Source organism: Raoultella sp., from assembly GCF_039594335.1.
Lineage (GTDB): Bacteria > Pseudomonadota > Gammaproteobacteria > Enterobacterales > Enterobacteriaceae > Klebsiella.
The window spans coordinates 1-55,600 of sequence record NZ_JBCNNS010000004.1; the positions used below are offsets into that span (position 1 = coordinate 1).

Genomic DNA, 55,600 nt, shown 5'->3' on the forward strand with positions numbered 1-55,600 from the left:
GCTGATTTACTGGCTGGCCTCTCCACTCAAAAGCAGGGGGAATCATGGCTATCGAAGCTGTTTCCACGACTGTTCCGCTAAAGGCGGGTGAGCGTCTCGCCGGTCTTAATCATGTGGCTGAATTGCGCGCGAGATATTGGGGCGATAGCTGGAAAGAGGTTGAGCGTTTTGTCGATGATATGCGCGATAAACGTGACCCACAATTTGAAGAAAATAATCGGGCGCTGGCCGCTATTTTCTTTCTGGCAAAAATACCGGCGGCTCGTCATGAGCTCGAATTAAGTGAGCTGACTACTGACGAGAAAAAGGCGCTTATTACAGCTATGAACCATTTTCGCGCAGTAGTGAGCTTATTTCCCAAACGGCTAACCATGCCGAATTAATCCAAACAGAAATTTAATGGCGTAAACCCGCCGGGCTTCTTATTGCCCGAAATCAGGAGAGTCAATTATGTGTAATACCGCAACTCGTACCACTAAAACCACAGTAGATAAGTCTGGCCTTAACCAGTTGTTGACGGACGCGAGGATGCAAGAGCGCCGCGCGCGTGCGGAAATTATGGCAAGCCGCATGGTTAACCTCGCTAACCACATTAAAACCAACCAACTCGACATTAACGAGGCACTGGAGCTGTTGTTGCAGGAAAGCGAAATTTACCGCCATCAGGCTATGGAGATCCACTAGTGGCCGACGCAATGGATTTAGCACAACTGCGCGAGCAAGAAGACCGCGAACGCCTCATCAACAACGCGCGCAGCCGTATCGCTGCGCCTTCCCGCTTTCTCTGTGAGGAATGTGACGCACCAATCCCGGAAGCTCGCCGTATTGCGATTCCAGGCGTGGCCTTTTGCGTGACCTGCCAGCAAATCGCCGAGCTTAAATTAAAGCACTATCGGGGGTATGAATTGGCTGTTCAATTCGCTTTTCCGTGGAATGCTCCACGGTCGGCAATAGCCAGCCCATATCTTACCTATGACCAACAGCATCGCCGCGATCGTATGTTCGTGGCTTTGCTGCATGCGAGAAAAGAGCTTTCTCTCCAGCCCGAGTGCGTGCGCTTTGACGTTTATCGCACCGCTACGGTGCTGGAGCAAAATCAGGGCAGTCAACGAGCCAATGCTTTTTTAATCAGTTTCTGCAAAAAGGCATTGCCGCGTCTTGAACTGGTCGCAAAAAAATACGAGAGCGCGGGTATCAACAGCAATGTATCAACCGCCGTTTTCGGTGGTCATTTTGATACCCGACTCATGCAATATCTGGCATCACGTATGGTTAATCTTGTCGCCAGATATAACCGTCTTCCTGATATGTCGCGCGCCGATGTTGACCTGCTGGCCGGTGACATTGCTAACTTTATTCGTTCTGAGCTGGCAAATATTGATGATTCAGGTTTTGGTGAGCTCAAAACGCTTTACACCTGGTACATGCACGCTGGTTTTATTTCTCTGCAATTCAATGTCACGCCTCCCCATTGGGAGCGCGTGGCAAATAAATACTTCAACAAAGATGATATCGCCCCCGCAGTTATCCGTATGTTTACTGAGTCATGGTGGCGTAATCGTCTGCGTCGTGTCGCATCGGCATGGCGCGAACACCTACAAATTGCAGTCGGCAACGTCAGCAAGAAAAAGCACGCCTACGCGAGTAAAAACTGCGTGACAGACTGGCGCGAGCAGAAGCGCCGCACGCGTGAGTTTCTCAAGGGGCTGGATCTCGAAGACGAAGACGGCAACCGCATCAGCCTGATTGAAAAATACGACGGTTCGGTCGCTAACCCTGCGATACGCCGCTGCGAACTGATGACCCGCATCCGTGGGTTTGAAAATATCTGCAATGAGCTCGGTTATGTCGGGGAGTTTTACACCCTGACAGCACCATCTAAATATCACGCCACGACTAAAGCGGGATACCGTAACAGCAAATGGAACGGAGCCAGCCCGTCGGACACGCAGAATTATCTCACCGGACTTTGGGCGCGAATTCGCGCCAAGTTGCATCGGGAAGAAATCCGCATTTTCGGCATACGTGTTGCCGAGCCTCATCACGACGGAACGCCGCACTGGCACATGCTTATGTTCATGTTGCCGGAAGACGTCGAGCGCGTGCGCCTTATCATCCGTGATTATGCGTGGGAGGAAGACCGCCACGAACTGAGAAGCGATAAAGCCAAAAAAGCGCGCTTTCATGCCGAGGCCATTGACCCGGAAAAGGGTAGCGCTACCGGCTATGTTGCTAAATACATTTCGAAAAATATCGATGGCTATGCTCTCGATGGTGAAACCGATGACGAAAGCGGTGAACTGCTGAAAGAGACAGCCCCTGCAGTATCTGCATGGGCGGCTCGCTGGCACATCCGTCAATTTCAGTTTATCGGTGGCGCGCCGGTGACGGTATATCGTGAGTTACGTCGTCTCGCTGATACCGAGACCGCGCACGGTTTAAGCGTTGAGTTTGCCGCCGTTCATGATGCCGCTGACGCCGGTGACTGGGCTGGTTACGTTAATGCGCAGGGAGGCCCGTTTGTCCGTCGCGATGATTTACAGGTGCGCACGCTGTATGAACCGCGGGCCGAGTTTAACCAGTATGGCGAGGAAACTGTCTGCATTCGTGGCGTGTACGATTCCGCCGTCGGCGCTGACACCCCGATTTTAACCCGGCTAACGCAGTGGAAAATTGTGCCGAAGCGTGCCGTTGATTTGGCCGTTGACGTTAAGGGCGCTCCTGCGCCCTCTCGGAGTTCTGTCAATAACTGTACGGGAGGCGAAAGCGATCCGCCGGGGCTGGATTTATCCAAACCGTTGAGCAGAACTGAAAGGAGGATGTTAACGGCCAGACTCAGGGATAAGAAACGAGTCACAAGGCGGGAGTTTGTCCACGGAACGGGTAAACAAAGCGCTGCAATTGACAGAACAATAGACGATATTCTGCTCGCAACCGGCGAAACCATCAGCCGGGGTGAGGCGCTGCACCTGATATCCGGTGGCAAAAGCTGCATAAATGGCAAATGGTTCCGTGGTTCCGCAACCGGAGAAATTTTCCCGGCAGCACCTTCACACCGGGCACAGGCCAGAAAAATCCTAGAACGAGTTGCGGGGTTAGCGTCAATTACTAAGTCGAGACCGTAACTAATCCATATCCATATCATGCACATACGTCATTTTGTAGTGTCACTTTTCTCTTTCATCTTTTTATAGAGACGTGGTACTGTATATTTATACAGTTTCGCGTATTGGAGGTTGTGTGGATAGAGAGTTAAACGAGCAAGTCATGATTGAACGGGTCGAGATGATTGCGCGTCTGACGACAGAGTGTGTTTGTCAGGAAAGAGATCGTGAAATTGCTTTGAATTTAATTGCGGAAATTGCGAGAGGGAACTTGATGAAAAATAACTCTTTTTCAGTAGTTTTCGCTCCCGCTCCTATTGAACAAAGATTAAAAAAAGGGGGCGAAGTGAGGGTTAACATCACGTTGGATAAAGACCAAAAAATTGGGCAGCAAGTTGTCGATGCTTTCCAGTGCGAATTGACTCGACGGGTGCAATCAATTTTCCCATCAACGAGAGTGACGGTAAAAAAAGGGTCTATGACGGGCGTTGAACTGGTGGGGTTTGACCAAGAGTCAGACCGTGAAGCGTTGGACGGTATCCTTCAGGAAGTGTGGGAAGACGAGAGCTGGCGTTAGTTCCTGAAAAATGTGCAAGCCTGGGCCCTGTGTTTTATAGCATGGGGTTGTTTTTTATGGGGATTACAGATATAGGGTAATCATAAGTTGAGCTCGTATTTTGATGCGCCTTCTATCCAGATGAACAAAGCAGAACACTAGCTGCTGCGCTCATTCGTTACAAGCAGCTATACCGGCAGTCCTGGGCACTTCAAAACTTGGTTCGTGGGTGGTACAAAAAACATTTTTTAAGGATAAACAATAAATTATCCAACTTAACTCGGAGTTCTTGGGGGAGGGGGGTAGCGCGAGTTAAAGCGAAAAGACTTTAGTTTCGTACTATCTACAAAATTTGATACAACCAATTGAAAAAGGTGCGAAAACGTTGTTAAATGCGACGATTTCCTGAGGGGGCGAAATGAAAAAAATAACCAAAAGAGAGAGAGATAGAGATATCTTACGTGCTTATTTACATCGCACGGGAAGAGATATTTTGGAGGCTGGTCGCGCCAAAATCACCCCTATTTCAAAAGCATCTAAAATTAATCGTTGGATCACTGCCCAAATTAAAAGTGGATTGGATTGCGAAATCAAGAGAAATAGAGATCTTTTTCTTACATTACCAACAGTAATGAATTTTTCAAACAATTATCATAGAACAATGCAGGCGATACAAACGATAAGACATCTTACAGGGCGTAAGATGTTTAATAATCAATGTTACCGCCTTTGTTTTGTTGATTTTTCAAAGATACGATACATATCTGCTTCTGCTGCTTTGGTGTTAACGGCGGAGTTATCAAAATGGGATGACTCTGTAAGGAAGCGTTTACGACCAAAAGTTAAATCTTGGGATAAAAACATACTTTCTCAATTCGATGAGTTAGGCTTTTTTGATTTATTTAGTAATAAAGATAGTTTCGAGCTTGAAAAAGAAAAAGAACCAAGCAATATTAGTTTTGTAAAATATATGAAAGGTCATTTGCATGATGATGAAAAAACTCAACATCTGAAAAGAGAAATAAAACGTATCGTTGGGGAAGATTTAGGGAAATGGACGTTTTTGTATAGTGGATTATCTGAGGCTATTACAAATGTTGTTCATCATGCATATCCTGACAATAAAGGGTATCATGAAGATGATAAAAAATGGTATTTGACAGCTTCATATGATGGTGAGAATAGAGTTATAAAGGTGGTTTTTTACGATCAGGGGATAACTATTCCTGGTTCACTACCTGAATCTAAAATTCATGAAAAAGTATTGAGTTATCTTTCTAGGTTACCTCTGGCAGAGCGTAAAAGAGATGAGCAATTATTAAAAGCGGCTGTTGAAATTAAACGTTCTAGCACCGGTGAGATAGATAGAGGTAAAGGCCTGCAGGATTTGTTGGAATTCATCAAGCAAAGAGGCGAAGGCTATCTTTCCATTATGAGTGGTAAAGGACTTTACAAATATTCACAGCACAATAACAAAATTGAGGTAAAATCAGTAAGCTTCACTCTACCTGTTTGTGGTACACTGATAGTATGGAGTACAAAGCTATGATTGTTAAATTGGTTGCCAGCCTCATGAAAACATTGAAGATTGGTTCAGAGTTCTCAAAGGTCCCTAGAGGCCGATACCGTAGCGACGGGACGGCAAGTGGCGAACGTTTCAGAGAGGATTTTTTACGGAATCGTCTTAATTCGCTGCACTCCGGGGAAAAACTACAGATAGTCATCGATGATGATGTCGAAGGATATGGTTCGTCTTTTTTAGTGGAAGGCTTTGCGGGCATGGTGAAATATGGGTACATGCAAGCAAATGAGTTACTTGCTAAAATTGAAATTAAATATACTAACCCTGACTTCGAGTTCTATAAAAAGAAAATAGAACAATATATCAAAGAGGCACAGTTTAATTCAAAACAATATGAACCAACTGCCGAATAATACGATATTTGCTTTAGGTGAAAACTCTAGTGATTTTTCACCTAATTTACTGATTGTTAAGACGGATAATTCAGAAGTCTTGAGTTCCAATCATCCGGTGAAAGATATTGGTACCGTAATTGAGGTTGCCAGTTCGAACATTGTTGATGCAATACAAAACCCACCTAAGGCTCCTCTTTTATCATCTTCGCTTATCACTGCCTTGATAAGCACAACGTGCGCTGCTACGGCTGCATTTATTTATAATAAAATACATTGGCGCTCTGTTGTTAAGAGAGAGGCTAAAACTAAACTTCTTGAGAGCATTTCAGATGTAGTTAACGAATTGCGTACAGATGCAATAAGTTATTGGTTGAAAGGTTATTCAAAAAAATCGGCTAAATCTCTTTTAGAAGAGGAAATGAGAATTAAAGCGAGTTTAAATATAATAAATTCGACTATAACCATATATGTTTCACAGGTGTCTAGGCTTAAAAGAAAAGAAATTGAGTCAAAGTTAAGAGGTTTTCATAATGAGCTTTTTGATATCATAACTGGTGATGACTTTGAAACTCAGACTAGAAAACAAGATAAAGGTAAAGTCTCTGCTATTTCAACAAAATGTGTGGCGTTTCGCGTATTGTTGAATACCATTAAATTCTAGGTAGGTCATGCATTTGCTTGATGCATGAATTTGCATTCATTTTTTTAATCAGGATTTGTCACCCGACTATAGTGTTTATACGGTGTGGGTGATGAATGCAACTGCATTAATTCCGACCCACGAAGCGGGCAGGCGAGGCGGGGAAAGCACTGCGCGCCAGGCTACATTTATGCATTTATTTTCAGCGCCTGAGCGCGTCGCAGTGCCGCGCGGGTATCTGTGGGTGGTGCGGGGGTGTCCGACGGTGTGGCGGGCTTCTGAGGCGGTCAGGCGTGGGGGTAAGAAAAAACCGCCCGGAGGCGGCGGAAATCAGTCATTTTCGGTGTCGAGGGTGTAACTTTTGAACCGGATCACCTCCTGACCGGCCCACGCGTTGACCTCACGCATCCGGTCCTGTAACGGGATGAGCTCGTTACGGACAAACACCTTTGCCACCTTTTCTATGTCACCGAGCGAGCCGACGTTTTCGGGTTTACCGCCCATCAGCTGGAACGGGATGCGGTGCGCATCGAGCAGGTCGGCGGCGCTGACTTTCTTGATATTGAAAAAGTCGTCTTTCGTGGCCACCTCGCTGAGCGGCACAATTTTAATGCCGTCCGGTTTTCCGTGCGGTGCGTAGAAAAACAGATTTTTGAAGTTGCCGAGCCCCTTCGAGCTGCGCATCGCATCGCGCAGCGCCTCAACATCGGTACCGCTTTGCGCGGCGTCCGTCACATACATGATGTAACCCGCATGAGCCCCGTTCTGGTAATACTTGCGACGGAACAGCGTCGCCGCTTCATTCAGCCAGGCTGAGTTTAGAGCGCTGAGATATTCCGGCATGCCGTACAGCTCCTGGTTGATGTCAGGCTCCAGCAGGTGGAATACGGATCCCGGCGCGAACGGGTGCGGCTGGTCGAATGACGGCACCCACCAGTAGACATCCTCCTCAATACCACGCCGCGTGTATTTCGCCGGTGACGCTTCCAGCTTCAACGGGCGACCAGTGACACTCTTTCGGAGTTCTAAAAACGCGTTGCCAAACACCAGAAAATCAAGCGCGAAGCGGCTGAAGTCCTGTTGTGACAGGAGCGGGTGCGGAATAAACGTTGAGGCCAGAATATTACGCTTAACGTAAATCGGCGAGCTGTGATGAACGGCGGCGCGCAGGCTTTTTGCCAGCCCGTTAAAGCTGACCGGTGGCTCGAACCAGCGGCCATTATTGACGCATTCCACGTAATCCAGAATATCGCGGCGGTCGAGCACGGCGCTCGGTTCACCAAAGGTAAACGCCTCCATTTTTTGGGGCGCGCTGTCTTTCATGTTGCGCGGGCGCTTTTGTGGCTGTGGCTTGCGGCCTTTGTATTTGCTCATCAGTTGAACTCCAGAATGGATGATGTTGCCTGGCCGCTGCCAGCGGTAAGCGGTTCGTTTAACAGCGCGTGCATGGTCGCCCAGGCGACGTCCGCGTGACTGGCTTCCTCGGTGCGGCTGGCCTCATAGGTGGCGCTGCGCCCGCTGCTGGTCATGGTCTTGCGGATAGCCATAAACGAGGTGGTGATGTCGGTGGCGCTGACGTCGTATTCGAGACAGCCGCGGCGAATAACGTCTTTTGCCTTCAGCACCATCGCGGTTTTCATTTCCGGCGTGTAGCGGATATCGCGGGCGGCGGGATAAAACGAGCGAACCAGCTGGAAAACACCAATACCGAGGCCGGTTGCATCGATACCGATATACTCGACGTTGTATTTTTCGGTGAGCTGGCGAATGGATTCGGCCTGTGTGGCGAAGTCCATGCCTTTCCACTGGTGACGCTCCAGAATGCGGAACTTGCCCCCGGCGACAACCGGCGGCGCGAGCACCACGCACCCGGCGCTGTCGCCACTGTGCGAGGGGTCGTAGCCAATCCATACCGGGCGGGAGCCGAACGGGTTGTCGGCGAACGGCGCAAAGTCTTCCCACTCTTCCAGGCTGTCGACCATGCAGCGCTGCAAATCCTCGAACGGGAACACCGACGCCTTGTCGTCAACGAACTCGCACATAAACAGGTTACGGAAGTCGTCGACGCTGTTTTCCTGCCGGAGCTGCTCAAGGTTAAACAGCGTACAGCCCCCGGCGAGCGCATCCTCAATGGTGACTATCTGCCGCCACTGGCCGTCAGGACATACCACGCCAGCGGCGAGGGCGTCATGACTGATATCGATGTCGACCCGCTCGCTGGCGCGGGCGCGGCCACGGTTAAATAATTCCCCCGACCAGAACGGGTAAGCGCCGTGCGCCAGGGTGGAAGGTGTCGAAAAATAGGTGCTGCGCAGGTGGCTTTGTGAGGCCATGCCCGACGACACTTTTCGCAGTTTCTGGAAGTTAGGGATCCAGAAAATTTCGTCGACATACAGGTCGCCGTTATGACTCTGCGCGGTGTTGGAGTTGGTGCCGAGAAAAATCAGTTTTGCGCCGTTGTTGCCGATAACAATCGGGTCGCCGGTCAGCTCCACATCAACCCGGCGGGCAAACTGGATGATGTACTCACGAAATACATACGCCTGCGTTTTACTCGCCGACAGGAAAATCTGGTTATGGCCGGTTTTCAGCGCATGCAGCAGCGCCTCGCGGGAAAAGTAGAACGTCGCCCCAATCTGGCGCGATTTCAGAATGTCGCGAATGCGGTGCTCAAGCCCGGCGCGGTGCCAGCGGAGCTGATACTCGAAAGACTCCGCGAAAAAAATCTCTTCCAGTTTTTCGATAGCCTCGTCGCTGAAAAAGTTCTTTGTCGGCTTTTTGCGGTCGCCTTTGTTGCGGTTGGCCACGTTGGGATTAAGGTCAGCCTCGTTTCCGGTCTGGCCATAGCGGTTAATGCGCGCAAAGCGCTCCATCTGTCGGGCCAGAAAATCCGCCACCTTGAAATCGTGGGGTGTCAGGTTGGGCTTTGCATAAAGCTGAATCAGCCGGGCCTCTAAGGTGCTTTCGACCCGGTTCAGCGGTGCGGTTTCCTCCCACTGGTCGCGCTGTTTCCAGCTCTGCACCGTCGGGCGTTTGGTCTGCAACATGTCGGCAATCTGCGGCACGGAAAACCCCTGCCAGTACAGTAAAGCCGCCTGGCGTCGAGGGTCGTTTAATAAAGTGGTGTCGGTGGTGATGGTCATGGATGCCTCGCCGTGATTGATACAGGGTAAGGCTAAAGAAACGGGTGATGCGAATCGCTAAGGTGCTGTTGTGTGAGGGATAAGCCATCCGGGACAGATGGCGGGTGGGCGGCGACGTCGGGAAACTAACCCCGACCCGTTAACCCGATATCAGGACTCCTGACAATGGCAAAAAAAGTTTCAAAATGGTTTCGCATCGGCGTCGAAGGCGATACCTGTGACGGCCGCGTTATCAGCGCGACGGATATTCAGGAAATGGCCGGGACCTTTGACCCCCGCGTCTACGGTTGCCGCATTAACCTCGAACACCTGAAAGGCATCCTGCCGGATGGCCCGTTCAGCCGTTACGGCGATGTGGTTGAGCTGAAGTCTGAAAAGATTGACGACGATTCGGTACTGAAAGGCAAGCTGGCGCTGTTCGCCAGAATCACCCCGACCGATGACCTGATCGCAATGAATAAAAAATTGCAGAAGGTTTACACCTCAATGGAAATTCAGCCGAATTTCGCCAATAGCGGTAAATGCTACCTGGTCGGCCTGGCGGTGACCGATGACCCGGCCAGCCTCGGCACCGAATACCTCGAATTTTGCCGGGGGGCCAAATTTAACCCCCTTAACCGCTTCAAAGCTGCACCGGGCAACCTGATTTCTGTTGCCACCCTCGCCGAGCTGGAGTTTGAAGACCAGGCGGAAAATGTCTTTACCGCCCTGAGCGACAAAGTGAAGACGATTTTCAGCCGCAAACAGGCCAGTGATGACGCCCGTTTTCAGGATGTGCATGAAGCCGTGACGACCGTCACTGAACATGTGCAGGACAACCTCACCGCCACGGAGCAGCGTCTTGCCGCGCTGGAAAATGCCTTTGCGACGCTGAAACAGGACGTCACCAGTAAAGCCGACCAGACCCGCCAGGCATTCAGCCAGTTAAAAACCACGCTGGATAACACCGAAAGCACCACGCAGCCCCGCCGCAAGCTCTCCACCGGTGGCGGAGGTGATGAGCTGCTGACTGACTGCTAAACGGTCGTGAATTTATCGCCGGGCAACAGCTTTGCCCGGTCAGACAACCCGATTTAACCCAACAGGAAAGACTATGCGTCAGGAAACCCGTTTTAAATTCAATGGCTATCTGTCCCGCGTTGCCGAGCTGAACGGCATCGACCCGGACGATGTGAGTAAAAAATTCTCTGTCGAGCCGTCCGTCACGCAAACCATGATGAACACCGTGCAGATGTCCTCGGCCTTTTTGCAGAAAATTAACATCGTGCCGGTGGATGAGCTGAAGGGTGAAAAAATTGGCGTTGGCGTCAATGGCACCATCGCCAGCACCACGGACACCAACAGCGGCCAGGAGCGTAAAACCGCCGACTTTACCGCGCTGGAGTCCAGAAAATACGAGTGCGACCAGGTCAACTTTGACTTCCACTTCAAGTATAAAAAGCTGGATTTGTGGGCGCGCTTCCAGGACTTCCAGCGCCGTATTCGCGATGCCATCATCCAGCGACAGGCGCTTGATTTCATCATGGCCGGGTTCAATGGCGTTGAGCGTGCCGAAACCTCTGACCGCAAAGCCCATCCGATGCTGCAGGATGTCGCCGTGGGCTGGCCGCAGAAATACCGTAATGAAGCGCCGACCCGCGTGATGAGTAAAATCGTCGACGAGGAAGGAAACGTCGTTTCCGCCGTGATCCGCGTGGGTAAAAATGGCGATTACGTTAACCTCGATGCGCTGGTCATGGATGCCACCGACAACCTGATTGACGAGATTTATCAGGAAGATTCTGAGCTCGTGGCGATTGTGGGGCGTAAGCTGCTGGCCGACAAATATTTCCCCATCGTCAACAAAGACCAGCCCAACACCGAAGCGCTGGCGGCTGACATCATCATCAGCCAGAAACGCATCGGCAACCTGCCCGCCGTGCGTGTGCCGTATTTCCCGCCGAACGCGATTATGGTGACGCGTCTCGATAACCTGTCCATTTATTTCATGGACGAAAGTCACCGCCGCTCCATCATCGAAAACCCGAAGCTCGACCAGGTGGAAAACTACGAATCGATGAACATCGATTATGTGGTCGAAACCTACGCTGCCGGGTGCTTCATTGAAAATATCAAGCTGGGCGATTTCTCTGCCGCGCAACCGGAGGGCTAACCGATGACGAGCCCCGCACAGCGTCACATGATGCGGGTCTCGGCCATTGAAACCGCGCAGCGGGAAAATAACCCGCTGCGGCATGCCACTGCCTACGAGCAGATGCTGGTTAAGCTGGCCGCAGACCAACGCACGTTAAAAGCCATCTTTGGTAAAGAGCTGAAAGCCAGGAAAAAGCGCGAGTTGCTGCCGTTCTATCTGCCGTGGATCAGTGGCGTGCTGGAACAGGGCAAAGGCGCGCAGGATGACATCGTGATGACCGTCATGCTGTGGCGTCTTGATGTCGGCGATATCGGCGGCGCGATGGACATCGCCCGCTACGCCTTCAAGTACGGTCTGACCATGCCAGGCAGGCACCGCCGACCGCCGCAGTACATGTTCACCGAAGAGGTGGCACTCGCCGCCATGCGCGCCCATGCCGCCGGTGAACCGGTCGTCATCTGCCAGTTGCTCGACACGCTGGCGCTGACCGCCGCCGCCGATATGCCGGACGAGGTGCGCGCAAAACTGCACAAAATCACCGGTCAGGTGTTGCGGGATAACAAACAGCCCGCCGACGCGCTGGCCCACTTCAGGCGAGCGATGCAGCTCGACTGTCAGGCAGGCGTCAAAAAAGACATTGAAAGGCTTGAGCGTGAGCTGAAGCCCAGACCGGCAACGGTCGTTAAAGCCCCGGCAAGCGCGCCGCGCGCCGTGAAAACCACGGCACCGGTTAAACGTGGCCGACCGAAAAAGAACCCCGGTTAACAGAATGCGCCCCGCGCCAGGGCGGCACGCCGGTCGATGAGGGTGTTTTACCCGACCTGAGACCGGCGTCCACCGCCCACCTATTCAGAGGTAGTCATGACGACGCTGATTATTAAAAAGAACGATGAGCCGCAGCCGGGTGGTGTGGTGGTCATCCCGCCGCCTGCCAGCGATGAGCCGGTGATTAAAAACACGTTTTTCTTTCCTGACATCGACCCGAAACGAGTGCGTGAAGGGATGCGACTTGAGCAGACCGTCGCGCCGGCCCGGCTGCGTGAGGCCATCAAAACCGGCATCGCCGAAACCAATGCCGAGCTGTTTTTGTGGCGGGAACAGCAGATTGCCGGGGGGGTTAACACGCTGGCCGACGTGCCGGCTGACGACCTCGACGGCGAAAGCGTGCGCGTTTTCTATTACCTGCGCGCCGTCACCTCAATGGCGACCGCCACGCTCTATGAGCGTTATCGCGGTGTGGACGCCAGCGCCAGAGGCGACAAGAAAGCCGACAGCATCGACACCACGGTCGACGAGCTGTGGCGGGACATGCGCTGGGCGGTATCACGCGTCCAGGACAAACCCCGCTGCATCGTGAGCCAAATCTGATGCAGGCCATCGCGCAACAGGGCGACACGCTCGACATGATTTGCGCCCGGTATTACGGGCGCACTGAGGGGGTCTTCGAGTCGGTGCTCGCCGCAAATCCGGGGGTAGCCGAGCTCGGCGCAGTATTGCCGCATGGCACTGTGATCGAGTTGCCAGACGTCCAGTCATCCCCCGTAACTGAAACAATTAATCTGTGGGAATAAACACATGACGGAAGGTGAAAAAAGCGTCCTGTCACTCTTTGTGATCGGCGTGCTGATTGTCGTTGGTAAAGTGCTGGCCGGTGGTGAGCCCATTACTGCCCGGCTTTTTATTGGTCGCATGTTGCTGGGTGGCTTTGTCTCAATGGTGGCCGGGGTGGCACTGGTGCAGTTTCCCGACCTGCCGCCTGCTGCCGTGTGCGGATTTGGTTCCATGCTGGGTATCGCCGGTTATCAGGCGGTGGAGATTGCGATTCAGCGCAGGATTAAAAAAGGGGAAAGCGATGGCGGTCATTAAGACACACCCCAACGTCGCGGCATTCCTCGACACGCTGGCGTTTTCAGAGGGGACGGCGACGCACACGCTGACGAAAAACAACGGGTACGACGTCATTGTCACCGGTATCGATGGTAAGCCGGAGATTTTTACCGACTATCGCGATCACCCGTTTGCCGGTGGCCGCCCGGCGAAGGTCTTCAGTCGTCGCGGGGAAAAATCCACGGCATCCGGGCGTTACCAGCAGCTTTATCTGTTCTGGCCGTATTACAAAAAGCAGCTCGCGTTGCCGGATTTCAGCCCGGCATCACAGGACAGGCTCGCCATTCAGCTTATTCGGGAGCGTGGCGCGCTGGAAGACCTGCAACAGGGGCGCATTGAACGCGCCATTTCCCGTTGTCGCAATATCTGGGCTTCATTGCCGGGGGCCGGATACGGTCAGAGCGAGCACAGCCTCGACAGGCTGGTCGCCGTGTGGCGCGATGCCGGAGGCGTATCCGCATGAAAACAGTCATTATCCTGCTGGCGCTGGCCTGTGCGGGTCTGCTGTGGATGCGACACGATAACAGCAATTTGCGCGCCTCTTTTGAACGTGCGAACCGGGTCGCCGGTACGCAGAAGACCACGATCACTATGCTGAAAAATCAGCTCAACGTTGCCGCAGAGCAGTCGCAACGTAAAGAGCTGGCGCAGGTCGCCATGAGGGACAAGCTCACAGCGGCTAACCTGCTGGCCTTCAGGCGTGAACAAACTATCACGAGGTTACTCAATGAAAATGACGCGTTTCGCCGCTGGTATCGCGCTGATTTACCTGATGCTGTGCGCCGGTTGCACCAGCGCGCCGCCTGTGCCAATGCCGCCGCCGGTGATTGTTTACAACGCCTGCCCGAAGGTCAGCCCCTGCCCGATGCCGGGCAGCGACCCGGTGACTAATGGCGACCTGAGTGCGGATATACGCCAGCTCGAAAACGCTCTGAAGAGCTGCGCAATCCAGGTCGATACAGTTAAACAATGTCAGGATGAAATCGATGTTAAAGCCCAACAGTCTGCGAAAAGCCTTAACTGATGCGGTGCCGGTACTGCGTACCAACCCCGACATGCTTCGCCTACGTCTGGATGATGGCAACAATACGGCGACGCTGGCGCGCTCCCTGTCGTTTGAAAAGCGGTACACGCTTAACATCGTGGTCACGGATTTTACCGACGATATTGACCTGTTGTTTGCACCGATTATGGCCTGGCTGCGCGTCAATCAACCGGACATCATGACAACCGACGAGGGGAGAAAAAACGGATTTGCCTGGTACGCTGACATCAATAACGACAGCAGCCTCGATGTCAGCATCAGCCTGTTGCTGACCGAACGCACGCTGGTTAAAGAGGCCGACGGCGCAATGTACGTTGAGAACATCCCGGAGCCGCCACCGCCGGAGCCGGTGACGCGCCCTGTCGAGATGTGGAGTAAGGGCGAACTGGTGAGTCAATGGGATGAATGACTTCAAACCCTTTGAGGACAAGCTTGCCGGATTGATAGCGGCGCTTTCCCCTGCCGGGCGTCGTCGGATGACCGCCGACATTGCGAAGAAACTGCGCCAGCGGCAACAGCAGCGCATTAAATCGCAGAAAGCCCCGGACGGTTCGCCATTTGCCCCGCGTAAGCGCCAGCCCGTCAGGGCAAAGCAAGGCCGGATTAAGCGCGAGATGTTCGCGAAACTGCGCACTAACCGCTATATGAAAGCGAGCGGTAACGACAGCGCGGCGGTGGTGGAATTTACCGGGAAAGTGCAGCGCATCGCCCGGGTGCATCAGCTCGGACTCAAGGATAAACCATCCCCCAAAAGTGCCGCCGTCGAGTATCCGCAGCGCCAGCTACTGGGCTTTACCGACGATGACTGTCAGCTTGTGGAAAGCGTCATTATCGACTACCTCTCTGATTGAACTGTATCAGCTCAGATTTGAGCTAATACAGTTTTTACTGGCAGCGAGGAGCGGACGTGCTATCTCCGTGAGTAAGGCTGTAGCTTTATAAATGAAAGTTATATACTCACGGCTTTATAATTAATTGTTCTTATTGTGGGTGTAGGCGTCGTTGGGGTTGTTTTTATATGTACAATTAAGTGCGCAATAAAAAAGAAATATGCATTGAATGATAAAATCTAAAAAATGAATTCTTACATGCTATAATGAGAGTCTTTGGTTTTTTTGAAGGTCAAGTTAGATGAATAAATCGCATGATGTTTATACTTACTTTGAAAAACTCTGCTCTGAGATATTGGCTGAAAGTGGCTATGAGATATATGGTTTTAATAGCCTACATACAACTGCTCAAAAAGAGAAGTTTGAGGTTGATTTTTTTGCTAAAAATATAGTGGGTGACTTTGTTGTTGAAGTTAAGTTTTACAGGAGTGAAAGGGAGAATGCAGTATTGCTCAATAGGGCTGCTTCAATGTTATTAAGGAAATCATTGGCTTTAAATAAAAAAGGTAAGCTTCTGATGGTTTCATGTATAGTATCTCCAATGATACGGAGATCGATTGAAGAAGTTTACGGAGTGACTATTTATGATAGAAATGATATTTTAAAACTATCTATTATTAATGCGGGACTAGCTAGCCAACTAGATGAAATTTTAGAGCCAGGTAAAGATGAAGTAAAGATAGAGCAGGCCTCAAATATAAGTTTGGATTTTAATTCCATAAGTTTAGAGAAAATACAAAAGGTTAATGACGAATATTCAAGTGAGATACTAAATAAATCGAAAAGATTAAAAAAAGACTTAGAAGAAACTCCGTTGGGGGATGGTCCTTCTTATGAGAAAATTTGTAAGGAGATTTTGAGGTTTATTTTTGAGCCGCAACTTTCAGGTTGGCATTCTCAACTTAGCACTTTTGATTCTTTATATCGTTACGATTTGGTTTGCAGGGTTAAATCAGATACGGACATGTGGAGTTTTATAATTAATGAAATGAAAAGTAGATATGTGGTTTTTGAATTCAAAAATTATTCCGATCCTATTGGTCAGCAGCAAATACTTACCACTGAGAAGTATTTATCGCCAAAATCATTCAGAAGTGTTGCATTTATAATATCGAGGAGAAATATATCTAAGTCTGCAGAAATGATGTGTCAAGGCGCAATGAGAGAGCACGGCAAGCTAATTATTAATCTATGTGACAATGATCTTGTTGCAATGATGAATAAGAAGGTTGAAATTTTAGAGCCATCTGATTATCTATTTTCTTTGGTGGATAATTTCTTGCTAGGTTTAACCAGATAACTAATAATTTAAAAGTTAATAAATACCTAATAATTGAGCTGTATAAGGGTTGGGTGAAAGAGTGTGATTAAAGAAATAAACATCAGTTCCAAATTTCGTTTTGGGTGGATATATTTCTAGTGTTATCCAAACAGTCTCGGGGGACAATTTTTCTTTAAGCGATAGAAATGTTCCCTTAGCGCTCTTCTTTGTAGAGACGATAGATAGAAGCCGAATTCTATATTTAATGAGAGTAAAAGGTGAGGTGAATGTTGTCATTCAAATCTGCATCAATACGTTGGTAAAAGATAAAGAACAGGTGATGTGTTGGCTTATTGCTCGCTAGATTGTTCGACTGCTTTCCACATACGATTCAGATAATAATCACGGGCTAACGCTTTATGTCCGTTCCGGCACAGAGCTGCCTGCCAGATTAGGTTTGGCTCTATGCCATGCAAATCCGGGCTGATACCGATACCGTTGTGCCAGCCAGGACAAAACGTCCGCAGATTGCCGCCGGAACACCCCGACGGCATCCTTTCCCCTATGAATACTCTCGCATCTATCCAGGAACTCGCCCGCGCGATACGCAACATGATCCGCACCGGCATCGTCGTCGAAACTGACCTCGACGCCGGGCGCTGTCGTGTGCAGACCGGCGGCATTTATACCGACTGGCTCCAGTGGCTGACTCACCGGGCCGGGCGCTCCCGCACCTGGTGGGCTCCCTCTGTTGGTGAGCAGGTGATGATTCTGGCCGTCGGCGGTGAGCTCGATACTGCTTTTGTGCTGCCGGGTATTTATTCCGACGACAACCCCGCGCCGTCGGCCTCGGCGGATGCCTGGCACGTTGAGTTTCCCGACGGTGCCGTTATGAGTTATGAGCCGGAAACCGGCGCGCTGACCGTCACCGGCATTAAAACTGCCGACGTGACCGCATCCGATACGATTACTGTCAGCGTGCCGGTGGTGCTGGTCAAAGCCTCGACCCGCGTCACCCTCGATACACCGGAGGTGGTCTGCACCAACAAGCTGACGACCGGCACGCTGGAGGTGAAAAAAGGCGGGAAGATGTCCGGCAACATCGATCACAGCGGCGGCGCTTTCACATCCAACGGTGTTCAGGTGGATAAACACGGGCACGGCGGCATCAGGCGTGGCGATGAATGGACGGAGGGGACCCAATGACAGCCCGTTACCTCGGCATGAACCGTGCGACCGGCGAGCGTATTTCAGACGTGGACCATATCAGCCAGAGCATCGGGGATATTCTGCGCACGCCTGTCGGTTCCCGCGTCATGCGTCGTGAATACGGCTCGCTTCTGTCGCAGATGACTGACCAGCCCCAGACCCCGGCGCTTGAGCTGCAAATTATGGCGGCGTGCTACATGGCAATCCTCAAATGGGAGCCGCGCGTCAGGCTGACCAGTATCACCACAACCCACCAGTTTAACGGACAAATGATCGTCGATGTAACCGGGCAAATTACCGATACCGGCGAGAGCCTTTCATTAACCATTCCAGTGAGTTGAAACTATGCCGACTATTGACCTGAGTCAGTTGCCTGCGCCGGAAGTCATTGAGGCGCTGGACTATGAAACCTTGCTTGCGGAAAGAATGGCAACGCTGATTTCGTTATATCCGGAAGAGGAACAGGATGCCATTGCCAGGGCGCTAAGCCTTGAATCTGAGCCCATCGTAAAGGTACTTCAGGAAAATGCGTATCGCGAGGTGATTTTACGTCAGCGCATCAATGAAGCCGCCAAAGCCGGAATGGTGGCTTATGCCATCAAAAGCGACCTCGACCAGTTAGCGGCAAATAACAATGTCAGCCGCCTGACAATCATCCCGGAGGATACCTCCCTGAGCCCGGCTGTCGCCGGAGAGATGGAGTCCGACAGTGATTTACGCCAGCGCATTCCTGCTGCGTTTGAAGGGATGAGTGTCGCCGGGCCGACAGGAGCCTATGAGTTTCATGCCCTAAGCGCCGACGGAAAAGTCGCTGATGCATCGGCAATCAGCCCGGCTCCGGCAGAAGTCATGGTGACTATTCTTTCGCGGGAAGGCGATGGTACCGCATCTGACGAGCTGCTACAGACAGTGAGCGACGCCCTTAATGATGAAAGCGTCAGGCCCGTCGGAGACAGGCTGACAGTCCAGTCAGTGGAGATTGTGAAGTATGCAGTGGATGCCGTTATTTATGTCTATCCGGGGCCAGCAGTAGAACCGGTTCTGGCGGCCGCAAAAGCGCAACTTTCTGCTTACATTACCGCCCAGCGCCGACTCGGGCGGGATATTCGTTTATCAGCCCTGTATGCCGCACTTCATGTTCAGGGTGTCCAGCGTGTTGAGTTACATCAGCCATTAGCCGATATGGTGCTGAATAAAACACAGGCGTCTTACTGCACCGCCGCGACGGTGGTCGTAGGGGGGTCTGATGAGTAATGCACTGATGCCACCTGGCACATCAACACTTGAGCGCCGTTTAGCTGAGGCCTGTTCAGGCATCAACGGGCTTTCTGTGCCGCTTCGTGACCTGTGGGATCCGGAAAAATGCCCGGTGAGCTTTTTACCTTATCTGGCCTGGGCCTTTTCGGTGGACAGCTGGGATGAGGCCTGGAGTGAAGCCGAAAAACGCAGCGTCATCAGTGAATCGTTCTGGCTTCATCAGCGTAAAGGGACCGTGGCCGCCATTCGACGGGTAACTGAGAAAATGGGCTACTCCATGTCACTGGAAGAGTGGTGGGAGATTGCCGACCCGGCAGGCACGTTCCGGCTTGAGGTGGACGTGAATGAGGTTGGGCTGACGTCGCGCATGCTGGATGAACTGGACAGGCTGGTCAATGACGCTAAACCCCTGAGCCGTCATCTGGCACAGCTGAATATTTCGTCCAGGGCTGCGGGCGTGGTTGCGACCGGCAGCTCATTTGGCAGCGGAGAAATCATCAATATCTACCCGGAGGATGTCGAGCCGGACGACGAGCATCTCTATAACGGCATGATTTTTCACGATGGTAATTTTGATTACAGGTAAAACACATGGCAAATATTTTTGAGTCACCATCGTGGGAAGACGATATCAGCCTGATTGGGCGTACCGAGCGCGTGTCCGGTGGCCTGGATGGTGTGGCTAACCGGCCCATTAAACAGCTGGCGAACCGCACCCGCTACCTGAAGGAAAAGAGTGAGGCGATTGACCTCGATCTTTCCGGGAAAATTGAGGCAGTAAAAACCTTTACGGATGGCGCCACGTTGCTCTCGCCCCGGGAGGAAATCATCTGGGGCGCCTACCGGATGGTCTGGACGGGCGATTTTCCAAAAACGGTTCCTGCCGGATCGACGCCGCAGTCCTCCGGCGGCATCGGGGCCGGGCGCTGGGCTTATACCTCCGATGCGGCCCTGCGCGAGAGCCTGATTTTTGCCGATGGTTTTCACAATATCGGCAAGGGTAACTATACCTATATCCGCCAGTATGACGGGGACGCCACGCGCATTCTGTGTTACGGCGTGGAGCATCTGTTTGACGGCGGAGACGGTGAGTTTGAGCGCAATGACCGGGATGTGACCTCACCGGACAATAACTGCACCATCATTGTCGATGCGCTGGGCCGTCGCTGGTACCGCCATTTTAAGGGCAATATCCAGATGCGCTGGGCGGGTGTGAAAACCACGGATGAAACGGATGCACCGCAGGACACTGCTTTTAAAAACTGTCTGCTGGCAGCCGCTGCCCATTCGCGAACTGGCTGGCCGCAGATGGTGATTGAAGCGCCGCCCAATGCCCGCGTTTATCTGGCGGAAATGCACTATATCCGCTGCGGTGAGTTCTCGGAAAGTGACGTCTGGCGCAGTAAGGGGTACAAGGGCACCCGCTTTGGGATCATCGGGACGTTTGCACTTGCGCCGGGGGCGGGGTTTACCATTGTGCAGGCCAGAAAGCCGCTGCTCCTGCTGGATATTGATAACTCAGAGATGACCTTCTCCCGGGATTTTACGCGGGAGGATTATGCTCTCCGGCTGGAGGCGATAGTGTTCCGCCCTGAGCTGGATGTGGACGGTACGAATTACGGCGGTACGCTGCTGTACTCCACCGGCAAATCCGATATGAGCATGGTGCGCGCTCACTGGCCGGATATCACCCAGACCCTGCCCTCAATGCAGAACCTCGGAAAAGCCAAGCTGGCGGCGAATGCCTGTGGCCGGACTTTCTGCCTCAGCAATACCGGTGCCGGCTTCGGTCATATCCTGTCTGTCTGGTCGCAGGATAACCGGTGGCGTAACGTGTTCAGCAACATGTATGACGTGTCGGTCCTCGCCTATGAGGATTATGTCCCGCACACGGAAGATACCGGCGGCCTGCTGATTGACAGCTGCGGCACCATGAATTTCCCGGAGCTGCTGACCGGGGCCGGTGGCCGGGGGCGCATCTGCATTCACGACTCCCCGAGCGTCCATATCGGCTCGGTCAATGCCATCTGTGGCGCACCGACATATTCCGCCGATACGCCGGACCTGTTCTCGTTTGAGATTTGCAACTCCCGCGTGCTGGTTGGCACTGTCCACACGCAGAACCCCGGCGCGTTTGCCCGCTTTGGCTTCAACGCGTTCCTCAGTATTCAGAGCATGGAATGCTGGGATACCAGCGAGCTGTTTACGGCAACAAATGACCTGTCGAAGCTCAACTATCGCGGGCAGCGCGCGGGGAATGCGGTGGACGGGGCTTATCTCGTCGTGGGGTATCTGTGGGCGCAGTCGCTGAACAACGCCACCCAGGGTGCGCCGTGCAGACCGCCCATCCGGGTTGAGAAGTCGGTTAACCGCGGGGAGCTGACAATTAACGGCGGATGGCTGAATAACATTCATGCCGGGTACGGCAATGAAGCCGAGTCAAAACTGTATATCGCTGAGGTACTGACCGACAGCGACCAGTTCAAGCTCAATGTGTCGGGGATTAAGCTGCGCGACAACATTTCCAACTACGTGTTTTATGTGGAGAAACAGTACACCGTCGGGGCCATGCGGGATAACGATTTTAACTTTAACCGCATTCGCTTCGGGGATGGTACGCAGTCCTCCACGGACATGCGGGATTCGACCCACCCGGAGCTGGGCAGTACGGCTCTGCCGCTGAACGGCACCGACTGGAGCTACAACTACAGCCGTGCGGGGCGCTATCACGGCGATCTCGTTGTGGCGGCAAACTCGAAAGTGACCGTGAAATTTAATGACCAGGTGCTGTACAGCTACAGCACGCCGGGTACTTATCCGCTGAATCTGGTCCTGCCGAGGCAGTCGCGCGTCAATATCGCGACGGAAGGGACGGTGACGTTAATCAATTCATCGTGGCGCTACACCACGCTGTAAGGAGCAAACCCATGACGAGAGCACTGAAAGGCCGTTTTCTGGTGGAGGTCTCCGGCGTCAGCCAGATATTCACCTTTGCCACCATTGACGGTATCCGGGGCAATGAAAACCTGCTGTATCTGGATGTTCTGCTGAAAAATGACGATGACGCACTGTCACCGGGAACCTACATCACCCGGAGTTTTACGCCGGACCTGTCCTCAGCGGACAATTTTTTCCAGCAGGGTTATGCCAGCCTGAAAACGCATGACGAGTTTAACGGGGCTGAAGAGGTCGGCATCCCTGAAAGCGAGCCTGAAAGAGAATGACGGGGCAACGAATGGAAAAGCGATTCCTTTCCTTAATCACTGAAACCGGTGCGGAGCGCCTGGCAAAAGCGGCTATCGACGGCGGGAAAGTCGGATTTACGACGATGGCCATCGGCGACGGTAACGGCAGTGTGCCGGTGCCGGACAAGAACCAGAAAGCACTGGTGAACGAAGTTTTTCGTTCACAGCTCAACAGTCTGAAGGTGCAGAATGCCGAAAAAAATATCATCTCCGCCGAGATGATTATTCCGCCGGAAGCGGGTGGTTTCACTATTCGTGAGGCGGCGTTGTTTGACGATGACGGTGAATGCCTGGCCGTGGCCAGTGTGCCGGAGACCTATAAACCGCTGCTGGCAGAAGGCTCCGGGCGGTTTACTGTCCTGCGGATCTGGATTGCGGTTAACAGTGCGGACAGTGTCGAGCTGATTGTGGACTCGGGCATGGTGCTGGCGACGGTGGAGGATGTGATAAACGTCAGTAACGAAGTCAGGGATTACACCGATGAGCAGCTCAGCCAGCATGCACAGTCACGTGACCATCCTGATGCCACACTGGAGAAAAAGGGATTTGTCCGGCTCAGCAGTGCAACCGACAGCGACAGCGTGGAACTGGCGGCGACACCGGCCGCTGTGCGAAATGCCATGAACGCGGCCGTAAAAACGGCGGTGGAAAAGGCCGTGAGGGCCGCCTGGGAGGATGAAAACCCCGTGGGTATCGTGAAATTTTACGCGCGTCATGTTGACCCGAACCAGTGCTGGCCGTGGTCACAATGGGTGTATACCGGCGAAAATCTGACAATCAGGGTGGCGAAAGCGGACGGCTCAAACGTGGGCACCACCGGCGGCAGCGATACCGTCACCCTCCAGCGGGCTAACCTGCCCGCTGTGCAGGTTGATGTGAAAGGCGAGACCAGCGAACAGGAAGAGCTGAAGCTGACGACCACGCGCAACGGGAAGCACAATCATGGCGGCGTGGCTGGTAAAGATGACCCCTGGGAGATTGGTGGCGATGTGCGGCAGCTCTTTAACCCGAAAGAGCTGGGCGTAACGGATGACGCAGGAGAGCACGACCACGAAGTCACTGTACCGCCGCACAAACACACGACCACCGGCAAAACCGATAACCTCGGTGAGGGCAAATCTTTCAGCGTGGTGGAGGCCCACACCCTGCTGATGTGCTGGAGCCGCGTTGCCTGACTCTCTGACGGTCATTCCTGTTGTACTGTCCCTGTTCCAACGGGGATGACTCGTCACCGCTTCCCCCACAACTGAAAATAATGCTCACCCCTTAACCACGGAGTTAAACGGATGAGCGATTTTCATCACGGCGTCCAGGTTGTCGAGATTAACGACGGCACCCGCGTCATTTCCACCGTATCCACAGCGATTATCGGCATGGTCTGCACGGCCAGCGATGCCGATGCCGCCACCTTCCCACTCAATAAGCCCGTGCTGATTACCAGCGTGCAAAGCGCTATTGCCAAAGCGGGTACAAAAGGCACCCTGGCCGCATCTCTCCAGGCCATCGCCGACCAGTCGAAACCGGTCATTGTCGTTGTGCGCGTTGCGGAAGGGACCGGCGACGATGCCGAAGTGCAGACTATCTCTAATATCATCGGCGGCACCGATGAAAGCGGCAATTACACCGGCCTGAAAGCACTGCTCACGGCGGAGGCTGTCACCGGCGTTAAACCGCGTATCCTTGGCGTGCCGGGCCTCGATTCCCTTGAGGTTGCGACAGCGCTTGCGCCGATTTGCCAGAAGCTGCGCGCCTTTGGTTATATCAGCGCCTGGGATTGCCAGAACATTTCCGAGGCGATGCTCTATCGCGAGAATTTCAGCCAGCGTGAGCTAATGGTTATCTGGCCGGATTTTCTGGCATGGGATACCACGGCGAACGCGACCGAAACCGTCTGGGCGACCGCCCGCGCGTTGGGTCTGCGCGCCAGAATCGACCAGGACACCGGCTGGCATAAAACCCTGTCAAACGTTGGCGTGAATGGCGTCACCGGCATCAGCGCGTCGGTCTTCTGGGATTTGCAGGAATCCGGCACCGATGCTGACCTGCTTAACGAGGCTGGCGTCACCACGCTCATTCGCAAAGACGGTTTCCGCTTCTGGGGTAACCGCTGCTGCTCCGATGACCCGCTGTTCCTGTTTGAGAACTACACCCGCACCGCGCAGGTTATCGCCGACACCATGGCCGCTGGTCACATGTGGGCGGTCGACAAGCCGATCACTGCCACGCTGATTAAAGACATCGTTGCGGGTATCAATGCGAAATTCCGCGAGATGAAAACGGCGGGTTATATCGTCGATGCGACCTGCTGGTTTGATGAATCGGCCAACGACGCGGCGACCCTCAAAGCCGGGAAACTGTATATCGATTACGACTATACGCCGGTTCCACCTCTCGAAAACCTGACGCTACGCCAGCGCATTACCGATAAATACCTGGCGAATCTGGTGTCATCGGTTAACAGCAATTAAGGAGCCCTGAACAATGGCAATGCCGCGCAAGCTCAAATACCTGAACACGTTTCTGGATGGCGTCAGCTATCTCGGCGTTATCGAGTCCGTCACCCTGCCAAAGCTGACCCGTAAGCTGGAAAACTACCGGGGCGGCGGGATGTCAGGCTCGGCCCCTGTCGATTTCGGCCTCGACGATGACGCGCTGGCGATGGAGATTTCCCTCGGCGGTTTCCCTGATGATGCGATCTGGTCGCTTTATGGTGCCGTCGGTACCGGGACGCTGTTGCGCTATGCAGGCTCTTACCAGCGGGACGATACCGGCGACACCGTGGCGGTGGAAGTTGAGACCCGTTTCAAGGTGAAGGAAGTCGATAACGGCGAGAGCAAACAGGGCGAGGATACCAGCAGCAAGTTATCGCTGGTCTGCACGTACTACAAGCTGACCATGAACGGTAAAGAGCTGGTCGAAATCGACGTCCTCAACATGATTGAGAAGGTGAACGGCGTCGACCGACTCGACCAGCACCGCCGCAATATCGGCCTGTAATTTTTCCCCGGCCAGCATGTCTGGCCGGTTAACCCCGAATCCGTAAACAGCGAGAAACATATGAGCAAAGAAAACATCGTCACCCTGGAAAACCCGATCAAACGCGGCGAGCAGGTCATTGGAAAAATCACTCTGCTGAAGCCCAACGCCGGAACCCTGCGCGGTGTCAGCCTGGCCGACGTTGCGCGCTCTGAAGTGGATGCCCTGATTAAAGTGCTTCCGCGTATGACCAGCCCGTCACTCACCGAGTCGGATGTCGTCATGATGGATTTACCCGATTTGATGGCACTGGCAACAAAGGTGATCGGTTTTTTGTCGCCGAATTTGGCGGATTAAATTTCCCGAAAAACCTGTCGGTTGATGACCTGATGGCGGATATCGCGGTGATTTTTCACTGGCCGCCATCAGAGTTGTATCCCATGAGCCTGACCGAGCTCACCACCTGGCGCGAAAAAGCGCTACAGCGAAGCGGAAACACGAATGAGTAACGACGTTAAATTGCAGGTATTACTCAAGGCTGTTGACCAGGCGACCCGCCCGTTTAAATCTATCCAGACAGCGAGCAAAACGCTGTCTGGTGATATCCGGGACACTCAAAAATCACTGCGTGAGCTTAACGGCCAGGCCTCCCGTATTGACGGGTTTCGCAAAGCCAGTGCGCAGCTTGCCGTTACTGGTCAGGAGCTGAAAAAAGCGAAACAGGAAGCCGCCGCGCTGGCGATCCAGTTTAGAAATACTGAACAGCCGACACGCGCGCAAGCGCAGGCAATGGATGCCGCCCGTAAAAGCGCCGCAGCACTCCAGCTCAAACACAACAGCTTGCGGCAGGCCGTACAGCGCCAGCGGCAGGAACTCAGCCAGGCAGGAATTAATACCCGCACCCTGGCGGCAGACGAGCGTCGGTTAAAAACCAGCATCAGCGAAACGACGGCGCAGCTTAATCGCCAGCGTGAAGCACTGGCGCGCGTCAGCGCGCAACAGGCACAGCTCAACGCGGTTAAGCAGCGATATCAGGCCGGTAAAGCGCTTGCCGGAAACGCTGCCGCAATGGGTGCCGCCGGTGTCGGTATGGCGACGACCGGCACGCTGGCCGGTATTGCACTGATGAAACCGGGTTATGATTTTGCGCAGAAAAATTCCGAGTTACAGGCTGTACTCGGTGTGGCGAAAGACTCCGCAGAAATGACGGTTTTGCGAAAACAAGCCCGACTGCTGGGCGATAATACTGCCGCCTCTGCCGATGATGCGGCCGGTGCTCAGATTATCATCGCGAAAGCGGGCGGCGATGCGGCGGCAATTCAGGCAGCGACACCCGTCACGCTTAATATGGCGCTCGCTAACCGTCGGACGATGGAAGAGAACGCTGGTTTGCTAATGGGGATGAAATCAGCCTTCCAGCTCACTAACGATCAGGTCTCTCACATCGGTGATGTCCTGTCGATGACAATGAATAAAACCGCCGCCGATTTTGACGGGCTTAGTGATGCGCTGACCTATACCGCGCCGGTGGCGAAAAATGCCGGTGTCAGTATTGAGGAAGCTGCTGCAATGGTTGGTGCACTACATGATGCGAAAATTACGGGGTCAATGGCTGGTACTGGGAGCCGTGCCATTTTAAGTCGACTACAGGCACCAACCGGGCAAGCCTACGCGGCGATTAAAGAGCTCGGGATTAAAACGGCAGACAGTAAAGGGAACACCCGCCCTGTATTTACCATCCTGAAGGAAATGCAGGCCAGTTTTGAAAAAAATAAGCTGGGTACCGGTCAACGCGCTGAATACATGAAAACGATATTTGGCGAAGAGGCCAGTTCTGCCGCCGCTGTTTTGATGAACGCAGCTCAATCGGGAAAACTGGACCAACTCACTGCTGCATTTAAAGCCTCGGACGGAAAAACTGAGGAACTGGTTAAAGTCATGCAGGATAACCTCGGCGGCGACTTTAAAGAATTTCAGTCTGCGTATGAGGCTGTTGGCACCGACCTGTTTGACCAGCAGGAATCCTCATTACGCAAACTGGTACAGACAGCGACCGGCTACGTGCTCAAACTTGATAAGTGGATCCAGCGAAATAAAGAGCTCGCGCAGACGCTGGGGTTGATTACCGCCGTGGCGCTAGGCGTGGTGGGGATGATTGGGGCAATTGGGCTGATTGCCTGGCCGGTGATAACGGGAGTTAATGCCATCATCGCCGCTGCGACCGCGCTCGGTACCGTATTTACTACGGTGGCTGGTGGCGTCGTTACTGCAATTGGCGCGATCTCCTGGCCGGTTGTTGCTGTCGTGGCCGCAATAGTGGCCGGGGCATTGCTCATCGGTAAATACTGGGAGCCCATCAGCGCGTTTTTTGGCGGCGTGATGGAAGGATTGCGCACGGTCTTTACGCCAGTAGCAGAACTATTTGCACCGCTTAAACCGATGTTTGACTGGCTGGGCGGAAAACTTAAAGCTGCATGGGACTGGTTTAACAACCTGATTGCGCCGGTCAAATCATCGCAGGAAACGTTAAACCGTTTTCGTGATGCCGGTGTGTTGTTCGGCCAACGACTGGCGGATGCCTTAACGCTGCCGCTTACGGCATTTAATAAGCTGCGCAGCGGTATTGACTGGGTGCTTGAGAAACTCGGCATTATTAATAAAGAGTCCAGCACGCTTGACCAGACTGCCGAGAAAGCGAACGCAGCCACGCAGGGTAGCTCTTATATTCCGGCAACCGGCACTTACGGTGGCTATCAGGCATATCAACCCGTCACTGCACCGGCGGGACATTCTTATATAGACCAAAGTAAAAGCGAATATCACATCGAAGTTAAGGGAGGCGGCAGTGGCACGCAACTCGATCGCCAGCTACAGGATGCGCTCGAAAAATTTGAGCGTGAAAAACGCGCCCGCCAGCGTGCCAGCATGAACCACGACGGATAGGAGGTGACGAAAAATGATGCTCGCACTCGGTATGTTTGTTTTTATGCGCCAGACATTGCCACACCAGACGATGCAACGCGACGCCGAATATCGGTGGCCCTCAAACTCCCGCGTCGGTAAGCGGGATTCTTTCCAGTATCTGGGGCCGGGGGAGGAGAAAATCACCCTGGCCGGGACGCTTTACCCGGAGTTGACCGGCGGGAAGTTGACGATGACGGCTATTCGTCTGATGGCTGACCAGGGGCGTGCCTGGCCGTTACTGGATGGTACCGGCACGATTTACGGTATGTACGTCATCAATAATATTAGCGAGACAGGAAGTCTGTTTTTTGCTGACGGCACGGCGCGTAAAATTGATTTTACGCTAACGCTCACCCGCGTGGATGAATCCCTTGCGGCGCTGTATGGCGATATCGGAGAACAGGCAAAATCACTGATTGGCAAGGCGGGAAATATGGCGTCGTCAGTGGCCGGCATGGTGGGGATTAGCTGATGCTGGATATGCTGAATCTGAATGCGGGTGGCGTACTGACGCCCGATTTTATGCTGATGCTCGACAGCAAAGATATTACCGGCAACATCAGTAATCGGTTGATGAGTCTGACCATGACAGACAATCGCGGATTCGAGGCCGACCAGCTCGACATCGAGCTTGATGATGCTGACGGGCTGGTCGAGCTGCCGTTACGCGGTGCGGTACTGACGCTTTACCTCGGGTGGAAAGGCTTTGCGTTGATTGGTAAGGGAAGTTTTACCGTCGATGAGGTTGAACATCATGGCGCGCCAGATACGGTGACAATCCGCGCCCGTAGCGCCGATTTTCGGGGAACGCTGAACTCACGTCGGGAAGAGTCCTGGCATGACAAGACGCTCGGCGAAATCGTGGCAGCGATAGCGACACGTAACAAACTGGCGTCGAGCGTTATACCGGAGCTGGCCGGAATAAAAATTCCGCATATCGACCAGTCACAGGAATCGGACGCCAAATTTTTGACACGCCTCGCCGAGCGGAACGGCGGTGAGGTTTCGGTAAAAGCGGGAAAGTTGCTGTTACTCAAAGCCGGTCGTGGGGTTACAGCCAGCGGAAAAGCCATTCCGCAGGTCACGATCACCCGCAGCGATGGCGACCGCCATCAGTTTTCCATTGCTGACCGTGGGGCATATACCGGCGTAACGGCAAAATGGTTGCACACTAAAGACCCGAAACCTCAAAAACAAAAGGTAGCGTTAAAACGTAAACCTAAAGAGCAGCATTTACGCGCGCTACAGCACCCGAAAGCAAAACCGGTAACGAGGAAAAAAGCGGTGAAGACGCCGGAAGCCAGGGAGGGGGAATACATGGTCGGTGAGGATGACAACGTGTTTGCTCTGACGACAATTTACGCCACTAAAGCGCAGGCCATGCGAGCTGCGCAGGCTAAATGGGATAAATTGCAGCGTGGAGTCGCTGAGTTTTCTATCAGGCTGGCAACAGGGCGCGCCGACCTCTACCCGGAGACACCCGTGCAGGTTTCAGGCTTTAAGCGCGTCATAGACGAGCAGTCATGGACAATCACGAAGGTTATGCACTCTCTGAGTAATAGCGGCTTTACGACGAGCTTAGAGCTTGAGGTTAGATTGTTGGATGTAGAGTACGGGACTGAAGGAGAGGAAGAATAAAACTATTCTCAAATGGTGAAAATGTGAGTATCATTCATTCACTTTTTGTGAATTTATTGGGGTGTGAAATGTTCCATTGTCCGAAATGTCAGCACGCGGCACATGCGCGCACCAGTCGCTATCTTAGTGAGAATACCAAAGAGCGTTACCATCAATGCACTAACATAAATTGCAGTTGTACATTTGTAACGATGGAATCAGTGGAACGTTTTATTGTTACACCTGGTACGATAGTTCCGGCCCCACCGCACCCGACTGTCTGTGGCCAGCGGCCATTGTGGCTCTGATAAATTTCTGCTAAATGCCCGCCGCGTGCGGGTTTTTTTATGCCCTCAGCAAAGTGGAGGTAAAAAATCCACCGCCATTCTATCGCCACTCGAAAATGAGGTAACAAAAAAGCCACTCTTTCGAGTGGCTTAATTATATGATTTTAAAGCTAAAATTTGGTGGCCCCTGCTGGACTTGAACCAGCGACCAAGCGATTATGAGTCGCCTGCTCTAACCACTGAGCTAAGGGGCCGTGGCGAGGGATTATAAAGTAACTGGCAGACGCAATCCAGCGCAAAACGCACGGCTGCTGTTTTTATAAACAATGCATTTTCAATCCTTTATAATTACCTTTTAGGTATTGAGCGAGTGGAAAGATGATTAACGATATTCTGGCACCGGACCTGCGGGTGGTCTTCTGCGGCATCAATCCGGGGAAGTCCTCTGCCCATACCGGTTTTCATTTCGCGCATCCGGGCAATCGCTTCTGGAAGGTGATTTACCAGGCCGGTTTTACCGACCGTCTGCTGAAGCCGGAAGAGGAGCTGCAACTGCTCGATACGCGCTGTGGGATTACGATGCTGGTGGAACGCCCGACGGTGCAGGCCAGTGAAGTCGCCTTACAGGAGCTACGTAGCGGCGGGCGGGATCTGGTGCTGAAGATTGAGCAGTATCAGCCGCAGGCGTTGGCGGTTCTCGGCAAACAGGCTTTCGAGAAAGCGTTTCAGGTACGCGGCGCGCGCTGGGGTAAACAGCAGGTGACTATCGGCGATACGCAAGTGTGGGTGCTGCCAAATCCCAGCGGGTTGAACCGGGCGACGCTGGATAAACTGGTGGAAGCGTATCGCGAACTGGATGATGCGCTGGCATCGCGAGGTCGATAGCCTGCGGTAAGTGCCGGTGCCGGCTGTCTCTGAGGACCACAGGGTGAATTGAAGGCAAAAAAAAGCTCCCTGCAGGGAGCTTTTTTACTTCCGGCAACGGTTAATCGTCGAGGAAGCTACGCAGCACTTCAGAACGGCTCGGGTGACGCAGCTTGCGCAGCGCCTTCGCTTCGATCTGACGGATACGTTCACGGGTGACATCGAACTGTTTGCCGACTTCTTCCAGCGTGTGGTCGGTATTCATATCGATACCGAAACGCATACGCAGAACCTTCGCTTCGCGGGCGGTCAGCCCTGCCAACACGTCATGAGTGGCAGCACGCAGACTTTCTGTGGTCGCGGAGTCCAGCGGCAGCTCGAGGGTAGTATCCTCGATGAAATCACCCAGATGCGAATCTTCATCGTCGCCGATCGGCGTTTCCATGGAGATAGGCTCTTTGGCAATTTTCAGCACTTTACGAATTTTATCTTCCGGCATCAGCATGCGTTCAGCCAGCTCTTCCGGCGTCGGCTCGCGACCCATTTCCTGCAGCATCTGGCGGGAGATACGGTTGAGCTTGTTGATGGTCTCAATCATATGCACCGGAATACGGATGGTGCGCGCCTGATCCGCGATAGAGCGGGTGATCGCCTGACGGATCCACCAGGTAGCGTAGGTGGAGAACTTGTAGCCACGACGATATTCGAACTTATCAACCGCTTTCATCAGACCAATGTTACCTTCCTGAATCAGATCCAGGAACTGCAGGCCACGGTTGGTGTATTTCTTGGCGATAGAGATAACCAGACGTAAGTTCGCTTCAACCATCTCTTTCTTCGCACGGCGGGCTTTCGCTTCACCGATAGACATACGACGGTTGATATCTTTAACCTGATCGATTGTCAGGCCGGTTTCTTCTTCAATCTGCTGTAGTTTCTGCAGGCCGCGCTGAACGTCTTCTTTGACGTCGTGCAGCTTTTCAGACCACGGCTTGTTCATGGCGATCGCCGCGTTGAACCAGGTTTCGCTGGTTTCGTTGCCGGTGAACAGGGTGATGAAGTTTTTCTTCGGCATTTTGCACTGTTCGACGCACAGTTTCATGATGATGCGTTCCTGAGCACGCACTCTGTCCATCATGCTACGCATGCTGCCGACCAGGTAATCGAACTGTTTCGGTACCAGGCGGAACTGTTTGAACACTTCAGACAGCTTGAGAATTTCTTCCTGAGCTGCGGCGTGGCTACGGCCTTTTGCTTTGATAGTATCGCGGGTCAGCTCGTACTGCGTGCGCAGCTCAGCGAATTTCTCGCGCGCCAGCTCAGGGTCGATGCTGTTATCGTCATCGCTGCTGTCGTCGTCTTCATCTTCATCTTCGTCTTCGTCGTCATCCATCTCTTCCTGAGAGAGTTCAGAGCCGACGTGCGTCGCAGTTGGCGCCAGGTCTTCTTCGGCGTTAGGATCGACGAAACCAGTGATCAGGTCAGACAGGCGCGCTTCTTCAGCTTCAACGCGGTCGTACTGCTCCAGCAGATAGGTAATGGCTTCCGGATATTCAGCAACGGAGCACTGAACCTGGTTGATCCCATCTTCAATACGTTTGGCGATGTCGATTTCGCCTTCACGCGTCAGCAGTTCTACGGTACCCATTTCACGCATGTACATGCGCACCGGATCGGTTGTACGTCCGATTTCAGATTCAACACTGGATAACACCTGTGCAGCAGCTTCTTCTGCATCTTCGTCGGTGTTGTTGCTGTTTTCAGCCAACAGCAGATCATCGGCATCCGGTGCTTCTTCCATCACCTGAATACCCATGTCATTGATCATTTGGATGATGTCTTCGATCTGATCGGAGTCGACGATATCTTCCGGCAGATGGTCATTGACCTCGGCATAGGTCAGATAGCCTTGCTCCTTACCACGTTGGACAAGAAGCTTCAGCTGTGACTGCGGGTTTTGCTCCATAAGACGGTATCCACACTTAATTCGTTTGATTGGTGTCGACAGACAAACTGCCAACATTTAAAGCGAGGGCGTACTTATATTATTGCCGCTGCGCCTCAGCGCGGCTGTCGGGGGCTCCCCGAACGATATTCGGCACTTAAGCCGTGCAATTCATTTTTTTGCCAGCTCCTGACTGATGGTCCAGAGTTCCCGGCGTTCTTCACTGCTTAAACCATGCGTACGGTCGCGAGCTATCAACTCTTCTTGTCGCAGTTCCAGCAGTGAATCAAACATATGGTTGAGCGCGTCGGTGAAGGTTTTTTCTGCGATATCTTTATCTGCTATATCGTCCCACATCGACAGTTTTTCAAGGGTTGCGGCCTCATTTGTACCGCGATACTGCTCTAAAAGTTGCCCGGTGGTCAGACCTGGCTGAGACAAACAGGTTTTGACCAGTTCGCTGAACAGGCCAAGCCCGGGCATTTTGCGCTGATCCAGGCCCTCTAAAGGCGGAACCAGCGGCGCCAGATCCGGATTTTGCACCAGCAGTCCTATCAGTATACGCATGGTCGTGCGTTTTAGCTGCGGCGCGGGGCGCGGAGTACCATTTTCTGTCTGTTTTGGCATTAAACGTTCAAGCTGCGCGTCATCTAAAATCCCCAGCTTGTTACCCAGCTCCTGGCGCAAATAAATGCGCAGCGTTTCGCCCGGTACCTGGGTAATGAGCGGCAGCGCTAAAGTACTGAGCTGCGCGCGCCCGTCCGGGGTGCTCAAGTCGACCTGAGGCAGCAGGCTGTTGAACAAAAACGTGGAGAGCGGCTGAGCCTGCTCCATCCGCGCTTCAAATGCCGCTTTCCCCTCTTTACGCACCAGCGTATCCGGGTCTTCGCCGTCGGGCAGAAACATAAAGCGTAGCTGACGACCGTCGGTCATGTACGGCAGCGCCGTTTCCAGCGCACGCCAGGCGGCATCGCGGCCAGCCCGATCGCCGTCGTAACAGCAGATGACCTGATGGGTCGCCCGGAACAAAAGCTGAATATGGTCGGCGGTGGTCGATGTCCCCAGCGACGCGACGGCGTAGTTTATGTCGTACTGCGCCAGTGCCACGACGTCCATATAACCTTCGACAACCAGCAAACGCGGTGGTTCGGCGTTATCCTGCTGTGCTTCATACAGGCCGTACAACTGACGACCCTTATGGAAAATATCGGTTTCCGGGGAGTTAAGGTATTTCGGCAGGGCATCGCCCAGCACGCGGCCACCAAAACCAATCACCCGGCCTCGCTTATCGCGGATAGGGAACATTACCCGTTCGCGGAAGCGGTCGTAACTGCGCCCCTTATCGTTCGTCACCAGCATGCCGGCATCGATGAGCGACTGGCGGTTTTCTTGATTGCCGCCAAAACGTTTTAAGACGTTATCCCAACCGGGCGGAGCGTAGCCAATCGCGAAGCGCGCAATAACCTCGCTGCTTAAGCCACGTTTAGCCAGATACTGGCGCGCAGGGTCGGCGGCGGGTTGCATCAGAGACTGTTGATAAAACACATTCAGACCGTCCATCAATTGATAGAGACTTTGCCGCTGATGACGCTCTATTTGACTCGGTCCGTTGCCTGCTTCGTATGGCACTTCGAGGTTGTGCATGGCGGCCAGTTCTTCGACCGTCTCCACGAACTCGAGTTTGTCGTAGTTCATCAGGAAGTCGACAGCGTTACCGTGCGCACCGCAACCAAAGCAGTGATAAAACTGTTTTTCACCGTTGACGGTAAAAGAAGGGGTTTTTTCGTTATGGAATGGACAGCACGCATGGTAGTTCTTGCCCTGCTTTTTGAGCTTTACCCGCGCGTCGATGAGATCGACGATGTCGGTGCGCGCCAGCAGATCATTGATAAATACGCGTGGGATTCGTCCAGCCATAGGCCCCGTAAACTATACACACGATCACCAGACGACCTCAGCGTGGGCTGAGCACGTTCTTTCATGATGCGGCGTGTCTGCTAATGCATAAACGAAAATAAGCCGCGCATTCCTTCCGGAAGCACGGCCTTACAACAACAACTCAGTCTGAATTGAGGGCGTTGGCCCTCAACAGATTAGTACAGACGAGTGCGGCGTGCGTTTTCGCGAGCCAGTTTCTTCGCGTGACGTTTCACTGCAGAAGCTTTAGCGCGCTTACGTTCGGTAGTCGGTTTTTCATAGAACTCACGACGACGAACTTCCGCCAGAACACCTGCTTTCTCACAGGAACGCTTGAAGCGACGCAGAGCTACGTCGAACGGCTCGTTTTCACGTACTTTAATTACCGGCATGTGCCTCTCACCTTTGATTAATTCGGTTTGCTGCTGGCATCAACGCCAGCTTATTTCAAAATGGTGCGGAATTTTACTGCAATTGCTGCTGCTTTGTAAAGCACCGCGGCCTTTTTTGAAAGGACTTTTATAAGGGTGAGGAGTATACACGAGGGTTGTTCCTGGGGCGAACAAAGTTTTATCTTCGCCGCCTTCAGCCCTTTCTGGCGTCACATGACGAGCAATGTGCGGCCTGGTGAGTTTTGCCGCCGCCGCCGCTTGCCCCGATACGCACACCTGGCACGCTGAGGGTATACATCAACCCGCATTGGTCCTAAACTGCGCGGTATTAGAGCGAGGTAAAACAAGACATGCGTGTACTGGGTATTGAAACATCCTGCGATGAAACTGGCATCGCCATTTATGACGACGAAAAAGGCCTGCTAGCCAATCAATTATATAGTCAGGTGAAATTACATGCTGACTACGGCGGCGTGGTGCCCGAGCTGGCTTCGCGCGACCACGTGCGTAAAACCGTTCCGCTGATTCAGGCGGCGTTGAAAGAAGCCGGATTGACGGCAAAAGAGATTGATGCCGTGGCCTATACCGCAGGCCCGGGCCTGGTAGGTGCGCTGCTGGTCGGCGCAACGGTAGGGCGTTCGCTGGCATTTGCCTGGAACGTACCGGCGATTCCGGTGCACCATATGGAAGGGCATCTGCTGGCGCCGATGCTGGAAGATAATCCTCCCGACTTCCCGTTTGTGGCGCTGCTGGTCTCTGGCGGCCATACCCAGCTGATTAGCGTAACCGATATTGGTCAGTACGAGCTGCTTGGCGAGTCTATCGATGATGCGGCCGGAGAGGCGTTTGATAAAACCGCTAAGCTGCTGGGGCTCGATTATCCTGGCGGCCCGATGCTGTCGAAGATGGCGGCTCAGGGCAAAGAAGGGCGGTTTGTTTTCCCCCGACCGATGACTGACCGTCCCGGCCTGGATTTCAGCTTTTCCGGCCTGAAAACCTTTGCGGCTAATGCTATTCGCAATAATGACGACGACGGGCAGACCCGTGCAGATATTGCCCGTGCGTTTGAAGATGCGGTGGTGGATACGTTGATGATTAAGTGTCGTCGTGCGCTGGAGCAGACCGGTTTTAAACGCCTGGTGATGGCCGGTGGTGTGAGCGCCAACCGCACGCTGCGCGCGAAGCTGGCGGAGATGATGACAAAGCGCGGCGGCGAAGTGTTCTATGCGCGCCCGGAGTTCTGCACTGATAACGGCGCGATGATCGCCTATGCCGGGATGGTTCGCCTGCGCACCGGCGCTAAATCTGATCTCGGCGTGACCGTGCGTCCCCGCTGGCCGCTCGCTGAACTGCCGGCGGCGTAATCGGCATCACAGGCCGACATTCTGTCGGCCTGCCTTTCTGCTTTACTCCATGCTTTTACACAGTGAGCAAATTGCGCCCTGATGTTTGTGAGAGTGCATCACGTCCGGACGTTCATACTCTTCTTCACAGCTAACGCACTGGTAAACGGTGATGGATGCATTGCCCTGCGCGTCGTAGCGCGGCTCGCTAATCCCGTCATCATACTGCTTGATGTAGTAGCGGCCGCCGGTCAGGACACCCATCAGCGGCGTCATCACCAGCGCCACGACCAGCGCAATCAACGGTGAGAACGGCGCCAGCGTGGTGCCGAGCAGGCCGAAGAAAGCGCAAATCGACAGGCCGGCCGCCAGAGCAAATGAAACCACGCCTACCGGGTTAACGTTGTAGATCATCCCGCGACGATATTCTGGTTGCGCTGGGGCGAGCCTGAGCAGACCTTTATTGACGGTGATATCGGTGGCCACCACCACCACCCAGGCAATGGCAAAGTTAGAGTAGAAGCCAAGAATCCACGACAGGGCGCTGAACATATCGCCTTCCATCAGCGCCAGCGCAATGGCGAGGTTGACGATGACGAAGATAATCCGCCCCGGATAGCGCTTTGTGGTGCGCGTCCAGGCGCTGGTCCACGCCAGCGAGCCAGAATAGGCGTTGGTGACGTTGATTTTAATCTGTGAAATGACCACCAGCGCGACGGCCAGGGTTAACGCCAGCCAGCCGGGCACCAGGTTATCAAAGACGCTGACGAACTGCTGTACCGGCTCGGTGTTGTGCACTGCCGGGAAGCGGGTCAGCAGATAGAAGCCGAGGAAGGCGCCGATGATCTGTTTTATCGCACCCAATACCACCCAACCTGGGCCTGCGGAAAACACCGCCAGCCACCAGCTTTTGCTGTTTTCCGCCGTTTTGGGCGGCATAAAGCGCAGGTAATCGATCTGCTCGCCAATTTGCATAATCAGTGACAGGCACACCCCGGCGCCGAGCATAATGGCGGTTAAATCAACCTGCGCCGCGTTATTCTTGCCGGCGAAGTTCATAAAGCCGTCCACCAGCTCCGGATCTTTCGCAATCAACCAGGCCACCGGCACCACCATCAGCACCAGCCACAGCGGCGTAGTCCACACCTGTAAACGGGTCAGGGCTTTCATGCCGTAAACGACCAGCGGCAGCACCATCAGGGTGGCGATGAGATAGCCCATCCACAGCGGGATCCCTAATCCAACCAGTAACCCCTGGGCCATAATCGAACCTTCAAGGGCGAAGAAAATAAAGGTGAAGCCTGCGAAGATAATGCTGGTGATCACCGAGCCAAAATAGCCGAATCCGGCGCTACGGGTGATTAAGTCGAGGTCGATGTTATAGCGGGCTGCGGTAATCGCCAGCGGGATCCCGGTGAGGAAGATCACCAGCGCAGCCAGCAGGATGGCGTAAATGGCGTTGGTAGTGCCCCATGCCATGCCGATGCTGGCACCAATGGAGAAGTCCGCCAGATAGGCGATACCGCCCAGTGCAGTTACGGCGACGACGCCAGGTCCCCAGCGGCGGAAGCTCAGCGGAGCATAGCGGAGTGTATAATCTTCCAGGGTTTCTTTGGAGCCGGATGTCCCGGTCTGTGCAGGTAACTCAGTTTTAATATCCAGTGATGACATAGTCATTCCTTAATGGTCAGGCATGACTGTAATTAGCAAACCTTATGCCACTTCGCAGAACCGCGGCGGTAGGCGCTGGTGGGGCGGGAATGAATAACGAGGGGGCAAGGGTATGCACCATCCGGATGCGCGCGCGCCTGGATGGTGCAGAAACGCTTAGCGCAGCATGCCTTTGTCGACAATGAAGGCGATGATATTGTTCAGGCCATCGCCGCTTTTCAGGTTGGTAAAGGTCCACGGACGGTCGCCGCGCATGCGCATCGTGTCGCGTTCCATGACCTCCAGCGATGCGCCCACATACGGTGCAAGGTCGGTTTTGTTGATCACCAGGAAGTCAGACTTTGTGATCCCCGGCCCTCCTTTGCGTGGGATTTTTTCCCCTTCCGCAACGTCAATCACGTAGATGGTCAGATCCGCCAGCTCCGGGCTGAAGGTGGCGCTCAGGTTATCGCCGCCGCTTTCAACAAAGATCAGATCGAGGTTGCCAAATTTTTCGCTCAGCGCTTCTACCGCCGCCAGGTTCATTGAGGCGTCTTCGCGGATCGCGGTATGCGGACATCCGCCGGTTTCGACGCCGACGATGCGCTCCGGCGCCAGTGCGCCCGCTTCGGTGAGAATACGCTGATCTTCTTTGGTGTAGATGTCGTTGGTCACGACGGCTAACTGCCAGGTGTCGCGCATGGCTTTACACAGCGCTTCCAGCAGGGCCGTTTTCCCGGAGCCGACCGGGCCGCCGACGCCGACGCGCAGCGGGTGTTTATAATTTTGCATACTCTCTCCTAGGAACGGAATAATCGGGAATACTGGGTTTCATGCCGGGCGGAAGCAATGGCGGCCAGCGGCGTGGATGAGCCGATCGCACTGTCCGGCGCCGCAAGGGCGCTGGCCATATCCGCCGCGTAGCGATCGCACAGGCGTAAAATTAGCTGCTGGGCCGCCTGCTGGCCGAAAGGAACCAGCTTAACGCCCGCCATGACTGCGCTTTCAATCCAACTGTAACCAAGGCTCAGCGCCAGATCGGGAAGCGCGATTTGCCAACGCACGCCAAGCCAGGCCATGCCGGCGAGCTGACTTTGCCGGCACAAAACGCGCCACGGTGGTGGGCAATCCGGCTGCCAGTCGGCCAGCAGGCGGGCAAAGGCTGCGCCGCGATTACGCTCTTCTTCACGCAGTTCACGGGTTTCGCGGCAGGCGAGCAGCCAGGCAGTCCAGCGCTGTGCTGACGGCAGATCGTCGTTTTCGCATGCGCGATACAGCCGGGCGAACAGAGGAAGATCGACGGTAAAAAAGCTCTGTTCCATCTGCTGCAACTGCCAGCGTTCAAAAGCGGCGACATCGGGTACCCAGCCTGCTTCCACTGCCCATTCCAGACCTTGCGACCAGCTATAGCCGCCGACCGGCAGGTTGCTGCTGGCCAGTTGCATCAGCCGCAGGCGTTTTTCCGACGTTGGCATTTAATGACTGTGCTCGTGATGGTGATGATCGGGGCCATGATCGTGACTATGACCATGGCTGTGGCCGTGGCCGTGGCTTTCGCTGGAGTAGGCGCCGGCTTCTGGTTCAAACGGCAGATGGGCGAACGTTACCTCCAGGCCAAACTGACGCAGCATATCGTCCAGCACATGGTCGTGGTGATAGCGTAGCTCGCCGGGCATGATTTGCAGCGGAACGTGGCGGTTGCCGAGGTGATAGCAGGCTTTCGCCAGCGTGAACGGATCGTCACAATGCACCACGGACACGCCTTCATCTGCGGCGATTATTTGCACGAACTCGCTACCGTCTTCATTGCTGAGCACATCCCCGCCGCGTAGCAGCAGACCGCGCGGCAACAACAGACCGGCTTCGCGACCGTCGTTGAGGGTGACTTTGATACGACTTTTCACCCGTACATCGATTGGCAGCGTGAGGCTGGCGGTCAGTTTGCCAGGTGAATCCACTCGTTGGGTCAGATAGAGCATCTGGACTCCTTAAAACAGAAAATAGCGTTGCGCCATCGGCAGGACATCTGCCGGTTCGCTGGTGATCAGTTCGCCATCGATGCGCACTTCATAAGTTTGCGCGTCAACGGTAATGTTGGGCTGCAGGCCGTTATGGATCATGTCGCTCTTTTGTACCGTCCGGCAGCCTTTCACCACTGCCGTGGCGCTGTGCAGATTCAGACGTTGCGCCACGCCATTATCGACCGCCGCCTGAGGCAGGAAGGTGAGGCGACAGTGATGGCGAGCGCTGCCCAGGGCGCCGAACATCGGGCGGTAGTGCACCGGCTGCGGCGTAGGAATCGAGGCGTTGATGTCGCCCATCGGGGCAATGGCGATCATACCGCCCTTGATCACCGTGGCTGGTTTAACGCCAAAAAATGCCGGAGACCACAGCACGAGATCTGCCAGCTTGCCCACTTCAATCGATCCGACTTCGTGGGCGATACCGTGGGCCAGCGCCGGGTTAATGGTGTACTTGGCGATATAGCGCTTCACGCGGAAGTTGTCGTTATCGCCGCACTCTTCCGCCAGCGGCCCGCGCTGGATCTTCATCCGATGCGCCACCTGCCAGGTACGCAGAACGACTTCGCCCACGCGCCCCATCGCCTGCGAATCCGAAGAGGTCAGAGAGAATGCACCGAGATCGTGCAGGACATCTTCTGCCGCAATGGTTTCCCGGCGGATGCGTGATTCGGCAAACGCCACGTCTTCGGCAATATCCGGGTCGAGATGATGGCAGACCATCAGCATATCCAGATGTTCGTCAATGGTATTGACGGTGTAGGGCAGCGTCGGGTTGGTGGAGGAGGGCAAAATATTAGGGTGTGCGCAGGCGGTAATAATATCCGGCGCATGGCCGCCGCCGGCACCTTCGGTATGGAAGGTGTGGATCGTCCGCCCGGCAATCGCCGCCAGCGTATCTTCAACGAAACCCGATTCATTCAGGGTGTCGCTGTGCAGCGCCACCTGAATATCCATTTCGTCGGCAACTGTCAGCGAGCAGTTGATGGCTGCCGGCGTGGCGCCCCAGTCCTCATGAATTTTCAGGCCGATAACGCCTGCCGCGACCTGTTCGCGTAGCGCGTCCGGGTTCGAGCCGTTACCTTTGCCCAGCAGACCGATATTCACCGGCAGGCTGTCCGCAGCCTGCAGCATCCGCGAGATGTACCACGGCCCCGGCGTACAGGTGGTGGCGTGCGTCCCCGCGGCCGGGCCTGTTCCGCCGCCGACCATGGTGGTGACGCCAGAGACCAGCGCCTCTTCCGCCTGCTGCGGGCAGATCCAATGAATGTGAGTATCGACGCCGCCGGCGGTGACAATCTTCCCTTCGGCGGCGATGACCTCCGTTGCCGCGCCGATGGGGATATTGACGTTGGGCTGAATATCGGGATTGCCCGCTTTGCCGATGGCGGCGATGCGGCCCTCTTTGACACCAATATCAGCCTTGACGATCCCCCAGTGATCGACGATCAGTGCATTGGTCAGCACCAGATCGACACAATCGTCAGCGAGCATTTGACCCTGGCCCATACCGTCACGGATGACCTTGCCGCCGCCAAACTTTACCTCCTCACCGTAGGTGGTCAGATCGTCTTCGACCTCGATCCACAGTTCGGTGTCCGCCAGGCGCACTTTATCGCCGGTGGTGGGGCCAAACATGTCGGCATAGGCCTGACGTGAAATATTACTCATCGTTTGCCTCCAGATTTCCCATCACGTCACCGCGAAAACCGTATACCGCGCGACGACCAGCGAGCGCGACCAGCTCCACTTCACGTTTTTGCCCCGGCTCAAAGCGGACCGCAGTGCCGGCGGCGATGTTCAGGCGATAGCCAGTGGCCTGCGCCCGGTCAAATTTCAGCGCCGGGTTGACCTCGGCAAAATGGTAATGCGATCCGACCTGAATCGGCCGGTCGCCATGATTCTCAACGATAATGCTGCGGGTGGTGCGGCCAACGTTCAGATCAATCTGTCCGGGTTGCACCTTGTATTCACCTGGGATCATCGCGAAACCTCAGATAATCGGGTTGTGGACGGTGACCAGCTTCGAGCCATCCGGGAAGGTGGCCTCGACCTGGATATCGGGGATCATTTCGGGGACGCCTTCCATGACCTGCTCGCGGCTTAACACGTGGCGGCCTTCTTCCATCAGCGCCGCCACGTTTTTACCGTCGCGGGCGCCTTCCATAATAAAGGCGCTGATTAAGGCCACCGCTTCCGGATAGTTCAGCTTCAGGCCGCGGGCCAGACGACGTTCCGCCACCAGCGCAGCGGTGAACAACAGCAGCTTGTCTTTCTCTCTGGGGGTCAGTTCCATAGCGTTCTCTCAGGTCAACCAGATTCGGGGAAGGACCGGGGACTTTCCGGTCAGATGTGGGCGCATAAACTGCCAGATATCACGCATCGCCCGCTGGCAAAGTAAGTTATCGTCACTTAAAAATCGTACCGTCAGCAGGCCGTCAGTCAGCGTGGCACCGGCATAATTTCCCAGCGTCGCGAGTCGTTCCCGCACACCGTCAAGCAGGGCTTCGCTGGCAGGATAGAACAGCAGAGTGCCTATCCACGGGCATTCCGCCACGCTGGCCAGACGCCCGTCGGCCAGGCTCAGGCGTTCGATCAGCAGCGGCGACTCATCCATCCATACTTCAAGACGGTTGCTGAGGGCTCCGTGGCTAAAGCTTTCACCGATGACCGGGCGGCCAAGACACAGCAGATCCCAGGCCAGCAGCGTGCTGGAAGGGCAAAGGTGAAAGGCGGTATGCAGGCTGGCCTGGGCGCCGGGAAAGAAAATCGCATCCGGCGGCAGCCACTCCAGCGTCGAATGTTCCGCCAGCGTCAGGCGCTGATGTAAACGGGCCTGCGCGCCGCTGCTGCGGTAAAACTTACTGGCGCCGGGCATGGTGATTAACGTGTGACAGCCGCTATCGAGAGCGGCGCGAATCGTCAGTTCGTCACCACCAACGATCCCGCCCGGCGGGTGGAGTAAATAAAGATGACAGGTATCGTCTTCGGGATAAAAGGGACGCTGGACGGTGAGCGGACCGACATGACGGGCGGAGGTGAGTACCGTTTTGCCGCCGCGATGTTGAAAATGAAGGTCCAGCGTAGCCTGCCAGCCTTTTTTATTCTCTGGTAACACGGTGCTGTGCAATGTTGTTGCGCCCCTGCAAAATCAAGATAAAACAGCAGCAATGAGTATTGATCGGCGCGAAAGTATCTCGATCATATGAAAAGCTTATGAATTAAAAACAAGAAAACAGCTGCCTGAGCGACGGCCGTTTAGTGACAAGATTATTACGCCTGATAATCTTCGGCGTCAATGTCATAGCCCGACGGTTCCCAGCGGATCGCGAGCAGCGACAGCAGGCCAATCAGCGGTGCGGCGGCGATAATCCAAAAGACCTGGGTATCCAGGGCTGCAACCAGCACTGGGAACAGAAACAGCGACAGGGTCGAGCTGCTGCGCATCAGGGTCTGGTTCAGGCCGACGCCGACGCCGCGCAGTGACGTTGGATAGCTCAACGAAGCAAACGACATCGTGTGCGCGCCGGGACCAAATCCCTGTCCAAAGAGGAACAGCGCCAGCATCGCCACGGCCGCGATGCCTTCGCCAGCACCGTCAGGTCGGCCAATCAGCGCCAGACCCAGCAGTGCCACCAGCTGGCAGCTGTAGCCCGCCAGCGACATCTTCCATGCCCCTAAGTGCGGTACCAGACGTACCGCCAGCAGGCCGCCGACGAAAGCAAAGAGCAGGTTAAGCGCCAGCGAGATCACAATCGTGGTCAGCATCGACTGAACAAAGAAGCTGGAGATAATCACCGGCAGACCGAAGGCGACGGCGTTATAGGCAAATGAAGAGACGACCGACAGCAGTGTGGCGAGGGTGGTTCGCCGCAGATAGACGCCCCTGAACAGACGGAAATAGTTGCTCCACTGCGCTTTTTTCACCACCGGCGTCGGGTTATCCAGCGCGTCCTGCGCCACGTGGGCGTTGATGTTATAGGCCTTGCGGAGAATGGCGGCGGCGTCGCGCAGATTGCCCTGGTTGGCGGCCCACACCGGCGATTCGCTCATATAGCGGCTGCGAATGGCGATAATCACCAGCGCCGGAACCGCGCCGAAGCCCAGAATCAGCCGCCACAGCCAGTCGCTGTGGCTTTCCGGCAGTATGGCATAGAACAAGAGCACCAGCAGATATGAAATACTGATAGCGGCGTACCACGTCGGACACCACATGGCGACGCTGGCCGCTTTGTTGCCCGGCCCCTTAAGCTTTGAGAACTCACTCAGGAAGGCCATCGCCACCGGCAGATCGATACCGACGCCGAGGCCCATGACAAAACGGGCGCCGGTCAGCACGTATTCGTTGGGGGCCAGCGCGCAGGCGATCGCGGCCACCACAAAAAACAGCATATCGGCCATAAAGACGCGATAGCGGCCAATTTTGTCCGTCAGGTAGCCGCCCAGCAGTGCGCCGACGATTGCCCCGAAGGTGATGGCCGAAGCCACCATGCCGGTCCCCGCTGGCGTCAGGTTAAACTCGCGGGTGGTATCCTTCAGGCCGAAAGCCAGGGAGCCAAGATCGTAGGCGTCGAGAAAGATGCCGCCGAGGGCGATGCCCATGACAATCCGTGCATTATTACGCCCACTGCTGCCTTCATTGATTAAACGCGACACGTCAGCGGCGCCGCGTATCCAGCGAACTTCTCCGCCAGGCAACCCCGTCTCTGCGATCGGAGTCGCGTTGATTACGTCTGTCATGATGTTGTTCTGTGCTGTTGTATAAAGGGTTCAGAGTAAACATCGCGGCGGGCGGGGATAAATTATTTTTGGTTATAAGACATAGCTAAGTGATTGTTGTGAAATGATTATCTTTTTCTGGCGGCTGGGTTCAGGATGATTGGCTGCCAAAAAGGGTAATTCAGAGAGAATGTCGGGGTAAAGGGGCCCGGCGCGAGCCACCGGGCGCAAGATTATTTCTGCTCAGGCGTTTTTTTGTTCTTTTTCAGCCGGGCCCAGATTTTGGTTTCCTGGCGGCGCCACAGTCGCTGAATGTTGTCGTGATGGCGAAGCAGAATCAGGCAGGAGAGCATGGAAACCGGGAAGGTATACTGCGGTTTGAACCACCAGACGTAGAAGGGGGCAATCAGCGCGCTGACAATAGCCCCGAGCGACGAATAGCCGCTGAGCAGGATAGTCAGCAGCCAGGTGCCCGCCATGACGCCGGTCAGATCCCAGCCGATGGGCGCGATAGCGCCGAAAGCAGTCGCCACGCCTTTACCGCCGCGGAAGTTAAAGAATACCGGCCAGATATGGCCCACGCAGGCCGCAATGGCGACCAGACCCAGCCAGAACGGCGTCAGGCCAAGCGCCCAGGCCCCCCAGACGGGCAGCATACCTTTGAGCACATCAAAAATAAGAACCGTTACGGCTGCTCCCTTGCCGCCAATTCGTAGTACGTTTGTCGCCCCGGGATTGCCGGAACCGCTATCGCGAGGGTCGGGCAGGCCAGCGAGACGACACACCAGAATGGCGCTGGAAATTGAGCCGCAGAGGTAGGCAAGGATAACCAGTCCAGGCGCGATTGCACTCATCAGCTGTTCCATTTTGAAAATGTCGTTTTGCCCCCGCTATCCTTCGCGTCGCTGATGTGCCAGCGCACTTCTTTCGTGCTGTCATCGGAGCGTACATTGAGCCAGAACGCTTGCTGCGCCGCCGCTTTCCTGCAATGCGAATTATTTAGGGGATGTCTTTGCATCTGTGGATAATACGCATAATTCGCCGGAAGTGGTATCCGGTTTAGCCAAAAAGCAGGCAGGTCGTGATGGATATTGTATTTATAGAGCAACTTTCGGTAATCACCACTATCGGTGTTTATGACTGGGAACAAACCATTGAACAGAAGCTGGTATTCGATATCGAAATGGCGTGGGACAATCGCAAAGCGGCAAGCAGTGATGATGTCAGTGATTGCCTCAGCTATGCTGATATCAGCGAGTTGGTGATTGGTCACGTTGAAGGTGGGCGTTTTGCGCTGGTTGAACGTGTCGCGGAAGAGATTGCCGATCTGCTGCTGGAAAAATTCCCCTCGCCGTGGGTGCGGATTAAAGTCAGCAAACCGGGGGCCGTTGCCCGGGCGGCAAACGTGGGGGTGATTATCGAACGGAGTCGGGCGTAGCCTTAGAGACTGTCTCATCAGGACTATGTTGCTTGTCATTTTGAACCTGGGCTGGGAACAACAAAATACGGTCGTATTTTGAACGTCCTTCAGGGCAGCCCGGTGGGTGAGCGTAGCGAGTCAATCTTCACGAACTACGTGTACGCTCCGGTTTCTCCGTGCTGCCTATGTTCAAGGTGTCTGCGGTAATAACGTCTACTGGGTTCGGCTCTTAATCTGAAACAAAACTTTTCAGGTCATACTCGTTAAACAAATTGTATTTATACCGGTCACAGGATCCGATTATCGGGATATTTTATTGTCACTCGGTGTCAGGACTGCACTCGAAATTTTCGCGCACTCCGTGTACGCTGCGATTTCATGCGCCGTCCAGTCTCCGGACTGGCCGCATCAATATCACCTGATGGAATGGTTCAGCGTATCTGGTTTTTTCATTTTACTTTTAAAGGGTTTATTGGATGAGCGATATACACTCGCTGCTGGTGGCGGCAATATTGGGTGTGGTTGAAGGTTTGACGGAATTTTTACCTGTTTCCAGTACTGGCCATATGATTATTGTCGGCCATCTTCTGGGTTTTGAAGGAGAAACGGCAAATACTTTTGAGGTGGTCATTCAGTTAGGTTCTATTCTGGCTGTTGTTGTGATGTTCTGGCGTCGTCTGTTTGGTCTGATCGGTATTCATTTCGGCAAAGCACCGGAACATGAAGGCCAGGGAAGCGGCCGTTTATCGCTGATTCATATTTTATTAGGGATGGTTCCGGCGGTGGTGTTGGGCCTGGTGTTCCACGATACCATCAAATCGTTGTTCAACCCGGTCAATGTCATGTATGCACTGATTGTGGGCGGCTTTCTGCTGATCGCGGCGGAAGTGCTGAAGCCAAAACAGCCGCGTGCTGTCGGCATTGATGATATGACCTATCGCCAGGCATTTATCATCGGTTGCTTCCAGTGCCTGGCGCTGTGGCCCGGCTTTTCTCGCTCCGGTGCGACCATTTCCGGTGGGATGTTGATGGGCGTCAGCCGTTATGCCGCGTCAGAGTTTTCCTTCCTGCTGGCGGTACCGATGATGATGGGAGCGACCGTGCTGGATGTGTATAAGAGCATCGGTTTCCTTAACGCCAGCGATATTCCGATGTTTGCCGTCGGTTTTATCATGGCGTTCATCGTGGCGCTGATCGCGATTAAAACCTTCCTGCAGTTGATTAAACGTATCTCGTTTATCCCGTTTGCCATCTACCGTTTTGTCGTCGCGGCGGTGGTTTACGTTATCTTCTTTTGAGTTTTAAGCGTCGGTATAACCGGGCCCTCAGTCGTAAGGCTGAGGGCAGCGCTCTTCCTTCCATTTCGCGACGGCCAGAATGCGTCGCCGCGTCAGCTCCTCACGAATCTCCGGCCCCTTAAACCCCTGAGCAACCACTTCTTTCGTCGAGACCGATTGGGCGATGTGCCAGGCTTCAAGCAGCAGACGTCCCTGCGGATAATCGCGGGCTTCGAAACCGGTACGTCCGCGCACATCGGCCTCGCTGGTTAACGCGATTTGCATGACCCGATGTGGCTTGCGCCAGGCGTCGATATTATCAAACAGTTTGACCAGCGTTTTGGGCTGCAGTATGGGCAGGGTATGAATCAGGTCGTGGAATTCGGCGACCAGCTTTGCCAGATCGCGAATGTCGTTCGGCACGCGCAGACGGGCGCAGAGCTGCTCGACCAGCTTGACGCCTGCCGGACCGTGGCCGTGGTGGCGCGGCCAGAGCGTTTTTGGGGTCAGCCCTTTGCCGAGATCGTGGCACAGGGTTGCAAAGCGGACGCCAATCTCCGGCGACAGCATCGCCGCCATCGTCAGGGTCATTAGCGTATGCACACCGGTGTCGATTTCAGGATGCCATTTGGCTGGTGCCGGAACGCCGTACAGCGCGTCAATTTCCGGGAACAGCACGCCGAGTGCGCGGCAGTCGCGTAAAGTCTGGAAAAAGACCTGAGGATTACGGGTGCCAAGGGCGTTTTCCGTCTCTTTCCACACCCGTTCCGGCGTCAGATGCGCCAGTTCACCGGCATCGGCCATGGCGCGCATCAGCGCCATGGTTTCATCGGCAATACGAAAGCCCAGGTGGGCATAGCGGGCGGCAAAACGCGCCACGCGCAGAACGCGCAGCGGGTCTTCGCTGAAGGCTGGTGAGACGTGGCGCAGCAGGCGCAGACGCAAATCGGCCTCGCCGCCGTAGGGATCGATAATCAGGCCATCGGCATCCTGAGCCAGTGCATTGACCGTCAGATCGCGGCGCAGCAGATCCTGTTCCAGCGTGACGTCCGGGGCGGCATAGCAGGTGAAACCGGTATAGCCGGAACCCGATTTACGCTCGGTACGTGCCAGAGCATACTCTTCCCGGCTTTTCGGGTGCAGAAATACGGGGAAATCGCGGCCTACCTGCTGGTAACCCGCCTCAAGCAATTGCTCAGGCGTGGCGCCAACCACGACCCAATCTCTGTCTTTGACCGGCAGCCCTAATAACGCATCCCGAACTGCACCACCGACCAGATAAATCTTCACGCCTGACTCTCCCGTATTCACTTTGCCCAAGATGATACGTAAGTCTGGCAGAGAAGACGAATTAGTTCATCCACCGGTCTTTACGTTTACGGCTCGGAACCAGATGCGGCAGCACCAGACCGAGCAGCAGTCCGACGCCAAGCACGCCGCCGCCGTACATAAACCACTGCATGATAATGGTGCGCTGCTTATCATCCAGCTGCAAATTCGCGGCATTCACCTTCTTCTGGGCGACAACCAGCTCATTTTTCAGCTTTTGGTTTTCGTCTTTCAGTGCGTTGATGACGGTATCGCTGCCAGCGACCTTTTTCTGCATGTCGGCGGTACGCTGATTCCAGGTGGTGTCGATGTTATTCAGTTTGTCGGTCAGGGTTTTCACCTGATTTTCCAGATCCGGCACGCGGGTACGCAGGCTGGGCTCGGTGCTCAGCTCTTTCAGCGGAATCCAGGCAGTACGGCCGTTGCCGTCGCGGATCTGGGCATAACCGGTGCTGTCATTGGTCTGCAGCAGAGAAACTTCTTCCCCGGCGTTAATGGTGCCCTGAAGACGATAATTATCGCCCGGCCCCGTGCGAACCCAGGTGTTCAGTTCATCAGAAACATAACGTTTTTCTTCTGCATGAACCGCCGTGGCGGCGCTGAGCGCCAGCAAAGTAAAAGTGATAAGGCGTAATTTTGGCATCAGGTCATCGTTTTGATCGTAAAAAGTTGAACGATAGTAGTGGCATCGCCAGAGCGACGCAAAGTTTTCTGCCACAATCGGAAACATCCAGGAGGTGGCCCGGCAAAATGCGCATTGCATGGAGAAACGCCGCAAAATACTATCTACTGACAAAAAATATCGGCGATAGTTCGCCGTATTTTCCCGGCAGCGCAAAGAAGCGGAAGAATTCAGTCATGGCTCAAGAAATCGAATTAAAATTTATTGTCTCCGACAGCGGCGTGGAAACATTGCGCCAGCACCTTAATGCGCTTAACGCACAACACACGCCCGCGGGTCAATTGCTCAATATTTATTATGAAACGGCGGATAACTGGTTGCGCCGTCACGATATGGGGCTGCGCATCCGTGGCGATCGCGGCCGTTATGAAATGACCCTGAAAATCGCCGGTCGCGTGGTGGGGGGATTGCATCAGCGTCCGGAGTTCAATATTCCGCTGGAAAGCCCGGAACTGGCGCTGGAACGCCTTCCTGCCGAGGTCTGGCCGCAGGGTGAACTGCCTGCGGAGCTGGCGCAAAATGTACAACCGTTGTTCAGTACCGATTTTGAGCGTGAAAAATGGGTGGTCAGCGAAGGGGAGAGCCAGATTGAAATCGCGCTCGATCGCGGGGAGGTGAAAACCCCTGAGCATCAGGAAGCGATTTGCGAGCTGGAGCTGGAACTGCTCTCTGGCAAGACGGAAGATGTGCTGGCGCTTGCCCGTCGTCTGCTGGAAACCGGCGTGCTGCGCCAGGGAAGCCTCAGCAAGGCGGCGCGCGGCTACCATCTTGCCCAGGGTAACGACGCGCGCCCGGTGCAGCCATTCGGTGTTCTGCTGGTGACGGCAAAAGCCAGTGTAGAGCAGGGGCTGGAGGCATCGCTGGAAAATGCGCTGGCGCACTGGCTCTATCATGACGAGGTCTGGAGCCGCGGTAATCCGATGGCAAAAGGGGAAATCCTCCGCGCTATCGCACGGGTGCGTCATGCGCTGGTGCTGTTTGGTGGCATCGTGCCGCGTAAGGCCACCGCACAGTTGCGTGAACAGCTCGGTGAAGCGGAAACTGCTCTGACGGAGGCCGGTAAGGCCCCTTCGGCGCTGTTCAGCATTGCCGCAGTCAGCGCGAAGCTCGCGTTGACCGAATGGCTGGTGAGCCGCAGCTGGCGCGCTTTTTTAAATGAGAACGCGCAGAAGAGGATCGCCGGCTCTTTTAAACGTTTCGCCGATATCCAGCTTTCGCGGGCGGCGGCGGAGTTAAAAAATGCGTTCCAGCAGACGCTGAGGGACGATTACGACGGCCAACTGCCGCGTCTGGCCCGCGACATTGACTGCATTCAACTGCTCGCCGGCGCCTACGCCGATGCGGCTGCCTCCTGGCTGGAGAACTGGCTGGAAGTCCGTCGCGCTATTGAGCACAAAGATCGCAGCGTCATTGAATATTTCCGCCGCCAGGCGCTGGCCTCGGAGCCATTCTGGCTGCACAGTGGAAAACGATAATTTCAGGCCAGGGAGACCCTTATCATGCCGCTTTCTTCACAGTTACAGCAGCACTGGCAGACGGTTGTAAACCGACTGCCAGCGGACTTTCCATTATCTACGTTAAGTCCGCAGGCGCAGTCGGTGATGGCGTTCAGCGATTTCGTCCAGCAGAGTCTGGTGGCGCAGCCGCAGTGGCTGACCGAGCTTGAAAACTCCCCCCCCGAGGCGCAAGAGTGGCGTCACTATGCTGACTGGCTACAGGCAGCCCTGGACGAGGTCAACGACGAAGCGGGGTTGATGCGTGAGCTACGCCTGTTTCGCCGCCGGATCATGGTGCGTATCGCCTGGGCACAGGCGCTGTCGCTGGTCAGTGAAGAGAGCAGTTTGCAACAGTTAAGCGCGCTGGCGGAGACGCTGATTGTCGCCGCTCGCGACTGGCTTTACACCGTCTGCTGTCGCGAATGGGGAACCCCTTCCAGTGCCGAAGGAAAAGCACAGCCGCTGCTGATCCTCGGGATGGGGAAACTGGGCGGAGGCGAACTCAATTTCTCGTCGGATATCGATCTGATTTTTGCCTGGCCTGAACATGGCACAACCCGCGGCGGGCGCCGCGAGCTGGATAACGGGCAGTTCTTTACCCGCCTCGGCCAGCGGCTGATTAAAGTCCTCGATCAGCCGACCCAGGATGGCTTTGTTTATCGCGTTGACATGCGCCTGCGCCCCTTCGGCGACAGCGGACCGCTGGTGCTGAGCTTTGCCGCACTGGAAGATTACTATCAGGAACAAGGGCGCGACTGGGAGCGCTACGCGATGGTCAAAGCGCGCATCATGGGGGATAACGAAGGTACCTACGCCAACGAACTGCGCGCTATGCTGCGGCCGTTTGTCTTCCGTCGTTACATCGACTTCAGCGTGATCCAGTCGCTGCGTAACATGAAGGGGATGATTGCCCGTGAAGTTCGCCGTCGCGGGCTAAAGGACAATATCAAGCTCGGTGCGGGCGGTATCCGCGAAATCGAATTTATCGTGCAGGTCTTCCAACTGATTCGCGGCGGACGCGAACCGGCGCTCCAGCAGCGGGCGCTGCTTCCGACGCTGGCGGCGATCGATGAGCTGCACCTGCTACCGGAAGGCGATGCCGCACGGTTGCGTGATGCCTACCTGTTCTTACGCCGCCTGGAAAACCTGCTGCAAAGTATCAATGACGAGCAGACTCAAACTCTGCCGCAGGATGCGCTTAACCGCGCTCGCCTGGCGTGGGGCATGAATGTTGATGACTGGGAAGCGCTGAGCGCACAGCTGGAAGAGAAAATGGCCAGCGTACGGCAGGTGTTCAACGAGCTGATTGGCGATGATGAAGCGCAATCACCGGATGAGCTGTTGGAGGAGTACTGGCGCGAGCTGTGGCAGGATGCGCTGGAAGAGGATGACACCAGTCCGGCGCTGGTCCACCTTGAGGATGACGACCGTCGCAGCGTGCTGGCGCTGATTGCCGATTTCCGTAAAGATCTCGATAAACGCACCATCGGCCCGCGCGGGCGCCAGGTGCTGGATCAATTAATGCCGCATCTGCTCAGCGAGGTGTGTTCGCGGGCCGATGCGCCGGTGCCGCTGGCGCGTATTACGCCGCTTTTAACCGGCATCGTTACCCGAACCACCTACCTCGAATTGCTTAGCGAATATCCCGGCGCGTTGAAACATCTGATTAGCCTTTGCGCCGCCTCGCCGATGGTTGCCAGCCAACTGGCGCGCCATCCGCTGCTGCTGGATGAACTGCTGGATCCCAATACGCTCTATCAACCGACAGCGACCGATGCCTATCGCGATGAGCTACGGCAGTATCTGCTGCGCGTGCCGGAAGAGGATGAAGAGCAGCAGTTGGAGGCGTTACGCCAGTTTAAGCAGGCGCAACTGCTGCATATTGCCGCCGCCGATATTGCCGGTACGCTGCCGGTGATGAAGGTGAGCGATCACTTAACCTGGCTGGCCGAAGCGATGATTGATGCAGTGGTGCAGCAGGCGTGGATGCAGATGGTGGCGCGTTATGGTCAGCCGACGCATCTGCATGAGCGCCAGGGGCGTGGTTTTGCGGTCGTCGGCTACGGAAAACTGGGGGGCTGGGAACTGGGCTACAGTTCGGACCTTGACCTGGTGTTCCTGCATGACTGCCCGATGGAGGTGATGACCGACGGGGAGCGCGAAATCGACGGTCGCCAGTTCTATTTGCGTCTGGCCCAACGCATTATGCATCTCTTCAGCACCCGCACCTCTTCAGGGATTCTCTACGAAGTGGATGCGCGCTTACGTCCGTCTGGTGCGGCGGGGATGCTGGTCACCACTGCCGATTCGTTTGCCGATTACCAGAAGAATGAAGCCTGGACCTGGGAACATCAGGCCCTGGTACGTGCCCGCGTGGTTTATGGCGATCCGGAACTGCAGGTGCGTTTTAATACCATCCGTCGCGATATTCTCTGCGCGCCGCGTGAAGGGGCGACGCTGCAGACCGAAGTGCGGGAAATGCGGGAGAAAATGCGCGCGCATCTCGGCAATAAGCACCGGGATCGCTTTGATATTAAAGCCGATGCCGGAGGCATTACCGACATTGAATTTATTACCCAGTATCTGGTCCTACGCTATGCGCACGATAAGCCGAAGCTGACGCGCTGGTCTGATAACGTGCGCATTCTGGCGCTGTTGGCGCAAAACGACATTATGGATGATGAAGAAGCGCGGGCGTTGACCCATGCGTACACCACGCTGCGCGATGCGCTGCATCATCTGGCCTTGCAGGAACAGCCGGGGAACGTCGACCCAGACGCCTTTATCCATGAACGTCAGCAGGTGAGCGCCAGCTGGCAGAAGTGGTTGATGGCTTAACTAAAAAACCGGGTGTGCTATTATCGCGCGCAAAGTTTGTATCTCGCAGGAGAGAGTCATGAAAGTAACGCTGCCGGAGTTTGAACGTGCAGGAGTGTTGGTGGTTGGCGATGTCATGCTGGACCGCTACTGGTATGGACCCACCAGCCGTATTTCCCCCGAAGCCCCAGTGCCGGTGGTCAAGGTGGAAAATATCGAAGAGCGTCCCGGCGGTGCGGCAAACGTGGCGATGAACATCGCCTCTCTCGGCGCGACTTCACGCCTGGTTGGCCTGACCGGGATTGATGACGCAGCGCGTGCGCTCAGTAAGGCGCTGGCGGATGTCAACGTGAAGTGCGATTTCGTCTCTGTGCCGACCCACCCGACTATCACCAAGTTGCGCGTGCTGTCGCGCAACCAGCAGTTGATCCGCCTGGATTTCGAAGAGGGATTCTCCGGCGTCGATCCGCAGCCCATGCACGACCGTATTCAGCAGGCGCTGGGTACCATCGGGGCGCTGGTGTTGTCCGATTACGCAAAAGGCGCGCTGGCCAGCGTTCAGACCATGATTAAGCTGGCGCGCGATGCCGACGTACCGGTGCTGATCGATCCGAAAGGCACCGATTTTGAACGCTATCGCGGTGCCACGCTGCTGACGCCGAACCTCTCCGAATTCGAAGCCGTCGCGGGCAAGTGTAAAGACGAAGCGGACATTGTCGAACGCGGCCTGAAGATTATTGCTGATTTCGAACTCTCCGCACTGCTGGTAACCCGTTCCGAGCAAGGGATGACGCTGTTGCAGCCGGGCCGTCCGCCGCTGCATATGCCGACTCAGGCGCAAGAAGTGTATGACGTCACCGGCGCTGGCGATACGGTAATTGGTGTGCTGGCGGCAACGCTCGCCTCCGGCAATACTCTGGAAGAGGCGTGTTACTTTGCCAACGCGGCGGCCGGCGTTGTGGTCGGCAAGCTGGGTACATCTACCGTTTCACCTATCGAGCTGGAAAACGCCGTGCGCGGGCGTGCGGAGACCGGGTTTGGCGTGATGACCGAAGATGAGCTGAAACAGGCCGTTGCGGCGGCGCGTAAGCGTGGCGAGAAAGTGGTGATGACCAACGGTGTGTTTGACATTCTGCATGCGGGCCACGTTTCTTATCTGGCCAATGCGCGCAAGCTGGGCGATCGCCTGATCGTTGCGGTCAACAGCGATGCCTCGACCAAACGTCTGAAAGGTGAGTCTCGTCCGGTTAATCCGCTGGATCAACGCATGATCGTGCTCGGCGCGCTGGAAGCCGTCGACTGGGTGGTCTCATTTGAAGAGGATACGCCGCAGCGCCTGATCGCCGGGATTCTGCCGGACCTGCTGGTCAAAGGCGGCGACTATAAGCCGGAAGATATCGCGGGTAGCGAGGAGGTCTGGGCGAACGGCGGCGATGTTCTGGTGCTTAACTTTGAAGATGGTTGTTCTACGACCAACATCATTAAGAAGATCCAGAAAAACAGCGGGAAGTAATTTGTGATGCCGGGCGGATGTCCAGGGAGAGTGAGGTTGCGCATCGCGAGGCCGAAGAACCCCGGATAATGCCCGACTTAAAA

General features: G+C 54.7%; 58 protein-coding genes, 1 tRNA gene and 1 pseudogene. 42 read left to right on the top strand and 18 right to left on the bottom strand.

Annotation, left to right across the window (positions count from 1 at the left end):
* Positions 1-44: 44 nt before the first annotated feature.
* The 7 genes from ACZAHD_RS00980 to ACZAHD_RS01010 all read left to right on the top strand — a co-directional run bounded on the left by ACZAHD_RS00980 (position 45) and on the right by ACZAHD_RS01010 (position 6,238).
* A complete protein-coding gene (locus ACZAHD_RS00980; RefSeq protein WP_462455130.1) occupies positions 45-383 on the top strand; it encodes a DUF5347 domain-containing protein in 339 nt (112 codons plus the stop codon).
* 67 nt (positions 384-450) lie between these two features.
* The gene (locus ACZAHD_RS00985; protein ID WP_122045601.1) at positions 451-684 is read left to right on the top strand and encodes a DUF2732 family protein; all 234 of its coding nucleotides are present in this window, start codon (positions 451-453) and stop codon (positions 682-684) included.
* The gene (locus ACZAHD_RS00990) at positions 684-3,125 is read left to right on the top strand and encodes a replication endonuclease (protein WP_462455131.1); all 2,442 of its coding nucleotides are present in this window, start codon (positions 684-686) and stop codon (positions 3,123-3,125) included. The genes ACZAHD_RS00985 and ACZAHD_RS00990 overlap by 1 nt, the downstream gene beginning before the upstream one ends.
* Positions 3,126-3,240: 115 nt before the next feature.
* A complete protein-coding gene (locus ACZAHD_RS00995; RefSeq protein ID WP_282338061.1) occupies positions 3,241-3,681 on the top strand; it encodes a DinI-like family protein in 441 nt (146 codons plus the stop codon).
* 397 nt (positions 3,682-4,078) lie between these two features.
* The gene (locus ACZAHD_RS01000) at positions 4,079-5,209 is read left to right on the top strand and encodes an ATP-binding protein (RefSeq protein ID WP_282338059.1); all 1,131 of its coding nucleotides are present in this window, start codon (positions 4,079-4,081) and stop codon (positions 5,207-5,209) included.
* Complete coding sequence (locus tag ACZAHD_RS01005; protein WP_282338057.1) at positions 5,206-5,595, top strand: STAS-like domain-containing protein; 390 nt, start codon at positions 5,206-5,208, stop codon at positions 5,593-5,595. The genes ACZAHD_RS01000 and ACZAHD_RS01005 overlap by 4 nt, the downstream gene beginning before the upstream one ends.
* Entirely contained in the window at positions 5,576-6,238 is a 663-nt protein-coding gene (locus ACZAHD_RS01010; protein WP_462455132.1) for a hypothetical protein, read from the top strand. The genes ACZAHD_RS01005 and ACZAHD_RS01010 overlap by 20 nt, the downstream gene beginning before the upstream one ends.
* Positions 6,239-6,547: 309 nt before the next feature.
* Here the strand turns inward: ACZAHD_RS01010 and ACZAHD_RS01015 are convergent, their stop codons facing one another.
* Complete coding sequence (locus ACZAHD_RS01015) at positions 6,548-7,591, bottom strand: phage portal protein (protein ID WP_462455133.1); 1,044 nt, start codon at positions 7,589-7,591, stop codon at positions 6,548-6,550.
* The gene (locus ACZAHD_RS01020; protein WP_462455134.1) at positions 7,591-9,360 is read right to left on the bottom strand and encodes a terminase ATPase subunit family protein; all 1,770 of its coding nucleotides are present in this window, start codon (positions 9,358-9,360) and stop codon (positions 7,591-7,593) included. The genes ACZAHD_RS01015 and ACZAHD_RS01020 overlap by 1 nt, the downstream gene beginning before the upstream one ends.
* A gap of 165 nt (positions 9,361-9,525) precedes the next feature.
* Between ACZAHD_RS01020 and ACZAHD_RS01025 the strand changes: the two genes are divergently transcribed.
* The 27 genes from ACZAHD_RS01025 to ACZAHD_RS01155 all read left to right on the top strand — a co-directional run bounded on the left by ACZAHD_RS01025 (position 9,526) and on the right by ACZAHD_RS01155 (position 30,153).
* Complete coding sequence (locus ACZAHD_RS01025; protein WP_462455135.1) at positions 9,526-10,380, top strand: GPO family capsid scaffolding protein; 855 nt, start codon at positions 9,526-9,528, stop codon at positions 10,378-10,380.
* Between the two features lie 73 nt (positions 10,381-10,453).
* Positions 10,454-11,512 carry a phage major capsid protein, P2 family gene (locus ACZAHD_RS01030; RefSeq protein WP_462455136.1) on the top strand — a complete coding sequence of 353 codons (1,059 nt, stop codon included), beginning with the start codon at positions 10,454-10,456 and terminating at the stop codon, positions 11,510-11,512.
* A gap of 3 nt (positions 11,513-11,515) precedes the next feature.
* On the top strand, positions 11,516-12,259 hold the full coding sequence (locus ACZAHD_RS01035; RefSeq protein WP_462455137.1) for a phage terminase small subunit: 744 nt from the start codon (positions 11,516-11,518) through the stop codon (positions 12,257-12,259).
* A gap of 96 nt (positions 12,260-12,355) precedes the next feature.
* Positions 12,356-12,862 carry a head completion/stabilization protein gene (locus ACZAHD_RS01040; protein WP_462455138.1) on the top strand — a complete coding sequence of 169 codons (507 nt, stop codon included), beginning with the start codon at positions 12,356-12,358 and terminating at the stop codon, positions 12,860-12,862.
* Complete coding sequence (locus tag ACZAHD_RS01045) at positions 12,862-13,065, top strand: tail protein X (RefSeq protein WP_462455139.1); 204 nt, start codon at positions 12,862-12,864, stop codon at positions 13,063-13,065. Before ACZAHD_RS01040 ends, ACZAHD_RS01045 begins: the two co-directional genes overlap by 1 nt.
* Positions 13,066-13,069: 4 nt before the next feature.
* On the top strand, positions 13,070-13,360 hold the full coding sequence (locus ACZAHD_RS01050) for a phage holin family protein (RefSeq protein ID WP_004195910.1): 291 nt from the start codon (positions 13,070-13,072) through the stop codon (positions 13,358-13,360).
* Positions 13,347-13,844: a glycoside hydrolase family 24 protein gene (locus ACZAHD_RS01055; protein ID WP_462455140.1), complete on the top strand. Its 498-nt coding sequence runs from the start codon at positions 13,347-13,349 to the stop codon at positions 13,842-13,844. Before ACZAHD_RS01050 ends, ACZAHD_RS01055 begins: the two co-directional genes overlap by 14 nt.
* Positions 13,841-14,272, top strand: a complete 432-nt coding sequence (gene lysB, locus ACZAHD_RS01060) for an Rz-like lysis system protein LysB (protein WP_462455141.1) — start codon at positions 13,841-13,843, stop codon at positions 14,270-14,272. The genes ACZAHD_RS01055 and lysB overlap by 4 nt, the downstream gene beginning before the upstream one ends.
* Positions 14,154-14,405, top strand: a complete 252-nt coding sequence (lysC, locus tag ACZAHD_RS01065; RefSeq protein ID WP_462455142.1) for an Rz1-like lysis system protein LysC — start codon at positions 14,154-14,156, stop codon at positions 14,403-14,405. The genes lysB and lysC overlap by 119 nt, the downstream gene beginning before the upstream one ends.
* On the top strand, positions 14,368-14,835 hold the full coding sequence (locus ACZAHD_RS01070; RefSeq protein WP_462455143.1) for a phage tail protein: 468 nt from the start codon (positions 14,368-14,370) through the stop codon (positions 14,833-14,835). The genes lysC and ACZAHD_RS01070 overlap by 38 nt, the downstream gene beginning before the upstream one ends.
* A complete protein-coding gene (locus ACZAHD_RS01075) occupies positions 14,828-15,277 on the top strand; it encodes a phage virion morphogenesis protein (protein ID WP_462455144.1) in 450 nt (149 codons plus the stop codon). Before ACZAHD_RS01070 ends, ACZAHD_RS01075 begins: the two co-directional genes overlap by 8 nt.
* A gap of 280 nt (positions 15,278-15,557) precedes the next feature.
* The gene (locus tag ACZAHD_RS01080; protein ID WP_462455145.1) at positions 15,558-16,616 is read left to right on the top strand and encodes a hypothetical protein; all 1,059 of its coding nucleotides are present in this window, start codon (positions 15,558-15,560) and stop codon (positions 16,614-16,616) included.
* A gap of 573 nt (positions 16,617-17,189) precedes the next feature.
* Complete coding sequence (locus tag ACZAHD_RS01085; RefSeq protein ID WP_462455180.1) at positions 17,190-17,783, top strand: phage baseplate assembly protein V; 594 nt, start codon at positions 17,190-17,192, stop codon at positions 17,781-17,783.
* Positions 17,780-18,127, top strand: coding sequence for a GPW/gp25 family protein (locus ACZAHD_RS01090; RefSeq protein ID WP_213225762.1), 348 nt, complete (start codon positions 17,780-17,782; stop codon positions 18,125-18,127). The genes ACZAHD_RS01085 and ACZAHD_RS01090 overlap by 4 nt, the downstream gene beginning before the upstream one ends.
* 4 nt (positions 18,128-18,131) lie before the next feature.
* Complete coding sequence (locus tag ACZAHD_RS01095) at positions 18,132-19,040, top strand: baseplate assembly protein (RefSeq protein WP_462455146.1); 909 nt, start codon at positions 18,132-18,134, stop codon at positions 19,038-19,040.
* Entirely contained in the window at positions 19,033-19,629 is a 597-nt protein-coding gene (locus ACZAHD_RS01100) for a phage tail protein I (protein WP_117137343.1), read from the top strand. Before ACZAHD_RS01095 ends, ACZAHD_RS01100 begins: the two co-directional genes overlap by 8 nt.
* Positions 19,630-19,634: 5 nt before the next feature.
* Positions 19,635-21,959, top strand: coding sequence for a tail fiber/spike domain-containing protein (locus tag ACZAHD_RS01105; protein WP_430689792.1), 2,325 nt, complete (start codon positions 19,635-19,637; stop codon positions 21,957-21,959).
* A gap of 11 nt (positions 21,960-21,970) precedes the next feature.
* On the top strand, positions 21,971-22,267 hold the full coding sequence (locus tag ACZAHD_RS01110) for a hypothetical protein (RefSeq protein ID WP_462455147.1): 297 nt from the start codon (positions 21,971-21,973) through the stop codon (positions 22,265-22,267).
* An 11-nt stretch (positions 22,268-22,278) separates the two neighbouring features.
* Positions 22,279-23,463 carry a phage tail protein gene (locus tag ACZAHD_RS01115; RefSeq protein ID WP_462455148.1) on the top strand — a complete coding sequence of 395 codons (1,185 nt, stop codon included), beginning with the start codon at positions 22,279-22,281 and terminating at the stop codon, positions 23,461-23,463.
* A gap of 111 nt (positions 23,464-23,574) precedes the next feature.
* On the top strand, positions 23,575-24,756 hold the full coding sequence (locus tag ACZAHD_RS01120; RefSeq protein WP_462455149.1) for a phage tail sheath protein: 1,182 nt from the start codon (positions 23,575-23,577) through the stop codon (positions 24,754-24,756).
* A 13-nt stretch (positions 24,757-24,769) separates the two neighbouring features.
* Positions 24,770-25,285: a phage major tail tube protein gene (locus ACZAHD_RS01125; protein WP_462455150.1), complete on the top strand. Its 516-nt coding sequence runs from the start codon at positions 24,770-24,772 to the stop codon at positions 25,283-25,285.
* Positions 25,286-25,345: 60 nt separating this feature from the next.
* Positions 25,346-25,621, top strand: a complete 276-nt coding sequence (locus ACZAHD_RS01130) for a phage tail assembly protein (RefSeq protein WP_462455151.1) — start codon at positions 25,346-25,348, stop codon at positions 25,619-25,621.
* Positions 25,622-25,653: 32 nt separating this feature from the next.
* Positions 25,654-25,773, top strand: coding sequence for a GpE family phage tail protein (locus ACZAHD_RS01135; RefSeq protein ID WP_014343413.1), 120 nt, complete (start codon positions 25,654-25,656; stop codon positions 25,771-25,773).
* On the top strand, positions 25,766-28,207 hold the full coding sequence (locus tag ACZAHD_RS01140) for a phage tail tape measure protein (protein ID WP_462455152.1): 2,442 nt from the start codon (positions 25,766-25,768) through the stop codon (positions 28,205-28,207). Before ACZAHD_RS01135 ends, ACZAHD_RS01140 begins: the two co-directional genes overlap by 8 nt.
* Before the next feature lie 13 nt (positions 28,208-28,220).
* Positions 28,221-28,700: a phage tail protein gene (locus ACZAHD_RS01145; RefSeq protein ID WP_064159021.1), complete on the top strand. Its 480-nt coding sequence runs from the start codon at positions 28,221-28,223 to the stop codon at positions 28,698-28,700.
* Entirely contained in the window at positions 28,700-29,866 is a 1,167-nt protein-coding gene (locus ACZAHD_RS01150; protein WP_462455153.1) for a phage late control D family protein, read from the top strand. Before ACZAHD_RS01145 ends, ACZAHD_RS01150 begins: the two co-directional genes overlap by 1 nt.
* A gap of 68 nt (positions 29,867-29,934) precedes the next feature.
* Positions 29,935-30,153 (top strand): DNA-binding transcriptional regulator, encoded by a 219-nt coding sequence (locus ACZAHD_RS01155; RefSeq protein ID WP_462455181.1) that lies wholly within the window; start codon positions 29,935-29,937, stop codon positions 30,151-30,153.
* A 157-nt stretch (positions 30,154-30,310) separates the two neighbouring features.
* Here the strand turns inward: ACZAHD_RS01155 and ACZAHD_RS01160 are convergent.
* Positions 30,311-30,386: transfer RNA gene (locus ACZAHD_RS01160), tRNA-Ile, on the bottom strand.
* Positions 30,387-30,510: 124 nt separating this feature from the next.
* On the opposite strand from ACZAHD_RS01160, the gene mug reads away from it, so the two are divergent.
* Positions 30,511-31,017: a G/U mismatch-specific DNA glycosylase gene (gene mug, locus ACZAHD_RS01165; protein ID WP_462455154.1), complete on the top strand. Its 507-nt coding sequence runs from the start codon at positions 30,511-30,513 to the stop codon at positions 31,015-31,017.
* Positions 31,018-31,117: 100 nt separating this feature from the next.
* Here the strand turns inward: mug and rpoD are convergent, their stop codons facing one another.
* The 3 genes from rpoD to rpsU form a co-directional block, all read right to left on the bottom strand.
* On the bottom strand, positions 31,118-32,962 hold the full coding sequence (gene rpoD, locus ACZAHD_RS01170) for an RNA polymerase sigma factor RpoD (RefSeq protein ID WP_462455155.1): 1,845 nt from the start codon (positions 32,960-32,962) through the stop codon (positions 31,118-31,120).
* Positions 32,963-33,112: 150 nt separating this feature from the next.
* Positions 33,113-34,858 carry a DNA primase gene (gene dnaG / locus ACZAHD_RS01175; protein ID WP_462455156.1) on the bottom strand — a complete coding sequence of 582 codons (1,746 nt, stop codon included), beginning with the start codon at positions 34,856-34,858 and terminating at the stop codon, positions 33,113-33,115.
* A 176-nt stretch (positions 34,859-35,034) separates the two neighbouring features.
* Positions 35,035-35,250: a 30S ribosomal protein S21 gene (gene rpsU, locus ACZAHD_RS01180; RefSeq protein ID WP_001144069.1), complete on the bottom strand. Its 216-nt coding sequence runs from the start codon at positions 35,248-35,250 to the stop codon at positions 35,035-35,037.
* A 350-nt stretch (positions 35,251-35,600) separates the two neighbouring features.
* Between rpsU and tsaD the strand changes: the two genes are divergently transcribed.
* Positions 35,601-36,614 carry a tRNA (adenosine(37)-N6)-threonylcarbamoyltransferase complex transferase subunit TsaD gene (gene tsaD, locus ACZAHD_RS01185; protein WP_462455157.1) on the top strand — a complete coding sequence of 338 codons (1,014 nt, stop codon included), beginning with the start codon at positions 35,601-35,603 and terminating at the stop codon, positions 36,612-36,614.
* Positions 36,615-36,656: 42 nt separating this feature from the next.
* Here tsaD and ACZAHD_RS01190 read toward each other — a convergent pair whose 3' ends face one another.
* The 8 genes from ACZAHD_RS01190 to ACZAHD_RS01225 form a co-directional block, all read right to left on the bottom strand.
* Positions 36,657-38,264, bottom strand: coding sequence for a purine-cytosine permease family protein (locus ACZAHD_RS01190; protein WP_462455158.1), 1,608 nt, complete (start codon positions 38,262-38,264; stop codon positions 36,657-36,659).
* 156 nt (positions 38,265-38,420) lie between these two features.
* Positions 38,421-39,035, bottom strand: a complete 615-nt coding sequence (gene ureG, locus ACZAHD_RS01195; RefSeq protein ID WP_462455159.1) for an urease accessory protein UreG — start codon at positions 39,033-39,035, stop codon at positions 38,421-38,423.
* Positions 39,036-39,043: 8 nt separating this feature from the next.
* Positions 39,044-39,718 carry an urease accessory protein UreF gene (locus ACZAHD_RS01200; protein WP_462455160.1) on the bottom strand — a complete coding sequence of 225 codons (675 nt, stop codon included), beginning with the start codon at positions 39,716-39,718 and terminating at the stop codon, positions 39,044-39,046.
* The gene (ureE, locus tag ACZAHD_RS01205; RefSeq protein WP_462455161.1) at positions 39,719-40,222 is read right to left on the bottom strand and encodes an urease accessory protein UreE; all 504 of its coding nucleotides are present in this window, start codon (positions 40,220-40,222) and stop codon (positions 39,719-39,721) included.
* Between the two features lie 9 nt (positions 40,223-40,231).
* Positions 40,232-41,935 (bottom strand): urease subunit alpha, encoded by a 1,704-nt coding sequence (gene ureC, locus ACZAHD_RS01210; RefSeq protein ID WP_462455162.1) that lies wholly within the window; start codon positions 41,933-41,935, stop codon positions 40,232-40,234.
* Positions 41,928-42,248, bottom strand: a complete 321-nt coding sequence (locus tag ACZAHD_RS01215) for an urease subunit beta (protein ID WP_462455163.1) — start codon at positions 42,246-42,248, stop codon at positions 41,928-41,930. The genes ureC and ACZAHD_RS01215 overlap by 8 nt, the downstream gene beginning before the upstream one ends.
* 9 nt (positions 42,249-42,257) lie before the next feature.
* Positions 42,258-42,560, bottom strand: a complete 303-nt coding sequence (locus tag ACZAHD_RS01220; RefSeq protein WP_462455164.1) for an urease subunit gamma — start codon at positions 42,558-42,560, stop codon at positions 42,258-42,260.
* Positions 42,561-42,569: 9 nt separating this feature from the next.
* The gene (locus tag ACZAHD_RS01225; RefSeq protein ID WP_462455165.1) at positions 42,570-43,394 is read right to left on the bottom strand and encodes an urease accessory protein UreD; all 825 of its coding nucleotides are present in this window, start codon (positions 43,392-43,394) and stop codon (positions 42,570-42,572) included.
* On the opposite strand from ACZAHD_RS01225, the pseudogene ACZAHD_RS01230 reads away from it, so the two are divergent.
* A pseudogene (locus ACZAHD_RS01230) lies at positions 43,384-43,470 on the top strand (short-chain dehydrogenase); the annotation flags it as partial. The gene ACZAHD_RS01225 and the pseudogene ACZAHD_RS01230 overlap by 11 nt on opposite strands.
* 67 nt (positions 43,471-43,537) lie before the next feature.
* Here ACZAHD_RS01230 and ACZAHD_RS01235 read toward each other — a convergent pair.
* On the bottom strand, positions 43,538-45,004 hold the full coding sequence (locus ACZAHD_RS01235) for an MFS transporter (RefSeq protein WP_462455166.1): 1,467 nt from the start codon (positions 45,002-45,004) through the stop codon (positions 43,538-43,540).
* Between the two features lie 212 nt (positions 45,005-45,216).
* On the bottom strand, positions 45,217-45,837 hold the full coding sequence (gene plsY, locus ACZAHD_RS01240; protein WP_004867810.1) for a glycerol-3-phosphate 1-O-acyltransferase PlsY: 621 nt from the start codon (positions 45,835-45,837) through the stop codon (positions 45,217-45,219).
* A 230-nt stretch (positions 45,838-46,067) separates the two neighbouring features.
* On the opposite strand from plsY, the gene folB reads away from it, so the two are divergent.
* The gene (folB, locus tag ACZAHD_RS01245) at positions 46,068-46,421 is read left to right on the top strand and encodes a bifunctional dihydroneopterin aldolase/7,8-dihydroneopterin epimerase (RefSeq protein ID WP_100683524.1); all 354 of its coding nucleotides are present in this window, start codon (positions 46,068-46,070) and stop codon (positions 46,419-46,421) included.
* 458 nt (positions 46,422-46,879) lie between these two features.
* The gene (bacA, locus tag ACZAHD_RS01250) at positions 46,880-47,701 is read left to right on the top strand and encodes an undecaprenyl-diphosphate phosphatase (protein WP_462455167.1); all 822 of its coding nucleotides are present in this window, start codon (positions 46,880-46,882) and stop codon (positions 47,699-47,701) included.
* A 27-nt stretch (positions 47,702-47,728) separates the two neighbouring features.
* On the opposite strand, the gene ACZAHD_RS01255 is transcribed toward bacA, so the two are convergent.
* Entirely contained in the window at positions 47,729-48,970 is a 1,242-nt protein-coding gene (locus ACZAHD_RS01255) for a multifunctional CCA addition/repair protein (protein WP_462455168.1), read from the bottom strand.
* Between the two features lie 61 nt (positions 48,971-49,031).
* Positions 49,032-49,652 (bottom strand): TIGR04211 family SH3 domain-containing protein, encoded by a 621-nt coding sequence (locus ACZAHD_RS01260; RefSeq protein ID WP_004867804.1) that lies wholly within the window; start codon positions 49,650-49,652, stop codon positions 49,032-49,034.
* 215 nt (positions 49,653-49,867) lie between these two features.
* On the opposite strand from ACZAHD_RS01260, the gene ACZAHD_RS01265 reads away from it, so the two are divergent.
* Genes ACZAHD_RS01265 through hldE form a run of 3 tightly spaced genes read left to right on the top strand, consistent with a single transcriptional unit; the run spans position 49,868 to position 55,517 of the window.
* The gene (locus ACZAHD_RS01265; protein ID WP_462455169.1) at positions 49,868-51,166 is read left to right on the top strand and encodes a CYTH domain-containing protein; all 1,299 of its coding nucleotides are present in this window, start codon (positions 49,868-49,870) and stop codon (positions 51,164-51,166) included.
* A 21-nt stretch (positions 51,167-51,187) separates the two neighbouring features.
* On the top strand, positions 51,188-54,025 hold the full coding sequence (gene glnE / locus ACZAHD_RS01270; RefSeq protein WP_462455182.1) for a bifunctional [glutamate--ammonia ligase]-adenylyl-L-tyrosine phosphorylase/[glutamate--ammonia-ligase] adenylyltransferase: 2,838 nt from the start codon (positions 51,188-51,190) through the stop codon (positions 54,023-54,025).
* A gap of 58 nt (positions 54,026-54,083) precedes the next feature.
* Positions 54,084-55,517 carry a bifunctional D-glycero-beta-D-manno-heptose-7-phosphate kinase/D-glycero-beta-D-manno-heptose 1-phosphate adenylyltransferase HldE gene (hldE, locus tag ACZAHD_RS01275; protein ID WP_462455170.1) on the top strand — a complete coding sequence of 478 codons (1,434 nt, stop codon included), beginning with the start codon at positions 54,084-54,086 and terminating at the stop codon, positions 55,515-55,517.
* Positions 55,518-55,600: the final 83 nt, after the last annotated feature.

Coding starts and splice junctions, on each gene's coding strand:
- ACZAHD_RS00980 (WP_462455130.1), top strand. CDS start 45: ATGGCTATCGAAGCTGTTTCCACGACTGTTCCGCTAAAGGCGGGTGAG.
- ACZAHD_RS00985 (WP_122045601.1), top strand. CDS start 451: ATGTGTAATACCGCAACTCGTACCACTAAAACCACAGTAGATAAGTCT.
- ACZAHD_RS01000 (WP_282338059.1), top strand. CDS start 4,079: ATGAAAAAAATAACCAAAAGAGAGAGAGATAGAGATATCTTACGTGCT.
- ACZAHD_RS01005 (WP_282338057.1), top strand. CDS start 5,206: ATGATTGTTAAATTGGTTGCCAGCCTCATGAAAACATTGAAGATTGGT.
- ACZAHD_RS01010 (WP_462455132.1), top strand. CDS start 5,576: ATGAACCAACTGCCGAATAATACGATATTTGCTTTAGGTGAAAACTCT.
- ACZAHD_RS01015 (WP_462455133.1), bottom strand. CDS start 7,591: ATGAGCAAATACAAAGGCCGCAAGCCACAGCCACAAAAGCGCCCGCGC.
- ACZAHD_RS01020 (WP_462455134.1), bottom strand. CDS start 9,360: ATGACCATCACCACCGACACCACTTTATTAAACGACCCTCGACGCCAG.
- ACZAHD_RS01025 (WP_462455135.1), top strand. CDS start 9,526: ATGGCAAAAAAAGTTTCAAAATGGTTTCGCATCGGCGTCGAAGGCGAT.
- ACZAHD_RS01030 (WP_462455136.1), top strand. CDS start 10,454: ATGCGTCAGGAAACCCGTTTTAAATTCAATGGCTATCTGTCCCGCGTT.
- ACZAHD_RS01035 (WP_462455137.1), top strand. CDS start 11,516: ATGACGAGCCCCGCACAGCGTCACATGATGCGGGTCTCGGCCATTGAA.
- ACZAHD_RS01040 (WP_462455138.1), top strand. CDS start 12,356: ATGACGACGCTGATTATTAAAAAGAACGATGAGCCGCAGCCGGGTGGT.
- ACZAHD_RS01045 (WP_462455139.1), top strand. CDS start 12,862: ATGCAGGCCATCGCGCAACAGGGCGACACGCTCGACATGATTTGCGCC.
- ACZAHD_RS01050 (WP_004195910.1), top strand. CDS start 13,070: ATGACGGAAGGTGAAAAAAGCGTCCTGTCACTCTTTGTGATCGGCGTG.
- ACZAHD_RS01055 (WP_462455140.1), top strand. CDS start 13,347: ATGGCGGTCATTAAGACACACCCCAACGTCGCGGCATTCCTCGACACG.
- lysB (WP_462455141.1), top strand. CDS start 13,841: ATGAAAACAGTCATTATCCTGCTGGCGCTGGCCTGTGCGGGTCTGCTG.
- lysC (WP_462455142.1), top strand. CDS start 14,154: ATGCTGTGCGCCGGTTGCACCAGCGCGCCGCCTGTGCCAATGCCGCCG.
- ACZAHD_RS01070 (WP_462455143.1), top strand. CDS start 14,368: ATGTTAAAGCCCAACAGTCTGCGAAAAGCCTTAACTGATGCGGTGCCG.
- ACZAHD_RS01075 (WP_462455144.1), top strand. CDS start 14,828: ATGAATGACTTCAAACCCTTTGAGGACAAGCTTGCCGGATTGATAGCG.
- ACZAHD_RS01080 (WP_462455145.1), top strand. CDS start 15,558: ATGAATAAATCGCATGATGTTTATACTTACTTTGAAAAACTCTGCTCT.
- ACZAHD_RS01085 (WP_462455180.1), top strand. CDS start 17,190: ATGATCCGCACCGGCATCGTCGTCGAAACTGACCTCGACGCCGGGCGC.
- ACZAHD_RS01090 (WP_213225762.1), top strand. CDS start 17,780: ATGACAGCCCGTTACCTCGGCATGAACCGTGCGACCGGCGAGCGTATT.
- ACZAHD_RS01095 (WP_462455146.1), top strand. CDS start 18,132: ATGCCGACTATTGACCTGAGTCAGTTGCCTGCGCCGGAAGTCATTGAG.
- ACZAHD_RS01100 (WP_117137343.1), top strand. CDS start 19,033: ATGAGTAATGCACTGATGCCACCTGGCACATCAACACTTGAGCGCCGT.
- ACZAHD_RS01105 (WP_430689792.1), top strand. CDS start 19,635: ATGGCAAATATTTTTGAGTCACCATCGTGGGAAGACGATATCAGCCTG.
- ACZAHD_RS01110 (WP_462455147.1), top strand. CDS start 21,971: ATGACGAGAGCACTGAAAGGCCGTTTTCTGGTGGAGGTCTCCGGCGTC.
- ACZAHD_RS01115 (WP_462455148.1), top strand. CDS start 22,279: ATGGAAAAGCGATTCCTTTCCTTAATCACTGAAACCGGTGCGGAGCGC.
- ACZAHD_RS01120 (WP_462455149.1), top strand. CDS start 23,575: ATGAGCGATTTTCATCACGGCGTCCAGGTTGTCGAGATTAACGACGGC.
- ACZAHD_RS01125 (WP_462455150.1), top strand. CDS start 24,770: ATGGCAATGCCGCGCAAGCTCAAATACCTGAACACGTTTCTGGATGGC.
- ACZAHD_RS01130 (WP_462455151.1), top strand. CDS start 25,346: ATGAGCAAAGAAAACATCGTCACCCTGGAAAACCCGATCAAACGCGGC.
- ACZAHD_RS01135 (WP_014343413.1), top strand. CDS start 25,654: ATGGCGGATATCGCGGTGATTTTTCACTGGCCGCCATCAGAGTTGTAT.
- ACZAHD_RS01140 (WP_462455152.1), top strand. CDS start 25,766: ATGAGTAACGACGTTAAATTGCAGGTATTACTCAAGGCTGTTGACCAG.
- ACZAHD_RS01145 (WP_064159021.1), top strand. CDS start 28,221: ATGATGCTCGCACTCGGTATGTTTGTTTTTATGCGCCAGACATTGCCA.
- ACZAHD_RS01150 (WP_462455153.1), top strand. CDS start 28,700: ATGCTGGATATGCTGAATCTGAATGCGGGTGGCGTACTGACGCCCGAT.
- ACZAHD_RS01155 (WP_462455181.1), top strand. CDS start 29,935: ATGTTCCATTGTCCGAAATGTCAGCACGCGGCACATGCGCGCACCAGT.
- mug (WP_462455154.1), top strand. CDS start 30,511: ATGATTAACGATATTCTGGCACCGGACCTGCGGGTGGTCTTCTGCGGC.
- rpoD (WP_462455155.1), bottom strand. CDS start 32,962: ATGGAGCAAAACCCGCAGTCACAGCTGAAGCTTCTTGTCCAACGTGGT.
- dnaG (WP_462455156.1), bottom strand. CDS start 34,858: ATGGCTGGACGAATCCCACGCGTATTTATCAATGATCTGCTGGCGCGC.
- rpsU (WP_001144069.1), bottom strand. CDS start 35,250: ATGCCGGTAATTAAAGTACGTGAAAACGAGCCGTTCGACGTAGCTCTG.
- tsaD (WP_462455157.1), top strand. CDS start 35,601: ATGCGTGTACTGGGTATTGAAACATCCTGCGATGAAACTGGCATCGCC.
- ACZAHD_RS01190 (WP_462455158.1), bottom strand. CDS start 38,264: ATGTCATCACTGGATATTAAAACTGAGTTACCTGCACAGACCGGGACA.
- ureG (WP_462455159.1), bottom strand. CDS start 39,035: ATGCAAAATTATAAACACCCGCTGCGCGTCGGCGTCGGCGGCCCGGTC.
- ACZAHD_RS01200 (WP_462455160.1), bottom strand. CDS start 39,718: ATGCCAACGTCGGAAAAACGCCTGCGGCTGATGCAACTGGCCAGCAGC.
- ureE (WP_462455161.1), bottom strand. CDS start 40,222: ATGCTCTATCTGACCCAACGAGTGGATTCACCTGGCAAACTGACCGCC.
- ureC (WP_462455162.1), bottom strand. CDS start 41,935: ATGAGTAATATTTCACGTCAGGCCTATGCCGACATGTTTGGCCCCACC.
- ACZAHD_RS01215 (WP_462455163.1), bottom strand. CDS start 42,248: ATGATCCCAGGTGAATACAAGGTGCAACCCGGACAGATTGATCTGAAC.
- ACZAHD_RS01220 (WP_462455164.1), bottom strand. CDS start 42,560: ATGGAACTGACCCCCAGAGAGAAAGACAAGCTGCTGTTGTTCACCGCT.
- ACZAHD_RS01235 (WP_462455166.1), bottom strand. CDS start 45,004: ATGACAGACGTAATCAACGCGACTCCGATCGCAGAGACGGGGTTGCCT.
- plsY (WP_004867810.1), bottom strand. CDS start 45,837: ATGAGTGCAATCGCGCCTGGACTGGTTATCCTTGCCTACCTCTGCGGC.
- folB (WP_100683524.1), top strand. CDS start 46,068: ATGGATATTGTATTTATAGAGCAACTTTCGGTAATCACCACTATCGGT.
- bacA (WP_462455167.1), top strand. CDS start 46,880: ATGAGCGATATACACTCGCTGCTGGTGGCGGCAATATTGGGTGTGGTT.
- ACZAHD_RS01260 (WP_004867804.1), bottom strand. CDS start 49,652: ATGCCAAAATTACGCCTTATCACTTTTACTTTGCTGGCGCTCAGCGCC.
- ACZAHD_RS01265 (WP_462455169.1), top strand. CDS start 49,868: ATGGCTCAAGAAATCGAATTAAAATTTATTGTCTCCGACAGCGGCGTG.
- hldE (WP_462455170.1), top strand. CDS start 54,084: ATGAAAGTAACGCTGCCGGAGTTTGAACGTGCAGGAGTGTTGGTGGTT.